The organism is Streptomyces sp. NPDC012510 (genome assembly GCF_042955065.1).
GTDB lineage: Bacteria > Actinomycetota > Actinomycetes > Streptomycetales > Streptomycetaceae > Streptomyces.
The window spans coordinates 1-56,316 of sequence record NZ_JBIBEN010000005.1 but is presented as its reverse complement, the minus strand read 5'-3'; the positions used below and the strand labels follow the sequence as shown (position 1 = coordinate 56,316).

The following is a 56,316-nucleotide window of genomic DNA, read 5'->3' as shown; positions in this document are numbered from 1 at the left end:
GCGATCCTCCACCGGTCGCGGCCGTCGGTCGCGTCGAGGGCGTAGACCGTGCCGAGGTAGTCGGCAAGGTAGACGCCACCGCCGGTGACGGCCGGGCCGGGCGCGAACGTCGGCGCGGACAGGAACACCGCCGGCGCCTCGAAGTGCCAGCGGACGTGCCCGCTCGCGATGTCGACGGCCAGGACGCGGCTTCCGGCGGCGATGTACACATAGCCGTCGGAGGCCGGTGTCAGCCGCACCGGGACCCCGCCGCAGGACGCCGCGTCCCCGATGGGGTACGACCAGCGCTCGTCGCCCGTACGGGCGTCCAGGGCGCGCAGGCGGGCGTCCTTCCAGATGTACACCGTGCCGTCCTGGACGACGGGGCCCGCCTCGGCGGACTCGAAGTCGGCCTGGGCGCCGGTCAGCTCCCACAGCTTCTGCCCGTTGGAGGCCTCCCAGCCCTGGACGCCGCCGCCCCGGGTGGCGGTGACCACCGTGCCCCGGTCGGCCTTCAGGGAGTACACCCAGGCCTCCGTGGACAGCCGCCACAGGTCACCGCCCTCACGGGCGTCGAGCGCGAAGAGGGTCGGGCCGTCGGAGGCGTGGATACGGCCGTCCGCGACCGCCATCGACCAGGCGACGTCGCGGGTCTTGAAGCGGCGCCGGCCGGTGGCCACGTCCAGCGCGTGCACCTCGAAGGAGGTGACGTAGACGAGGTCGTCGGCGACGGACGGGGTGCCCCAGACGTCGTTGGACATGCGGAAACGCCAAGGGCGCCAGCCCGAGGCCGCCGGTTCCGGGGCGGGCGGGACGGTCGCGGAGGGCGCGGGATCCGCGCCGTTCACGCCGGCGCGCGGCCGGGACCAGGACGCGGCGAGGCCGGCCTCCGGAGGGGGCGCCTTCACGGCGGCGGCGCGGGCGTCGGCCACGCGCGGACCGGGCCCGATGGGCACCTGGCCCCCGGCGAGCCGTACCGGGCCGGTGTCGGGGGCACCGTGGGCGACGGGCGCGGGATCGTACGGGGGTGGGGGCGGCGGTACGGGGGCGGGCGGGCGCGGACCGGCGCCGGACCCGGCACCACCGCGGCCGCCGGAGGTCTGCTGCTTGGGCGCCGGGCGTCCGCCCCGGCGGGTCTCGATCAGGCTGACCGCCTTCTCGGGCAGCCACGCCGACGCCGTGCCGCTGTCGTCCGAACCGGAGCCGAAGAGGTGGGGCGCGAGCTGGGCCTGGAGGTCGGCGGGGTTGGGGCGGGCCGTCGGGTCCATCTGCATACAGGACTCGATGAGCGGCCGGAGATCGTCCGGGAGACCGGAGAGGTCCGGGCCCTCGCGCAGCAGCATGAAGACGGTCTCCACGGGGTTGGCCCCGTGGAACGGCGCATGACCGGTGGCGGCGAACACGAGCATCGAGCCGAGCGAGAAGACGTCGCTCGCACCCGTCACGCTCCGCGAGTCCTTCGCCTGTTCGGGTGACATGTACGCGGGCGTGCCGACCGCCACATTGGTCATCGTCAAACGCGTGTTCGAGACGCCGGACGCGATGCCGAAGTCGATCACGCGCGGGCCGTCCTCGACGACGAGGACGTTGGAGGGCTTGAGGTCACGGTGGACGAGTCCGGCGCCGTGGATCGACTGGAGGGCCTCGGCCACGCCCGCCGCGAGCCAGCGGACGGCCTGGACCGGCATCGGTCCGCAGTCGTTCACTATCTCCTCGAGCGAGGGCGCGGGAACGTACGCGGTCGCCAGCCACGGCACGGCGGCACGCGGGTCGGCGTCGACCACGGCGGCCGTGTAGAAACCGGACACCGCGCGGGCCGCCTCGACCTCACGCGTGAAACGGACCCGGAAGAGCTGGTCCTCGGCCAGCTCCGTCCGCACCGTCTTGATCGCCACGCGCCGACCCGACGCGGAGCGCGCCAGATAGACCAGCCCCATGCCGCCGGCACCCAGCCGTCCCAGCACCTCGAACGGCCCGATCCGCCGCGGATCGTGCTGCGTCAGCTGATCCACCACTTGCCCTGCCACCTCCCCGTACGGACCGCGTCACCCACGTAGTGTGCGCGACCCCCGTGCAGCGTCTCACCACCGCACCGCCATGGCGGCACGCACCCCGATTCTTCCTGCTACCGGGGGCAGGTTGCGAACCCGGGGGCGGATCGGGGTGTCTCAGGACAAAACCATGTTGTCCGCGTCTCGGGAAGCGGGAGCCCGGATGGTGGGACACCTCGGCGAACGGCGTACCACCGGCGCACAACCCCGTACGTCTGCCCATCCGGCGTCCCCGGTACTCCTCCGGCGCCGTGCGCCGACGCCCGGACCCCCTCACCACCCACCGTCCGGCAGCCGTCTTCCCGCTGGTCAGCAGCCATCCCCCGGCCCGGCCGAACGCACGTGCTCCCCCTGGTCAGGCCTCGTCCCCGTGCTGGTCGTCGCCCTGTTGCCGGAGCTCGTCCGGGCGCTGCTCCGCCTGGTCCCCCGCCCGCGGAGCCTCCCGCCAGCCGCTTCCGCCCCCGCGCTCGAGCAGCGCGAACGACGCCCCTTGGCTGTCCGTGACGACCGCCACATTCCCGTACGACGTGTCGAACGGCGGCACCTGGACCCGGCCCCCGAGCCGGCCTACGGTCCCGAGGGCGGCCTCGCAGTCCTCCGTCGCGAAGTGGACCAGGAAGTGCGGCGGCATCTCCGCGGGGAAGACGTCCGTGAGCGTGGCCCGGCCGAAGTCGGGGGCCGCGTCCGGGCCGAAGAGGGCGTCGTGGAAGAGGTCCGCGTAGAAGGAGTTGGCCGCCTCGGTGTCCCGGGTGTAGAGCTCGGCCCACGCGAAGGTGCCGGGTTCGTGCCGCCGCCCGAAGCCGAGGTGCGCGGCAGCCTGCCAGAGACCGAAGACGGCTCCCTCCGGGTCCGTGGCCAGCACGGCCGTGCCCAGCGTGCCGACCGGGGTCGGCGGGGTGATCACCTGTCCCCCGGCCGCGGTGATCCGGGCCGCGAGGGCGAACGCGTCCGGCGTCGCGAAGTGCACGGTCCAGACGGTGGGCAGCCGCCCGTCGGGCTTGGGGGCGAGGGCGGCGACGGGGGCGGTGGGCTCGTCCGAGGCGTAGGCCCACACCTCGTGGGCACCGTCGCCGGGGGCCACCGCGAAGGTCCAACCGAAGAGTTCGCCGTAGAACCGCTTGCCCGCCTCCACATCGGGCAACTGGGCGTCCACCCAGCACGGGACACCCTCGGGGTACGCGACGGCTCCCGTGTCGGCGGCGCCTCCCGTCTCATCGGCCATAGGCCCAAGCTAAGGGCCACACCCGGCGAACGCCCGCCGAAGGCGCCCGGCCGGGGCGAGCGGGAAGGACGTGCCCGAGGTGTGCGGCCCCTTTCAGGACTCCGTTTTCAGGGGCGCGGGGAACTGCGCGAGAACCCCCACCGGCCCGCACCCGACAACGCACCCGAGGGGGTCGAAGGGGCGCGGCCTCTGGGAAGGGACGGGTAGGGGCGGCGCGGGCGAAAGAAACCCGCCAACGCGCCCGCCCTCACCCCACGAACCCCTTGGTAAGGCCCTTGCTCCCCATTTGCAGTCGGCCGAATCGCGTTCCGATCACCCCTCGGTAAGCTGACGGCATGACAGGACAAGTGCGTACCGTCGACGGCCGCGTGGCCGGCCGACGAGGGCAGGCGACCCGGCAGAAGCTGCTCGACTGCCTCAGCGAGATGCTCAACTCGTCGCCCTACCGGGACGTCAAGGTCATTGATGTCGCCCGGAAGGCGGGGACGTCACCGGCCACCTTCTACCAGTACTTCCCGGACGTCGAAGGCGCCGTCCTGGAGATCGCCGAGCAAATGGCCACGGAGGGCGCCACGTTGACAAGCCTCCTCGAAGGCCGCTCCTGGGTCGGCAAGGCCGGCTGGCAGACCGCCCAGGAACTCGTCGACGGTTTCCTGGAGTTCTGGCGCAGGAACGACGCGATCCTGCGCGTCGTCGACCTGGGCGCCGCCGAGGGCGACAAACGCTTCTACAAGATCCGCATGAAGATCCTGAACTCGGTCACCAACTCCCTCTCGCAGACGGTCTCCGAGCTGCAGGCCAAGGGCCGCGTCGACAAGGACGTCAACCCGGCGGCCCTCGCCGGCTCCCTCGTCGCCATGCTCGCTTCGGTCTCCTCGCACCAGAAGGGCTTCCAGACCTGGGGCGTCAAACAGGCCGAACTGAAGCCCAACCTGGCCCTGTTGGTCCACATGGGCATTACCGGGAAGAAGCCCACGAAGTAACCGGGCACACTCCCTCCGGCCTGCCCCGGACGCGATTCCTGTCAAGCAGGCGGCACCCTCGACCGAGGCGGCCGTCCGCCGCGTTCAGGGGGCCAGTCACACCCGGGAGGGGGCCGGGACGGCTCTCGGAGCAGCCGAACCGACCCGGGCAGCCGAACCAACACGGGCAGCCCAACCGATCCAGGCAGCCGAACCGACCCGCGCAGCCGAACCAACCCGGGGGCCACTCAGCGCCGTACGATCCGGAACACCCGTATCTCCCGGTCCACCCGGGCCTGATACGTCGAGTACGGCGGCCAGAACCTCAGCAACTCCTGCCACACCGCGGCCCGTTCCTCGCCCCGCAGCAGATGCGCGGTGACGGGGATGTCCTCGCCCTTCCAACTGATCTCGGCGTCCGGGTGGGCCAGCAGGTTGGCGCTCCAGGCAGGGTGGCCGGGGCGGCCGAAGTTCGACCCGACGAGGACCCAACTGCCACCGCCCGATTCCGGCATACAGGCCAGCGGCGTACGACGCGGCACCCCGCTGCGCGCCCCGGTGGCGGTCAGGACGACACCCGGCAGCAACTGCGCGCTGAGCAGCACCCGGCCCCGGGTGACCCGGTGCACGGCCCGGTCCAGCGCGGGGATGACATACGGCGCGACCCGGGCGAACGCCGGAGCCGAGGACACCTTCTGCACCAGCCGCACGCCCAAGCCCTTCATCCCCTCCCGCATCCCGTCCACCTTCCCGTGAGCCCTCCCGTGGGGCCTCCCGTCGACCATCTCGTGAGCCCTCTCGTCCGCGCCCCTCGAAGCCATCAGCCCCGCGCCTCCCCGCGCTCGTCCCGCCCGCCGCCCGTGAAGAGCTCCGCCGCGTCAGCCGCCCGCCCGCGCAGCCGGTGCACCGGCCCGAAGAGCAGTTCGTCCCCGGCGGCCCGCTTGAAGTACAGGTGGGCCTCGTGTTCCCAGGTGAACCCGATCCCCCCGTGCAACTGGATCCCTTCCCCGGCGGCGAACCGCAGCGCCTCCAGGGCCTCGGCGAGCGCCAGGCCGCCGACCCGCTCCCGGCCGCTCTCCCCGCCCACCCGCTCCCGGCCCGCGCCGCACCCCCCGGCGGGCCCGGCCCCGGCCGCCCAGGCCGCGTAGTACACCGCCGACCTGGCCGCCCGCACACGCACATACACCTCCGCGAGCCGGTGCTTCACCGCCTGGAACGACCCGATCGGCCGTCCGAACTGCTCCCGCTGCCGCACATGCGCGACCGTCCGCTCCAACGCCCGGTCGGCGGCGCCCACGGCCTCGGCGGCGAGTACGGCGGCGGCCGCGTCCCCGACCTCGGCCAGGGCGGACAGCACCTCGCCGCCACCGCCACCGCCACCGTCGCGACCGAGCAACTCCCCTTCCACGTCGCGTAGTTCGAGCCGCGCCATCGGCCGCGTCTCGTCGAGGGAGGTCTGCCGCATCCGCACGAGCCTGGACTCGGACTCGGAGCCGGAGCCGGAGTTGGAGCCTGAGTTGGAGCCGGAGCCAGATCCGGGACCAGGGCCGGAGCCAGGGGCAGATCCGGAGCCTCCCTGCCCGCTCTGCGCCCGTACGAGAAACAGCAGGGTCCGTGAGCGAGTGAACCCACCGGTGTGGGCGGCCACGAGCAGCAGGTCCGCGCTGTGCCCGTCGAGGACCTGTCCGACCTCTCCGTAAAGCCGCCAGCCCTCCCCCGCACGTCGTGCCTGCACACCGCCGGCCCGGCCGCCACCGGCCCAGGCGCCCCGGTTGTCACCGGTCAGCGCCAGCGCGGTTGCCAGGGCGGGGCCCGGTACGGCGAGGGCGGCGGTGAGCTGTCCGGAGGCGAGGCGGGGCAGAAGTTCGGCGCGCTGCCGCTCGGTGCCGAGGGCAAGGACCAGGGGCGTGACGAGGACGGAGGTGGACAGCAGCGGCGAGGGGGCCAACGTGCGGCCCAACTCCTCGGCTGCCAGAGCAAGTTCGGTGACCGAGCAGCCGACACCGCCGTACACCCCCGGGAGGGCGAGTCCCGGCAGACCGAGCTGTTCGGAGAGGACGGCCCAGAGCGCGCCGTCGTACCCCTCCCCGGTCCGCACGGCCGCCCGGACCTCCTCCGGACCACAGCGCTTGAGCAGCAACTCCCTCAGCGTGCGCCGGATCTCCTCCTGCTCGGCGGTGAAGCGGGCATCCATGCCAGGCCCCTTCCCGAATTCCCCGCGGCACGGGGGCGAGTTCCCCGTCGCCATCTGACGGTTCGTCATATTAGGCCCGGCGCACCCTGATGCACAGACTCATACCTGATGTACCGTCAGATTTATGGCTTCCGTGGCAGGTCGACGCAAGGTGGCGATCGTGGGCGCGGCCCTCTCCGCCTGCGGCCGGGTGGACGGTGTGACCCCGTACGCGCTCCACGCGCAGGCAGCCCGTCGGGCCCTCGCCGACGCGGGGCTGGAGCGCACGGCGATCGACGGTCTGGCATCGGCCGGCCTCGGCACACTGGCGCCGGTGGAGGTGGCGGAGTATCTGGGCCTGCGGCCGACCTGGGTGGACTCCACCTCGGTCGGGGGCGCGACCTGGGAGGTGATGGCGGCGCACGCGGCGGACGCGATCGCCGCCGGGCACGCGAACGTCGTCCTCCTCGTCTACGGCTCCACGGCCCGCGCCGACATCAAGGCGGGCCGCCGCACCGGCAACCTCTCCTTCGGAGCGCGCGGCCCCCTCCAGTACGAGGTCCCCTACGGGCACACCCTGATCGCCAAGTACGCCATGGCCGCGCGCCGCCATATGCACGAGTACGGCACGACCCTGGAACAGCTGGCCTCGGTGGCCGTCCAGGCGCGGGCGAACGCGACGGCCAACCCCGAGGCCATGTTCCGCACCCCGATCACCGTCGACGACGTGCTGTCCTCCTCGCCGATCGCCGACCCGTTCACCAAGCTCCACTGCTGCATCCGCTCCGACGGGGGCGCGGCGGTCCTGCTGGCGGCCGAGGAGTACGTACGGGACTGCCGGCCGACGACCCCCGTCTGGATTCTCGGCACCGGCGAGTACACCTCGCACACCACCATGTCCGAGTGGCCCGACTTCACGGTCTCCCCGGCGGCGGTCAGCGGCCGTCTGGCTTTCGAGCGCGCGGGGGTGGGACCCGCCGAGATCGACTTCGCCGAGCTCTACGACGCCTTCACCTACATGACCCTCGTGACCCTGGAGGACCTCGGCTTCTGCGCGAAGGGGGAGGGCGGCTCCTTCGTCGAGAAGAACCGTCTGACTCTCACCGGCGAGCTCCCGGTCAACACCGACGGCGGCGGTCTCTCCGCCCAGCACCCGGGCATGCGCGGGCTCTTCCTCCTCGTCGAAGCCGTACGCCAACTGCGCGGCGAGGCCGGCGCCCGTCAGGTGCGAGCCGCCGACGGCCACGTCCCCCGTCTGGCGGTGGCCTCGGGGACGGGCGGGTGGTTCTGCTCCTCGGGGACCGTGGTGCTGGGGCGGGAATGACGCCTCAGGCGGAATAGGACGTGGCGCCGACGGGCTGAACGGGATCGAATGACAGACGAAGGTGTCCCCGTACAGCGGTTCCGGAGGAAGTCACATGACACTGTCCCGCAAGGAGCGCGAGGAGTTTCTGGCCGAGGCGCACGTAGCCGCGCTGGCCGTGGCGGCCGGGGAGGGAAGGGCGCCGTTGACGGTGCCGATCTGGTACCAGTACGAACCCGGCGGCGACATCTGGGTGATGACCGGGCTGGACACCCGCAAACACCGGCTGATCCAGGCCGCCGGCCGCTTCTCTCTGATGATCGACCGCCTTGAACCGACGATCCGGTACGTCTCCGTCGAGGGCCCGGTCACCGACACGATCCCCGCCACCATCGACCACCTCCGCGAGATCTCCTCCCGCTATCTCCCGGCCGAGAAGGTCGACGACTACATGGACTTCGCCACCGAGAACCACGGCGAACAGGTCATCATCCGCATGCGCCCCGAACACTGGCTCTCCTCGGACCTGGGCACGGTGTGACAATCGGGGCATGAGTGCCGACGCGTCTCCCCCGCCCCTGTCCCCGTCCCCGCCTCTGTCCCCGTCCCCGCCCCCGTCCTCGCCTCTGTCCCCGTCCCACCCCGACTCCCGGTCCTCCGATTTCGTGCGGGCCATGCGGGTGCTGCGGGTGTGGGATCCGCAGGTCACCGCGCTGCCGTCGTTCGACCCGGGAACCGCGCCCGCCGAACCGGTGGCGCTGTTCACCGCGTGGTTCGGGGAGGTCGTGGCGGCCGGGGAGGTGGAGCCGCACACGATGTCGCTGGCCACGGCGGACGCGGAGGGGCGGGCGGATGTGCGGACGGTGATGCTGCACGACGTGGACGAGCGGGGCTGGCACTTCGCGTCGCACGCGAGCAGCCGGAAGGGACGGCAACTCGCCGCCCGCCCGTACGCGGCGCTCGGCTTCTACTGGCCCCTCCTCGGCCGCCAGGTGCGGGTGCGGGGCCGGGTCGCGGTCGAACCCGCCGAGGCCGCCCACGCGGACCTGCACGCCCGCTCGACGGGTGCGCTGGCCGCGGCCCTTGTGGGCCACCAGAGCGAAGTCCTCTCCTCTTACGCGGAGTTGGAGCGCGCGTCGCAGGCCGCGTGGGAGCGGGCCGAGCGGGAGCCGGACGTGGCCGTACCGTCCTGGACGGCGTACGTCGTGGAGCCGGACGAGGTGGAGTTCTTCCAGGGCGACGCACGGCGACGGCACGTACGGCTCGACTACCGCCGGGAGGGGGACGGTTGGGCCACCGAGTTGCTGTGGCCCTGAGAACGCGGTGTGCGCCGGGAGCGATCAGACCTTCTCCCACACCGACACATGCTTGGTGCTGTCGTTCGTGAACGGCTCCCGCGCCCACCCCTCCCACCGGTTCCGCAACCGCATCCCGGCCAACCGGGCCATGAGATCCAGCTCGGCCGGCCAGACGTACCGGAAGGGGACCGACAGACGCACCGTCCCCTCGTCGGTGGCCATCACATGGTGCGACCGCATCCCCTGCGTCGCCACGTCGTACTCGTCGAACCCGAGCCGCTCCGGAGTCACCCGGAACGGCACCGTGTTCTGTCCCGGTGGCAGTCTCCGCAGGTCCGGCACACCGACCTCGATCACGAAACAGCCGCCGGGCACGAGGTGCGCGGCGGCGTTGCGGAAGCAGTCCACCTGGGCGTCCTGCGTGGTCAGGTTGTTGATCGTGTTGTAGACGAGGTAGGCGACGGTGAAGCCGGGGCCAGGGCCGTCCACCCTGGTCGTGGCGAAGTCGCCGATGGTGACCTCGATGTCCTCGCCGCCCGGCTTGGCCCGCATCCGCTCCACCATGGCCCGTGACATGTCGATCCCGTGCACCCGCACGCCCCGACGGGCGAGCGGCAGGGCGATACGTCCGGTGCCGACACCGAATTCGAGAGCGCGAGGCTCGCCCCGTTCCCCCGCGAGCCGGGCGATCAGCTCCACGGCCGGTTCCACGGCCTCCGGACGGAACATCTCGGCGGAGGTCTCGTCGTAGTACGCGGCGACGGCTTCCCCGAAGTGCCCGTCGGGGTCGTCGCCGTCGTCGTATCCGCGGCTTCCGTCGTCGAGTCCTTCTGCAGCCATACCGGGACCGTACCGACGCGCCACAGGCGACCGCACACGATTTTCCGCGCGCGCCGACCGTCTCCGGCCGTCTCCGGCCGTGCGGTCATGACAGCAGTATGCGCGTCCCCACCACGGCCAAGAACCCGCAGGCGAGTGTGAACAAGGTCTGCACTACGGCGGTGACCGGCATCCTCAGGCAGGCGTGCGTGACGGCGCTGGTCGCCGCCACGGCCGGGACGCCCCAGACCAGGAGCCACATCCAGACGGGTGTGTCGCGGGAGTGCACGGTGGCGGAGGAGCGCGGCTGGTGTGTGGTGCCCATGCCGAGCATGACGAGCAGCATGGTGGCGACGACGACGATGACCGCGTCCGCGATCAGGAGCAGCAGGGCGATCGCGATGTCGATCAGCCAAGAGGGACGTTCGCGGGCCCGGGGAGGCGCCGGGGCGTCCTGGTCGTCCTGGTCGTCCTGGGCGTCCTGGTCGTCCTGGTCGTCCTGGGCGTCCTGGTCGTCCTGGGCGTCCTGGGGCGGTGTGGCCATGAGTCGACTGCACCACGGAATGGTCTGTTCGGCACCGGGCGGGGACGGATGGGAATCCGACCGTGATGCTCGGTCACCGTGAAGGCCGGGGGTCGTGGTCGTTCAGCATGATCTAGTTCCGCATCAGACAACCTTTGCCTCGTAGTGACGTGACGTGCCGTTCGGATGCTGGTCCGGACGGCGCGGTGTCGCCAGGCTGTCCGGGTGGCAGAACGAGTACGTGTCCGCGAGATCGATGACGACGAGGGGCAGCGCCTGTTGCGGACCATCCGCAGAGGCACGGGGTCGGTGGTGACATGGCGGCGGGCCCGGATGGTGCTGCTGTCCGCGCAGGGTAGGCCCGTGGCGAAGATTGCCGAGGTGACGTTCACGAGCGCGAATCGGGTCCGGGACGTGATCCACAACTTCAAACACCGACGGCTTCGACTCGCTGTATCCGAAGTACAAGGGCGGCCGGCCCAGGACCTTCACCCTGCCCGAGCGGCGCGAGATCAAGAAGATCGCGAAGTCCAAGCCGGCCGAGCACGATCTGCCGTTTTCGACCTGGAGCCTGGCCAAGCTGGCGGACTTCCTGGTCGCCGAGGGGGTGGTCGACGACCGTTGTGGCGGGCGTACTCCTCGATCATGTGGACGTAGATCCAGCGGAGGTTGACGTCCTGCTCCATGAAGCGGCCCGTATCGGTCAGAGCACGGTCGGCGCAGTGCTCGCGGGCGCGGGCGATCTCCGCGTGCCAGGTGGCGAGGGCGTCACTCAGGGCGGCGCCCGCAGCAAGGTCGAAGCCGCCGTCGGGGCCGTCCGGGTCGGCCTGCGGGTCGTAGATGGGCGGGGCCTGTTCTCCGGCGAGCACGCGGCGGAACCAGTTCCGCTCCACCTCCGCCATGTGCTGGACCAGGCCGGTCAACGTGAAGCCGGACGGCGGCACGGACGCGACGGCGGCCTGCTCATCGTCCAGACCCTCGCACTTCATGGCCACTGTGGTGCGGTGAAAGTCGAGCCAGCTTTCAAGCGTCGTGCGCTCGTCGGCGTTCAGGGGCGGCATAGGGTGATCGATGGCGCTCATCGGTTGGTTATCGCCAGCGGCCGAAGCCATCGACATGCGGGCCTCACTACAGGGCGAACGTTGTCTGATGCGGCACTAGCGAGGAACCCCGGGCCTCCAGGACTCTGTTGGCGGATTCGGCAACCAAGTCCTGCAAGGCCGAGTCAAGTTGACGGCTCCTGTCGGCACACTCCCGGCCCGCACCGTTTTCAGCCACCCAGCCGCTCGGAGCACGTGGGCGGATACGCGCCCTACATCCCACCCGGCGCGGGATCGATGGCCAGCCGGGCGTGCAGATGTGCGTCCCGGAAGGCGTCATGGCGCCCTTCCGCGAACGACGCCCCTCGCAAGGTCCCCTCGTACGGGAAACCGCACAGCTCGGCGATGCGGCAGGACGCGGCATGCCCGACGACATGGTCGAGTTCGAGCCGGTGCATGCCGAGTTCGGTGAAGGCCCAGCGGGCCGCGAGGTCCAGTGCGCGGGTGGCGACGCGGCGGCCACGGGCCTCGGGCAACACCCAGTAGCCGACGACGGCCCTGCGCATGAACGTGTCGATCGTGTTCAGCCCGACGTGTCCGAGCGTCACGCCGCTCTCCGCGTCCGTGACCCGGAAGGCCGCGCTCACGCCCGCCGCGTCCGACTCGGCCCGCTGCCGCAGCGACTCCCGGGCGCCCTCGCGGCTCGCGTCCAGAGCCAGGGGGGTGTTCCACCGCCGGAAATCCGGATCACCGCGCCCCCGGAACCAGGCCTCGACATCCGCGTCGGACTCGGCGTCCCAGGCACACAGCCGCAGCCCGTATCCGTACGGCTCGGCACCAGAGACGGGATCAGGGGCAGGGGCAGGGGCAGGGGTAGGGGTAGGGGTAGGGGCAGGCAATCGTCCATCAGTACGACTCACCCAACCATTGAAACCCGCCCCGTCTCACTTCCGCGCCCGAAATACCGGCACAGCGAAGTCACCGACCTCGCGGAACACCACCTCCAACTCCATCCCCGCACACAACGTTCCACCCCCTCCCTCCCCCGCTCCCACGACCTCGGTCATCATCCGCGGCCCCTCGACGAGATCGACGACGGCGGCGACATACGGTGTCCGCTCCCCGAAGGGCGGCAGGTCGTTGCGGTGGACGACGGACCAGGTGTAGAGCGTGGCCCGCCCGGAGGCCTCCTCCCACCGCACGTCCTCGCTCCAGCAGTACGGGCAGGATTCGCGCGGATAGTGATGCGCGCGCCCGCACCCCTCCGCCCCACAACGCCGCAGGAGCAGCCGCCCGTCGGCCGCCGCCTCCCAGTACGTACGGCTGAACTCATCGACGTCCGGCAGATCGAACCGCACCGCACCGCCCCCTCAGCAGACAGCCCATCCAGCAGCCCTGGGGCCGCGTCCTTCAGAACAACCCGAGCGCGCTGTCGACCGACCACGTCTGCCAGGACATCCCGAACAGCCCCACCACCGAGATGAGCGCCATCATCGAGTTCTGCCCCTGCTCGGCCCAGTCGTGGATCATCAGCACGAGATAGAGGACGTTGAGCAGCAGCCCTCCGACCAGCGCGACCGGCGTGAGGAATCCGAGGATCAGCCCGACTCCGAGGGCGAGTTCGGCGTAGGCGACGACATACGCCATCGACTTGGGCCGAGGCTTGACGAGCACATCGAACCCACTCCGCACGGCCTCCCACCGATGCTTCTCCGCCACCCCCGCCGCCCACTCGATCCCGGCGCCCTGGAACCAGGTCTTCTTGTCCTTGTGCCGCCAGCTCTCCAGCCACCACAGCCCGAGCCCGATACGGAGGACGGCCAGCCATTCGGCACCGCTGAGCCAGATCGTGTCCGTGGACATCGACATCGCCGCCCTTCGCATCCGCGCGGGATTTCTGACGGTACGTCAGTTCAGCGGATGGGGGGGCCGATGCGCAAGAGACGGGGGCCGGCCGTCGCGCCCCACGGTACGAATCCCATCGGCATGGCCCGCCCGTAGAGCTCACCGAGACCGACCAACAGCACGCCGCCCCGCTCGGCAGCGGGCGCGCGGCAAGTCGCTGAATCCCGCGGCGCTGAAGAACGCCAGTCCGCAGTGGGCCAATCCCCGTCCCGCGAGCAGGCGCCCGCCGGCGGAGGGGGCCTGGGCCCGCGCCCACGCCGCCACCCCGTACGCAGCCGTAACGCCACGTCTCAGGAGACCTACGCCACACAACCCACCCACATCCCCTACAGCCGTGATCGATCCGCAACCAATTCCGGTCTTGACTGAGACCCATCAAGTGAGCGCGCGCATACGCTCTGGCACATGGCCGATTCCAGAGCTTCCGCGAACCCCACCTCGGACCGCCCCGTGTATGTGATCGGCGGCGGGCCCGGTGGGCTGGCCGTCGCGTACGCGTTGCGGGCGCGTGGGGTGCGGGCCGTCGTGCTGGAGAAGTCGGACCGCGTCGGGTCCTCCTGGCGGCGGCACTACGACCGGCTGCACCTGCACACCACCCGGCGGCTCTCGGCGCTGCCCGGCCTGCCGATGCCCCGGCGCTTCGGCCGGTGGGTGTCGCGGGACGACGTGGTGCGGTACCTGGAGAAGTACGCCGAGGTGCACCGGCTGGAGATCGTGACCGGCGTCGAGGTCTCCCGCGTCGAACGCGGCGCCGACGGCACCGGTTGGCTGCTGCACGCCACCGGCGGCCGCGAGCTGACCGGGAGCGCGGTCGTCGTCGCCACCGGCTACAACCACACGCCCCGCATACCCGACTGGCCGGGCCGGGAGTCCTACACCGGCGGCCTGGTGCACGCCTGCGAGTACCGCAACCCCAAGCCCTACGTCGGCCGTGACGTCCTCGTCGTCGGCATCGGCAACACCGGCGCCGAGATCGCCGTCGACCTCGTCGAGGGCGGGGCCCGGCGCGTACGACTCGCGGTGCGGACGGCCCCGCACATCGTGCGCCGCTCCACGGCCGGCTGGGCGGCCCAGTACACGGGCGTCCTCGTACGACGGCTGCCGGTCGCCCTCGTGGACCGGCTCGCCAGGCCGATGGCGAAGCTCAGCGTGCCGGACCTGTCGGCCCACGGTCTGCCCCGGCCCGACACCGGCCTCTACACCCGTGTGACCGAGGGCGCCGTCCCCGTGCAGGACGTCGGGCTCATCGACGCCGTACGGAAGGGGAAGGTGGAGGTCGTCGGCTCGGTCGAGGGGTTCGAGGACGGCAAGGTCCGCCTCGGCGACGGCAGCCTGATCGAGACCGACGCGGTGATCGCCGCCACCGGCTACCGGCGGGCCCTGGAGGGTCTCGTCGGCCACCTCGACGTCCTGGACGGGCGCGGCAAGCCGGTCGTGCACGGGGCGCACTCACCCAGGAACGCCCCCGGCCTCTACTTCACCGGCTTCACCAACCCCATCAGCGGCATGTTCCGCGAACTCGCCCTCGACGCCGAGAAAATCGCCAGGACGATCGCCAAGCGGGGCGGCGTCGCCACCCGCGACGCGGTCACCGTACAGATCCGCACCACTCGCTGAACGAACGCCCGCCGCCCGAACGGTCGAGGTCCGCCAGCGGCCAGGGCAGCACTCCGCCGGGCACGACACTGTCCCCCACCCACCACCCTCCACTCACCAGACCCACTCACCAACCCCCACTCCCCAGCCCCACTCACCGGCCCCGCCCTCCCGGCCGGTTCAGCGAGTCGCGAACGGTGCGGCCGTAGACGTCTGACCACCGCCCTGCGCGGGTACAACTCGCTTACTGCCGCGTAACTTTGCTCGCACACTTATTCCTGACGCAGCGTCAGTTCAGTAGTCTGAAATCTGACGTAGCGTCAGCTACGTGCATGCGCCACCTCACTGAATGCGTCACGTCACTGAATTGGCTGTCACACAGGAGCGGGCGGACCGATGCTTGGATCAACCCACGGCACCCTCACCACCGACTCCCGCCGGGCCCGGGCCATCGCCTGCGGCGAGTACCCCGCGCAGGTCGTGCACGGCAGACCCGCCGAGGCCGGCGAACTGGACGTCAGCGGGCGCCCACTGTATGCCGACGTCCCCGATCTGGACCGGTTCTTCCGCCCGGAGTCCGTGGCCGTCGTCGGCGCCTCCGACACGGAGGGCCGGCCGAACACCGGGATCACCCGGCAGTTGCTCGCCTGGTCCGAACGGGTCGGCGCCCGACTGCACCCCGTGCACCCCACACGTGCGACGGTCTTCGGCATCCCCTGCTCCCCTTCCGTCGCCGACCTGCCCGAACAGGTCGATCTCGCCGTACTCCTCCTGTCCGACCCCCTCCCGGTGATCGACGAACTGGCCGCCGCGAAGGTGAAGTTCGCGGTCGCCTTCGCCTCCGGCTTCGCCGAGACCGGCGCGGAGGGCGCCGCCGCGCAGGAGCGGCTGGCCGCCGCCGTGGCCCGCGCCGACGGCCTGCGGCTGCTCGGCCCCAACACCAACCTCAACGCCTTCGAGCGCTTCCGCGACGACCTCGACGGCCCGGCGATCGCTCTGATCACCCAGTCCGGCCACCAGGGCCGCCCCGTCTTCTCCCTCCAGGAACTGGGCATCCGCCTCTCCCACTGGGCCCCCACCGGCAACGAGGCCGACCTGGAGACCGCCGACTTCATCTCCTACTTCGCCGAACGCCCCGAGGTCGGCGCCATCGCCGCCTATGTCGAGGGCCTGAAGGACGGTCGCGCCTTCCTCCTCGCCGCCGACCGGGCCGCCCGGCGCGGTGTCCCCGTCGTCGCCGTCAAGGTCGGCCGCACCGAGACCGGCGCGCGCACCGCCGCCTCCCACACCGGCAAGCTGACCGGCGCGGACGCGGTGGTCGACGCGGCGATGCGGCAGTACGGGGTGATACGCGTCGACGGTCTCGACGAACTCCAGGACACGGCCACCCTGCTGGCCCGCGCCCGCCGGCCGCGCACCCCCGACTCCGCCCCGCCGAGGCCCGAAGGCGTCGTCGTCTATTCGATCTCGGGCGGCACGGGAGCGCACTTCGCCGACCTGGCCACCGAGGCCGGGCTGCCCCTGCCCGCCCTCTCGGAGGCCAAGCAGGCCGAGCTGCACCAGTGGATCCCCGACTATCTGAGCGTGGCCAACCCCGTCGACAACGGCGGCCACCCCGTGGGCGACTGGCGCGGTCCCCGCATCCTCGACGCGATCCTCGACGACCCGGCGGTGGGAGTGCTGATCTGCCCCATAACCGGCCCCTTCCCACCCATGAGCGACAAGCTCGCCGAGGACCTGGTGGCCGCGGCGGAGCGGACCGACAAGCTGGTGTGCGTGGTGTGGGGATCGCCGGTGGGCACCGAGGCCGCGTACCGCGAGACCCTGCTCGGGTCGTCGCGGGTAGCGACCTTCCGTACCTTCGCCAACTGCATCACGGCCGTCCGCGCCCATCTCGACCACACCCGCTTCACCGCCGCCTACCGCTCCCCCTTCGACGAGGCGCCTCGCTCCCCCTCGCCCTCCTTCCGCAAGGCCAAGGCGCTGATGCGGCCGGGGCAGCAGCTCAGCGAGCACGCGGCCAAGCAACTGCTGCGCGCGTACGGGATACGGGTGCCGCGTGAACAGCTGGTGACCAGCGCGGCGGCGGCCGTGCGCGCGGCGAGCCTCGTCGGCTACCCGGTGGTGATGAAGGCCTCCGGCGCGAGCATCGCCCACAAGACGGAGCTCGGTCTGGTGAAGATCGGCCTGACCTCCGCGAGCCAGATCCGCGACGCCTATCGCGAGCTGACCGACATCGCCCGCTACGAGGACATCTCCCTCGACGGGGTGCTGGTGTGCCAGATGGTCGAGCGGGGTGTGGAGATGGTCGTGGGCGTCACCCACGACGACCTCTTCGGGCCCACGGTCACGGTCGGCCTCGGAGGTGTCCTCGTGGAGGTCCTGCGTGACTCCGCCGTACGCGTGCCGCCCTTCGGCGAGGACCAGGCCCGCGCCATGCTCTGCGAACTGCGCGGGAGGGCCCTGTTGGACGGGGTGCGCGGGGCTCCCCCGGCCGACGTGGACGCTCTGGTGGAGGTCGTGCTCCGCGTCCAGCGCATGGCGCTCGAACTCGGGGACCAGATCGCCGAGTTGGACATCAACCCGCTGATGGTGCTGCCGAGGGGACAGGGGGCAGTGGCGCTGGACGCGCTGGCGGTGTGCCGCTGAGCGCCACCACACCCACAGGAACGCTGTCACTCCCCGTAGAACAAGGAGCACCCACATGTCCGCTTCCCCCCTTGAACATCCCGAAAAATCCCGTGACTCATTGATACTGCACGCCACTGACAACGCCGTCTCGTGGATCACCCTCAACCGCCCCGAGGCGATGAACGCCATCACCCCTGACCAGCGGGAACACCTCATTCACCGCCTCGCGGACGCCTCCGCCGACCCCACCGTGCGCGTGGTCGTCATCACCGCGACGGGACGTGGCTTCTGCGCGGGGGCGGATCTGCGGGGCGCGGCGGTCGGCGGCGCGGGCGCCCACACCGGGGAACGCGTGGCCGGCGACGTGGCCCGCACCATCCGGCTCGGCGCCCAGCGGCTCGTCGCGGCCGTGCTGGACTGCGAGAAACCGGTGATCGCGGCGGTCAACGGCACGGCGGCCGGCATCGGCGCGCACCTCGCCCTCGCCTGCGACCTCGTAGTGGCGGCCGAGGAGGCCCGTTTCATCGAGGTGTTCGTACGGCGCGGCCTCGTCCCCGACGGGGGCGGCGCGTATCTACTCACCCGCCTCATCGGCCCCCACCGGGCGAAGGAGCTGATGTTCTTCGGGGACGCCCTCTCCGCCGCCGACGCGGAGCGTCTCGGCCTGGTCAACCGTGTCGTTCCCGCGGAGGAGCTGGAGAAGACGGCCCGCGAGTGGGCGGAACGCCTCGCCGTCGGCCCGACCCGCGCCCTCGCCCTCACCAAACAGCTCGTGAACGCCTCCCTCGACACCGACCGCGCCACCGCCTTCACCGCCGAGGCGGCCGCGCAGGAGATCAACATGACCACGGCGGACGCCCAGGAGGGCGTGGCGAGCTTCGTCGAGCGACGGACACCGCGCTTCGAGGGCCGCTGACCGGCGTCTCGGCATCCTCCGGAAGAACCCGGGAGTACGGTTACGGCACTTCACTTCTGACGATCCGTCAGTTTCAATGAACGACGTGATGGAACACGCGGGAATGGCCGCCGCCGCCGTCCGGTACCTACGGTCGGACCGTACGCGCACCGGTACGAGTACGAGTACGGTCACAGGTGCGGCCGCGAGGATGACGACCGGGCCGGTCGAAGCGCTGCCCCGCCCCGAGCTGCGCTGCGTGGGCGACGACGAGCGGGTGCCCGTCGACCAGGCCGAGTTCCGCCGTGTGCTGGGCAACTTCGCGACCGGCGTCACGGTGATCACCGCACCGGCAGCCGAGGGCGAGCACACCCCCGCCGGCTTCGCCTGCCAGTCCTTCTCCGCGCTCTCCCTCGACCCACCCCTCGTCTCCTTCATGGTCGGCCGTACGTCGACGACGTGGCCCCGTATCGCCCGCGCGGGCGTCTTCTGTGTGAACGTGCTGGGCGCCGGCCAGGGCGAGTTGTGCCGGCGTTTCGCTGTGAGCGGCGCGGACAAGTTCGCGGGCGTCGCCCATGAGCCGGCCCCCGCCACCGGGTCACCCCGCCTCACCGGCGTCCCCGCCTGGGTCGACTGCGTGATCCACGCCGTACATCCCGGCGGCGACCACCTGATCGTGGTGGGCCGCGTGGAGGCGCTGGGTACGGGCGACGAACACGCGTCCGGCACCCTGGGGGGCGCACCGCTGCTGTTCCACCGGGGCCGGTTCGGCGGGTTCACGACCGACTGAACCGCTACGGGACCGCACCCTTTGCCCACCGCCCGCCCGATGGGCTAACCCGCGACCACGATCCCGCCCCCGACCAACACGCACAGCACGGCCAGCGTGCCCCACGTCAGGATCGCCGCGCAGGGCTGGACGGGCCGGCCCTCGTCGGCGCGTACGACCGTGTGGTGTACCGCCAGGGCCGGGGCCAGGACGGCCGCGTAGAGGCCGAGGGCGGCGAGGTGCCAGGACGGGACGGCCAGGCCCGGGAGCACCCACGGGCTGCAGGCGGGCGGGATCCACCACCAGGCGGTGCGGCCCGTGAGCTGGCGGGCGGTCCAGTGCGCGAGCGCCACGGCCGGGAGGACGTACGCCACGGTCAGCACGGTGGCCGCGAAGAGGAGGAGCAGGAAGAGCAACGGGGAGAACAGGAGCGCTCCGCCGGGCTCCCAGGGCTCGGCGTGCGGCCTTCTGCCCAGCGCGACCACGAAGAGCGCGGCGCACAGCATCGCCCCCTCCACACCCAGCACCGCCATGGACACCGCCGACGGCGCGGCCCCCTTCCCCACCGCACCCTCGCCCGTCACCCCGGACGTTGCCATGGACATCACAGCATCCCTCCCCGCCTAGAGGGAGTGTGCCCTGGCCGAAACGGTTGCTCCGCGCGCACCCGGCCGAATCAGCCACGCGCGGCTCAGGCCACCGCCGCGCCCACGCTCCGTACCGGCCGCCGGTGCCGGGTCACCAACACCATCAGGGTCACGCCTGACGGCCCGGGGCGGGAAGGGTCGCACGGCGCGCGGCACGCGGCACGCGGCACACGGACGCCTGACGGCCCGGGGCGTCGGTGGTCGCGACCGCCGTACGCGCGAGACCGGCGGCTAGAAGGTGAGCACCGCCCTCGCCACCCTCCCCTCCCCCGCGTCCTGCGCCGCCTTCGCGAAGTCCTCCACCGGATAGGTCGCCGTGACCAGCTCGTCCAGGAGGAGCCGGCCCTCCCGGTACAGGTCGGCGTAGACGGCGATGTCCCGTTGGGGGCGGGAGGAGCCGTACCTGCAGCCCAGGATCGACTTGTCCAGGTAGAGGGAGGAGACGAGGAAGGAGGCCTCGGCGGTCGCGGCCGGGACACCGAGCAGCACCGCCTGCCCCCGCCGGTCCAGGAGATCGACGGCCTGGCGGATGAGTTCGACGCGGCCGACGCACTCGAAGGCGTGGTCGGCGCCCGCGGGAAGGATGTCCCGTACCCCGTCCACGGAGGTGAGGAAATGCGTGGCCCCGAAGCGCCGGGCCACCGTCTCCTTCTCCGGGTTGGCGTCCACGGCGACGATGCGCGTGGCCCCCGCGATCCGCGCCCCCTGCACCACGTTGAGCCCGATCCCACCGGCCCCGATCACGACGACGCTGTCCCCTCGGTCGACGCGCGCCCGGTTGAGTACCGCTCCCACCCCGGTCAGCACCCCGCACCCGATGAGCGCGGCGGAGGTGAGCGGGATGTCCTTCGGTATGCGTACGGCCTGCACGGCCTTGACCACCGTCCGCTCGGCGAAGGCGGAGTTGGCGGCGAACTGGAACACCCCTCGCTCACCGCGCGTGAACGGCCGGGTGGGCCGCCCGATCGCGCGACGGCACATGGTCGGCCGGCCCCGGTCGCAGTCGGCGCAGGTCCCGCAGTTGGCGAGGGTGGACAGGGCCACGTGGTCGCCGGGCCGGACATGCCCGACCCCGGCGCCCACCGCCTCGACGACCCCGGCCCCCTCGTGCCCCAGCACCACGGGAACCGGGAAGGGGATGGTCCCGTCGACCACCGACAGGTCGCTGTGGCAGAGCCCGGCGGCGGCGACGGCCACCCGCACCTCGCCCGGGTCCGGTTCCCGTACGTCCAGATCGTCGACGACCTCGGCCCGCCGCCCGTCGAACACCACTCCGCGCATGGCTCCTACCTCTCGGCCTCTCGACCTCTCGGCTCCTTCGGCAGACCGAGCACCCGCTCGGCGATGATCGTGCGCTGCACCTCGTCCGAACCGCCGTAGACGGTGTCGGCCCGGCTGAACAGGAACAGGTGCTGGAACGGATCGAGTGCGTACGGCTCCCCCGCCGACCACTCTCTCGGCCCCACCGCCGCCCCTGCGCCCCGCACCTCCATCGCCAGCTCCCCGAGCCGCCGATGCCACCGCCCCCACAGCAACTTGGCGACACTCGGCGCGCCGGCGTCCCCGCCACCGCCTCCCGAACCGCCCTCTCGGCTCCCCTCCGAACCGCCCAGCGTCCGCAGGGCGTTCCACCGCATGACCCGCAACCGGGCCCACTGCCGTACGAGACGGTCGCGTACGACGGGGTCGTCCGCCGCGCCGCTCTCCACGGCCGCCCGGACGACGTCTGCCAACTCGTGTGCGAAGCCGATCTGTTGGGCGAGGGTCGACACTCCGCGCTCGAAGCCGAGGAGGCCCATGGCGACCCTCCAGCCGTTCCCCTCGCCGCCGACCACATGCTCCGCGCGGGCGTGCGCCCCGTCGAAGAACACCTCGTTGAACTCGCTGGTCCCGGTCATCTGCCTGATGGGCCGTACCTCGATCCGGCCCGGCTGGTGCATGGGCACGAGCAGCAGCGACAGCCCGTGGTGCCGCTCGGACCCCGCCTCGCTGCGGGCCAGCACAAAACACCAGTCGGCCTCATGGGCGAGCGAGGTCCAGATCTTCTGTCCGGTGACACGGTACGAGCCGTCGGCCGACCGCTCCGCCTTCGTCCGTACGCTCGCGAGGTCGGACCCCGCACCCGGTTCGCTGTAGCCCTGGCACCAGAGCTCGTCGCCGCGCGCCACGGCCGGCAGGAACCGCCGCTTCTGCTCCTCACTGCCGAACGCGATCAGCGTGGGCGCCAGCAACTTCTCCCCGATGTGCCCCGAACGCGCGGGTACGTCGGCCCGTGCGTACTCCTCGGCCCACACCACCTGTTGGACGAGCGTGGCTGTCCGGTTCCCGTACCCGCCCTCACTCCAGCCGAGCCCGATCCATCCGGCGGCGCCGAGCGTCCGCTCCCAGGCGCGCCGGTCTTCTCCCGCGCCGGCGTGCGCCCCCAACCAAGCCCGCGCGTCCGCCCGGAAGGCCTCGTCCTCATCACTGAACCCGAAGTCCATGCCGCCTCCAAAATGACCGCCGCGGTGATGGTGGTGATGGTGGTGATGATGATGAAGGTGGTGAAGGTGGTGGTGATGGTGATGCGTTGTCGGGTGCGGGTCCGGTGGGGCTTCTCACGCGTTCGGCCGCTCCCCAGCCGCCGCGGCCCGAGCCATCGCCTCCACCCGCTCCAGCATCGGCATCGGATCCACCCCCACCGCCCCCGGCAGAAACTCCGCGATCCTCTCCGGGGTCCAGCCCCCTTCGGAATACGCGGCACGCAACTCCCGCGGCTGCGCCCACACCGCGATCTTCTGCCCGGCGACCGTGTACACCTGCCCGGTGATCCGCTCCTCCCGAGCCCTGTCGGACAGCAGGTACACCACGAACGCGGCCACGTCCTCCGGCTCACCGATCTCGGTCAGCTCCATCGGTACACCGGCGGACATCCGCGTACGGGCGACCGGCGCCACCGCGTTGGCGGTCACGCCGTACCGGTGCAGGCCCAGCGCGGCGCTCCGGACCAACGAGATGATCCCGCCTTTGGCGGCGCTGTAGTTGGCCTGCGAGACCGAGCCCTGATGGTTCCCGCTGGTGAACCCGATCAGGGTCCCCGCCCGCTGCTTGCGCATGACGGCGGACGCGGCCCGGAACACGGTGAACGTGCCCTTGAGATGCGTGGCGACGACGGGGTCCCACTCCTCCTCGGCCATGTTGAACAGCATCCGCTCCCGCAGGATCCCGGCGACGCACACGACCCCGTCGATCCGCCCGTACGTCGCGACCGCCGTGTCCACGACCCGCTGTCCGCCCGCCATCGTGGAGATGTCGTCGGCGACGGCGACCGCCTCGCCCCCGGCCGCCTCGATCTCCTTGACGACGGTTTCGGCGACGGAACTGGTGGGCTCGGAGCCGTCGACGGACACGCCGTAGTCGTTGACGACGACCCGCGCGCCCTCGGCGGCGGCGCCGAGGGCGACCGCCCGGCCGATCCCCCGCCCCGCACCCGTGACGGCGACGACCTTGCCTGCCAAGAAGTTTCCCACCCCGGCCCCTTCCCCTCATCGCGGTTTCTGACGGACCGTTAGATCTGCTCGCACCGCGATTCTACGACCCGTCAGATATGCCCACACAAGCCCCCGGGAGGGCCGATGTCATCGCCCACGGAGTTCGCCGCGTTCACGGACATCGCCAAGCGCGTGAACAACTGGGGCCGTTGGGGGGCGGACGACGAGATCGGCACGCTCAACCTGATCAGCGACGAGGTCGTACGGGAGGCGGCCGCCACCGTCCGCTCCGGTCGCCGCGTCCCGCTCGCGCTGCCCCTTCAACAGGACGGCGTGCAGACGGGGATGATGCCGGGCCGGGTGAACCCCCTGCACGCCATGGTGCAGATCAACCAGGAGATCTTCGGTCCGGGCACCGTCGCGTGCAGCGACGACGCCGTGACCATGGGGCTCCAGGCGGCCACCCACTGGGACGCGCTCACCCATGTCTCGCACTCGGGCCGGATCTACAACGGCCGCCCGGCGGACACGATCACCTCTCACGGCGGCGCGGCCTTCGCCGGCATCGACAAGGCGCGGCACATCGTCTCGCGCGGCGTGCTCCTCGACATCCCCCGCGCCCTGGGCCGCGACGACGGCCGGCTACCGGGCAACCACGCGGTCGTCCCCGAAGACCTGGACGCTGCCGAGGAGTTGGCGGGCACCCGGGTACGCGCCGGCGACATCGTCCTCGTCCGCACGGGGCAGATCCAGACCTACCTCGCCGGTGACAAGCACGCCTACGCCTTCCCGTCGCCGGGGCTCTCCCTGCGCACCCCGCAGTGGTTCCACGCGCGTGATGTCGCCGCCGTCGCCAATGACACGCTGACGTTCGAGATCTTCCCGCCGGAGGTCGAGGATCTGTGGCTGCCGGTGCACGCGCTCGACCTGGTCGAGATGGGGATGCCGCAGGGGCAGAACTGGAATCTCGAAGAGTTGTCCACAGCCTGTGGAGAACTCGGGCGGTACGACTTCCTGCTCTCGGCGATGCCCGAGCCGTTCGTCGGCGCGACGGGCACGCCGGTGGCGCCGATCGCCATTCTGTAGGTTCACGGGGCCTGCGGGCGTCCGAGCGGTCCGGGCCGGCCGGCGGCGCGCCGCTGCCCGCCCCGAGCACGGCACCGCGCGCCGCCATCCGCTTTCGGCGTACCGCCCTGCTTCCCGGGCCCTGTCGGGAGCGGACGCCGAAACGCGACCCGCACTCGTCGAGGGCCTCCGTCACCGAGCCCCTCGTCGTCCCCTCACAGCGAATCGCTGAGCACAAGCGTGATCAAACGAACACGACACGTCAACACCCGTTCGGGGAGCAGCCGCCACAGAGCCGCGTTGCGACGGTGCGTACGGAAGCACGTCCCGGCGCACGGTGCGGCCACCACCGCCGGGCCCTCCACGCCGTGCGCCCAGGCGCAGGCCCGTGCGGCGCGAACGGTGTGCCCGCTGGGCGACCTCGGGCGCCCAGGTGCTCGGGGGCTTCTGCCATTTCGCGACTGCGGGTGCGGTGTGGCTGGTCGCGCAGTTCCCCGCACCCTTGGAAGGGCTACGCCCCGAGCCGCGGACAGTCGTGCCGCTGGGGCGGCACGGGTGGGCGCGGCAGCACCCCGCACCGCCGAGCAGCACAACCGCCCCCCGGCCCACTGCACCGACGGGCCACCTGAAACCCCCGCCTATACCGCCTCGTACGCCAACCCCTCGCGCGCCAGGTCCTCCTGGGCCACCGCGGCGACCCCCGTCACCGCGCCGCACGCCGGATAGACGACCGGGGCGACCACGCCACCCGCACCCGCACCCGACACGGCCCCCGGCGAACCCACAACCCCAGCCGCGCCCGAGGCACCCGACGCACCCGACGCACCGGAGACCCCAGTCACCCCCGCCGCCCCGGGCACCACCCGATCCAGCTCGCACCAGATGCGCTTGCCGGGGCCCTCGTATGACCAGCCCCACCGGTCGGCGAGGCCCTCGACGAGGGCGAGACCGCGCCCACCCGTCTCGTCCCCGTCGGCGCACCGTGGCGCCGGCGGACACGCACTCGTGTCGGCGACCTCCAGACGCACCTTGCCGACGGCACCGTCACGCAGCCCGGACAGCAGCAGTCGCAGGACCGCGGGCCGACCCGTGTGCACCACCGCGTTGGTGGCCAGCTCGGAGACGAGGAGGATCAGCGTCTCGGCCAGTGGCTCGTCCATCCCTATCCCGGACCCGGTGAGCCGTGAACGGGCCCATCTCCGTGCCCGACCCACCTCTGTCGGGTCGGGCCGGATCTCCAGCTGCACTTGAAGCACCTGCACCGCTCACACCATCCGAACCGGCGGACACATCGCCGCACGCCCCTCAGGGGCCACGATCGTGGTCATCTGCTGCCTGGCCGACGCCACCGCCGTCGACACCATCGGCACGGGGGTCACGGAACGTGATCCCCTTACAGGACAGCATGGTTGACGTACAGTCACCCCAACAAGCGCTTCGGGCATATTCCAGCGCGAAGGAGTACGCATACGGCATACTGTGCGACGCTCATGGCGGGGAGTCGAACAGACCGGAGCGACGAGACTCCGGCCCACTTCACGAGCGGCGGGCACCGCCGGTTCCGATGCCGCCACAGGGGCAACACCGGCTCGGCTCAACCTCGGAACCACTCGCATCCCCCAGAAGGTACCGGAGTACGACACCGACTCCAGGCCGTGACAAGTCACACCTAGGACACAACCCGGTATCAACGCTCGGTAATTCCGGTATGCCACGTTCCGCGACATTCGGCCGCGTCCCTGCCACACACTTCCGCAGCCGCCCTGGTCAGGACGCTCACGCCGTCTCGACCAGCAGTTCACCCGCCAACAATTCCTCACTCTCCGTAATCGATCCGCCACGTTCTGCCCGTACCCACGCCCGCTTCAGACACAGGTGTACGTCTGCCTCCCAGGTGAACCCCATACCGCCGTGCACCTGGAGACAGTCGCGCGCGCCGCGCACCGCCGCCTCGTCGGCCAGCAGCCGAGCCGCCGCGATGTCCACCGGATCCAGGGTCACGGCCGCCGCGTAGACCGCCACTCGGGCGACCTCGACGCGGACCAGCAGTTCGGCGCAGAGGTGCTTGACCGCCTGGAACGCGCCGACCGCTCGCCCGAACTGCTCCCGGGTCCGGGCGTGTTGCACGGCAGCCTCACAGGCCCGGACCGCCGTACCCACCTGCTCGGCGGCGGTGAGCAGTACGAACAGATCATCAGGACGGGCGGCGGAACCACCCCCCGGCACTCGATGCAACGGCGTCAACGGATCCACCGATCGCAGCGGTACGGCCCCGCCCGCGTCCCCGGTCACCACGTCGGCCTCGTCCAGCCACTCCACCAGACCGCCACCCCCGACAGCGGTCACCACGGTCTCCCCGGTCGCCGCCCCCGGCACCATCCCCGCCGCGAGATGCGTGGCCACGAGCGGTCCGGGCAGTAGTGCGCGCCCCGCCTCCTCGAACACCAACACGGCCTCCGGCACCCCGAGTCCGACCCCGCCCTCGCCCTCGTTCTCGGCCAGCCGCAGGGAGAAGAACCCCACCGCCCCCCACTCCCGCCACAGCCTCCGGTCCAGCCCGCCACCCCCGTCGACGGCGGCCCGCAACTCCTCCGCCCCGAAGCGCCGCGCCAGCACCTCCCGGAAGCCGTACTTCAACGCCGTTTGCTCCTTGGTCAGTTGAAACCGCATAAGCCAACAGCCCTTCTTCACCGCCGAGCAGTGCGACACGCCCCGCTTTTGCGGGGCGCGGGGAACTGCGCGAGAAGCCCCACCGGACCGGCACCCGCCAACCCACCCCAGCACCCCGGGCTACGAGGCGCCCTCACCCCGGTTCACCCCTTCGGCAGCCCCAATATCCGCTCCCCCACGATGTTCCGCTGAATCTCGGACGTCCCCGCGGCGATCGTGTACGACAACGAACTCAGCCGATCAAGAACCCACCCACGCCCCAGATCCAGCGCATCCGGCCCCAAGACCTCCGCCGCCACGTCGAACAGCCCCTGCCGCGCCCGCGAATACCTCAGCTTGAACACCGAGCCCCCCACCCCCGGCACCCCGCCGGAAGCCTCCCCCTCGCTCACGTTCCACTGCGTGAGCCGCCACAACGCCCGGAACTCCGCGTTCAACCGCCCGAGCCGCCGCCGCACATCGGAGTCGTCCCAGACCCCGTTCGCCCGCGCCTCCCGCGCCAGCTCGCCCAACACCCGGCGACAGGCGACCACTTCACCAACGAACGCGGTCCCCCGCTCGAACGACAGCGTCACCATGGTCACCCGCCACCCGTCGTTCTCCGCGCCCACGCGGTTGGCGACCGGCACGCGCACCTCGTCCAGGAACACCTCGGCGAATTCCGTGGAACCGGCGAGCGTGCGCAGCGGACGCACGGTCACGCCGGGCGCGTCCATCGGCATCGCCAGCCAGGAGATGCCCCGGTGCTTCGGCGCCTCCCCGTCCGTCCGCACCAGCAGCTCGCACCAGTCGGCGACTTCGGCGTGCGAGGTCCAGATCTTGGACCCGCTGACCACATAGGCGTCGCCGTCCCGTCGCGCCCGCGTCCGCAGTGCCGCGAGGTCCGACCCGGCGTCCGGTTCGCTGAACCCCTGGCACCACACCTCCTCGCCCCGCAGGATCGGCGGCAGCCAGCGCTCCCGCTGTTCCGTGGTGCCCTCGGCGGCGATCGTGGGCCCCGCGTGCAGCAGGCCCACGAAGTTGGCGCCCACATAAGGGGCACCCGCCCTCTCGGTCTCCTCCAGGAAGATCAACCGGGTGGTCGGCGAGGCGTCCCAGTGGACGTCGGCGTACCCGGCGTCGTACAGCGTCCGCTGCCAGCCGAGGTCGTACGCGCGCCGCCCCGTCCAGTCGTCGGGCGACGGCTTCGGCGGCAGTGTGGGGAGCACCTTCGCGAGCCACTCCCGCAGCCGCGCCCGGAACGCCTCCTCCTCGGCCGTGTACGCGAGATCCATGACAGCCGCCGTCCCGCGCTACTTGTCGAAGCCCAGGCCGAGCATGCGGATCGCGTTGCCGCGCATGAGCTTGTAGACCGTCTCGTCGTCGAGACCCTTCACATGGTCGAGGGCGACCTCTTTGGTGTGCGGGAAGGTCGAGTCGACGTGCGGGTAGTCGGTCTCGAAGGTCGCGTTGTCCCGCCCGACGACGTCCAGCGAGGCGACCCCGTGCTTGTCGCGGAAGAAGCAGCAGAACATCTGCCGGTAGTAGTACGTCGACGGAGGCTCGGGGATCAGGTCGCGCACGCCGCCCCAGGCGCGGTGTTCCTCCCAGACGTCGTCGGCGCGCTCCAGGGCGTACGGGATCCAGCCCATCTGCCCCTCGCTGTAGGCGAGTTTGAGGCGGGGGTACTTCACGAGGACCCCGCTGAAGAGGAAGTCCATCATCGAGGCCATCGCATTGTTGAAGGAGAGCGAGGCCTGGACGGCGGGCGGGGCGTCCGGAGAGGCGGCCGGCATCTGGGAGCTGGAGCCGATGTGCATGTTGACGACCGTGCCGGTCTCCTGGCAGGCCGCGAAGAAGGGGTCCCAGTGGCCGGAGTGGATGGAGGGCAGGCCGAGGTAGGTGGGGATCTCGGAGAACGTGACCGCCCGGACGCCCCGGGCGGCGTTCCGCTGGATCTCCGCGACGGCCAGGTCGATGTCCCACAGCGGGATCAGGCACAGGGGGATCAGCCGGCCGCCGCTGTCGCCGCACCACTCCTCGACCATCCAGTCGTTGTAGGCGCGGACGCAGGCCAGGGCGACCTCCTTGTCGTGCGCCTCGGCGAAGGTCTGCCCGCAGAAGCGCGGGAAGGTCGGGAAGCAGAGCGAGGCTTCGACGTGGTTGAGGTCCATGTCCGCCAGCCGGGCCTTCGGGTCCCAGCAGCCGCGCCTCATCTCCTCGCGGGTGATCCCCTCCAGCGTCATCTCGTCCCGGTCGAACCCGACGGCCGCGATGTTCCGCTTGTACGGGAACCTGAGGTCCTCGTAGATCCACCAGTCGGTCGGCGGCCCCTCCGGGTCCATCGTGATCTGGTACTTGCCCCCGACGTACGCGAGCTCGCCGATCCCGGCGGTGAGGGGCTTCGGACCCCGGTCGCGGTACTTCTCCGGCAGCCAGGTCTCGAAGAGGTGCGCGGGCTCGATCACATGGTCGTCGACGCTGATGATGCGGGGCAGTTCGGTCATGGGTCCCCTCCAGCGGGCCATTTCTGACGGACCGTCAGTTAGGTCCTCCTCAGCAGGCTAGTGGCGCACCCCTGGACCGACAAGGCGCCCGGCCCTACGCTCTGCCCACAATCTGACACCTCGTCAGCTTGATTCGGCAGGGGGCCTCCGTGACCGACACCGCCCACGCGCTCAGCGAGTCCCGCACCCTCTGGGAGCTCCTCGCCCGCCGCGCCGACCTCACCCCCGACCGGCCTGTCCTCCTCCAGGACGACCGCACGCTCAGCTTCGGCGAGCTGCGCGCCCGCGCCGAGCGGGTGGCCGCCGGCCTGTACGACAAGGGCGTACGCCCCGGCGCGGTCGTCGCCTGGCAGTTGCCCACCCGGATCGAGACGGTCGTGCTCTCCTTCGCCCTGGCCCGCCTCGGCGCCGTCCAGTCTCCGGTCATCCCCTTCTACCGTGACCGCGAGGTCGGCTTCGCGCTGCGGGAGTCCCGGGCGGAGTTCTTCGCGGTGCCGGGCGAGTGGCGGGGCTTCGACCACACGGACATGGCCCGGCGGCTGGAGGCGCGAGGGATCTTCGAGGCGTACGACCGCCTCCCGGACGGCGACCCGTCGGCGCTCCCCGCCCCGCCCACCGACGGCACCTCCGTCCGCTGGATCTACTGGACCTCGGGCACCACCTCCGACCCCAAGGGCGTCCTGCACACGGACCGTTCGCTGATCGCGGGCGGCTCCTGCCTCGCCCACGCCCTACGGCTCACCCAGGACGACGTCGGCTCGATCGCCTTCCCGTACGCGCACATAGGCGGCCCCGACTACATGGTGATGCTCCTGCTGTACGGCTTGCCGGCGGTGATGTTCGAGCACTTCGCTCTGCCGGCCGCGCTGGAGGCGTACCGCAAGCACGGGGTGACGGTGGCGGGCGGGTCGACGGCGTTCTATTCGATGTTCCTGGCCGAGCAGCGCAAGCAGCCGGGCGAACCGGTCGTCCCGTCGCTACGGCTGCTCGCGGGCGGCGGGGCGCCGAAGCCGCCCGAGCTCTACCACGCGGTCGTACGGGAGATGGGGGTGCGGCTCACCCACGGGTACGGCATGACGGAGGTCCCGATGATCACGATGGGGGCGCCGGACGACACGGCGGAGAACCTGGCGACGACGGAGGGGCGGCCGCCGGAGGGGATGGAGATCCGGATCGCGGAGAACGGGGAGGTGCGGTTGCGCGGGGAGGCCGTCTGCCAGGGGTATCTGGACCCGGCGCAGTCGGCTGCGGCCTTCGACGCGGACGGCTTCTTCGTCACGGGCGATCTCGGGCATCTCACCGACAGCGGACATCTGGTGCTGACCGGGCGGCTGAAGGACGTCATCATCCGCAAGGGCGAGAACATCTCGGCGAAGGAGATCGAGGATCTGCTGCACCGGCATCCGGCCGTCCAGGACGTGGCGGTGATCGGCCTTCCGGACGCGGAGCGGGGGGAACGGGTCTGCGCGGTCGTCGAACAACCGCCCGGAGCGCCCCCCTTGACCCTGCGCGACGTCACCGGCCATCTGCGCGCGGAAGGGCTGTCCGTCCACAAGCTGCCGGAGCAGGTGGAGGTGGTGGACGCCCTCCCGCGCAACGAGACCCTGCGGAAGGTGCTGAAGTACAAGCTGAGGGAACGCTTTTCCTGAGCGGTTCGGCGGCGGGTCGCCCGCTCGGTCACATGCGACCGATCACGAGCGGCCGAGCACATGTGCTCGGCCGCTCGTGCTCGGCCCGTCGTTCGTACGCTGCCGCTCGTCGATCGTGACTACTCGGGCACGGTGAAGTAGCGCGCGAACGCCGTCACGATCTCCGACTCACTGACCTTGCCGTCGGCGTCCGTGTCGAGGGCGGTGGCGGTCGCGGTGGCGGTCTCCGCGGGGACACCGAGGGCCTTGAGAACCCGGGCGGTCTCCTCGACCGTGGCCGTGCCGTCCCCGTCGGCGTCCGCGACGGCGAGCGCCGCGTGCAGGAAAGGGCGGGCGATCTCGGCGAACCGGTCGGGGTTGTCCCGCAACCGCTTGACCGCGCCGTTCACGAACTCGTCCCGGGTGATGCGCTGGTCGCCGTCCCGGTCCGCTATTCCGGCCATGCCCTGCCAGAAGGCCTCGGCGCCGCCGTACAGGGCCTGGCCCTTGTCCGACCGGGCGGTGGTGGCGAACTCGCCGAGAACCGCCTTGGTCGCCGCGTTGAAGTCCTCGCGGTCGATCCAGCCGTTGCCGTCCTGGTCGAAGGTGGCGAACCGGGCGGCGATTTTGCGCTCGTACTCGCTGCTGACCATGTCTCTTCGGGCCCGCCTAACGTCAAGTGGGGTGCTTCTCGCAGGGAGCGTACGACGCCGGGGGCCGAAGGCGGAGCGGAAAGCGGCGCTTGTACCAAGACTGCGGGAATTCTGGGACAACAGTATGGCCCCCGAGGCGCCTACGGGTGGGGGGGCGCACACATGTGTGCTGCTCACCGGGGACCGGGTGGGGGCGGCCTTCAGGCCGAGAGGGGATCGGCCTCGCCGTCGGACTCCGGTGCGACCGCCGAGGGGACGTCCGGGTGCACGTCGAAGAGGCGGCGGACGCCGAGGGCGGCGAGGACGCGGTTGACGTGCGCGCCCTGCGCCGGGCCACCGCCCGCGGCGCCGTCGGCGGGGAGGATCAGCTTCAGGCGGCCCCGGCAGGAACGCATCAGCCGCCGGGTGGCGATGAGCACCCCCACACCGCTGGAGTCGCAGAAGACGACTCCGGAGAGGTCGAGGACGATATTTCGACGACCGTCGGCCACCGCCTCGTGCACCCGCTGGCGGAGCACGGGCGACGTGACCAGATCCATCTCTCCCGACACACGCAGCACGGCCCACTCACCGTGCCCGCTGTCGGTCACTTCGAACGCCACCGCGATGCCTCTCAGTCGCCGAACCGGAAGCCACTGCACCGCTTCCTGCTGCGCGGCTGCCCCGCCGTCGTTCCATGAAACACCCGTGGCCCGCCGAAAGCGCGTGGTATGCGAGCCATTTCAGGGGCCTTTTCGGTGCGATTTCCATCGAGTACGGTCACAGATGATCGAATATTGATCAAAAATGGATCAGAGACGGGCTAGTAGTGATCGTGATGCAGCTCCAATGTGGCCCCGAGCGGTCGGGTTCGTGCAGCGCAGGGGCTGTACCACGTCGCACAGGGACGCGAAAGGCGGGCAGACGCCCACGTGGGCGGGGAGAAAGCGGTTAACGGAGGAGGTCAATACCACCTCCGGCAGCGTGAGGGGCGCACATTGCCATAAAGGGGCGTGCGCGGTCATCCGTGCCAACTACATTCGGGACGGCAGGGCACAGAGGCTGGAATCGGGCTGGAACCAGGCCGGGTGGACACGGGGTCCACGGCTCGGCGGTCATCAGGAACGGCGCAGGTACGAGCAGGTGAGGGGGCCACATGGCGACGGTGGACGCACCGCCCCGCTGGGACCGCAGGATGCAGCAGCGGCTGGCGCGCGGCGAGGCGGCGGCGCTCGGTGAGCTGTACGACCGGTTCGCGTCCCTCGTGCACGGTCTCGCCCATCGCGTCCTCGGTGACGAGCGGGCCGCCGACGGCATCACCCGCGAGGTGTTCCTCCAACTCTGGGAGAACCCCCAGGAGTACGACCCCCAGCAGGGCCCCCTCCGTTCCTGGGTCGCCGCGTTGACCCACCGCCTGGCCGTGCAGCGGCTGCGCGCCACCGAGACCGCCGCGCTCGCCCGGGGCGGCGAGGGCACCGCCGAGGACCTGGAACTCAAGGTCCACCGCGCCTCGGTCGCCGCCCGCGCCGACTACATAGTTCAGGCCATGCCCACACCGCTGCGGGCAGCCCTCGAACTCGCCTACTTCCAGCGCCGCGACTACCGACAGACCGCCACCGACCTCGGTGTCACCGAGGACGAGGCCCGCCGCCGCCTCCGCCTCGGCCTCCAACTCCTCTCCACCGCCCACGACACCCACCCCTCCGGAACCCCACCGGAACCCGGAGCCATGACATGACCGACCCGACCCCGCACTCCGGGCCCCCGGACGAGGCCCCGGAGCAGCCCCGCCCCGGGTGCCCTGAGGAGACCCCGGAACAGCCCGGCCCCGGGACCTCTTCGGGCGACCTGGAGCAGCCCCGCTTCGGGGCACCCCACGAAGACCCGACGGCCCGGGCCCCCGAGGACACCCCGGCCCGCCCGCCGCGCGGCGGGGTGCCGGCGGCCAGGTGGCCCATGGACGACGAGGGGTTGTCGGGTGGAGGGCCGTCGGGCTGGGGCAGTGCGCCGCGGGGAACTGGTGGGGAGAGTGGGCGTGGCCCGGCCCGGACCGGCGGCGGCAAGGGGTCACCGGATGAGGGGCCGTTGAGCGGGGACGACGCGCGAGGGCCCGGCGACGCCTGTGGATCGGACGGCTCCGAGACAGCCGGCGAGGCCGACGCGGGTGGCGGAAACGGGGCGAGCGGCCGGGACGCCATGGGCGGCGCACGCGAGCCGGTGGGGTCCGACAGCGGCTCGGGCGGGCCGGGTCGGCCGGGTGGGCCCGGCCGGTTCGGTGGCCCGGGCGGCCCGGACGGACCTCGGGACGGCGGGGGCGACGAGCCGGTCGGACCGCCGCGCATACCGCTGCCGCGGGCGTCCGTGGAGGACACGGGACTGCCGCTACCGGACCCGCAGCCCGAGCGGAGGCCGTCGGCACGGCCCGCCCCCGCCCCGAAGCCACCGACGCACCCGGAGCCCGGGCTTGACCCGGGTCCGTCGGCACGCCACGATCCGGAGCCGAGGCTTCCGACCCACCCGGAACCCAAGCCGGAGCCTCCTGCACACCCGGAAACTGAGCCGGGTCCCTCGGCGCGCCCGAAGCCCGCGCCCGACCCGGGGTCGCCGACAGAGTCGAAACCCGAACCGGCACCTTCAGCGCGCCGAGAAGGCGAATCTGGGCGGCAAGCCCGTCCGGAGTCCGAGCCGGGGCCGTCGGCGCAGTCGGCGCAGTCGGCGCAGTCGGCGCAGTCGGCGCGCTCCCAACTCGAACCAAAGCCGCCGAGTCACTCCGCGCCCGTATCCGGACCGGAGCCGTCCGCGCGCCCTGGACCCGAGTCGGCCACTGTCGTGCCGTCCGCCCTCCCTACTCCTCCCACGCACCCGCACCCCTCCCCCCTCTTCCTGGAGCACCGCGTGCTGAAGGCGTTGCTCGGGGCGTGGGCGTTGGCGGCGTGTTCGGGGGAGGAGGCGTTGGCCGTCGAGGAGCACCTCGGGGCGTGCGGAGGATGCGCGGACGAGGCGCGGCGGCTGCGGGAGGCCGTGGGGCTGCTGCACCCACCGGAGAGCCTCGATCTTGATCCGTCGCTGCGGACCCAGGTCCTGGACGTCTGTCTGGGTCGGCGCCCACCGCGCATCCCCGTGCCGCGTTGGGCCACCCCGTACGACGCGGAGACCGCACGGCTGGACGCGTTGCTGCAGGACATCGGGACCGCCGACTGGCACGCCCCCGTGCGGCTGCGCTGGTTCGAGGGCGAGGGGCCGGTGAGCCGGCGTACGACCGTGGCCGGGGTCATCGCCCACCTGCTCACCGTCGACGGGCTCGTCGCGGCCGCGCTGGGCCTGGACGACCCGCTCACGTCGCTGGAGGCGGACCCCGACGGTGGTACACCGCAAGCGCGCACCGAGGCGTACTGGAAGGCGTCCCACTTCCCGCCCACCCACACCGTCCGCGCGCCCTGGCGGGCACAGAGCCACACCATCATCCGCACGACGGCCTTCGCCGACGGCTCCGGCGCGGACGGCTCCGACCGCGGCGGCTCGGACCTGCCGACGGTGTCGTACGGCGGCTTCGCGCTCCCGCTCCGGGACGCGATGCTGGACCGGGCCTTCGAGTGCTGGATCCACGCGGAGGACATCGCCGAGGCCGTGGACTACCCCTACGAACCACCCTCCGGCCGCCATCTGCACGGCATGATCGACCTGGCGGCCCGTATGCTCCCGGCGTCCTTGGCCGAGCGCCGCCGGACGGGGCTGGCCTCGCCCCCGACCGGCCGCCACCTCGTACCGGCCGGAACCCCCGGCCGCAGCCTCCGCCTGGAGATCGAGGGCTCCGGCGGCGGCGAATGGCTCATCCCCCTCGACTCCCCCGCGGCCCTCGGCTCCGCCGACCACGAGGTGGCCCACGTGGCCCTCGACGGCGTCGAGTTCTGCCGGCTCACCGCCGGACACGTCCCACCGGAGGAGGCGGCGGCGGGCCAGGACGGCGACCGCGAGGCCATCAGGGACGTCCTGTTCGCAGCGGCGGCGCTCAGCCGCATGTAGCACTCAGCCACGTGTGCCGCGTATAGCACTCAGCCGCGTGTAGGCGGGAAGAGCCCTGGTGACCGCCGGGTCACCCCCAGGGGCGCGGGGAACTGCGCGAGCGACACACACGACCCGCGCCCGCCGAAGCACAGGAATCCCCGAACTCTCCGGCGCCCCCGCCCGGCGGAGCCCCTACGCGAAGACGACCGTCCGGCGCCCGTTCATCAGGATCCGGCGCTCGGCGTGCCACTTGACCGCCCGTGCCAGCGCCTGGCACTCCACGTCCCGCCCGATCGCGACGAGCCCCTCGGGGGTCACCCCGTGCCCCACCCGCTCGACCTCCTGCTCGATGATCGGCCCTTCGTCGAGGTCGGCGGTGACATAGTGCGCCGTCGCCCCGATCAGCTTCACACCCCGAGCGTGCGCCTGGTGGTACGGCTTCGCGCCCTTGAAGCTCGGCAGGAAGGAGTGGTGAATGTTGATGATGCGGCCGTTGAGCTGCTTGCAGAGATCATCGGAGAGGACCTGCATGTAACGGGCCAGAACGACCAGCTCGACGTTCTCCGCGCGCACGATCTCCAGCAGCCGCGCCTCCGCGTCGGCCTTGGTGTCCCTGGTCACCGGAATGTGGTGGAAGGGGACGTCGTACGACCCCACCAGCTCGGCGAAGTCGGTGTGGTTGGAGACGACCGCCGCGATCTCCACCGGCAGCGCACCCGTGCTCGCCCGGAACAGCAGGTCGTTCAGGCAGTGCCCGAACTTGCTGACCATCAGGACGATCCGCATCTTCTCGTCGGCCCGGTTGATCTGCCAGTCCATCTGGAAGGAGTCACCGATCGCCGCGAAACTGGCCCGCAGCTTGTCCACGCTCACCGGGGCCTCCGCCGAGAAGTGGACGCGCATGAAGAACAGACCCGTGTCGTGGTCGCCGAACTGCTGACTGTCCTCGATGTTGCAGCCGGTCATGAAGAGGTAGCTCGACACGGCGTGCACGATTCCCTGCTTGTCCGGGCAGGCGAGGGTGAGGATGTACTGGTCGGCGGGCGCCGCGGCTCGGGTGGACTGCTCGTTCATGCCCGACAGGGTCCCATATGGCGTACCCATGCCGGCAATCGTTCCGAAGACCGGACCAACGCACGACCTCCAGATCAGCGCACGCCCCTGGATCAGCGCACGGCCTCCGGATCGCGCACGCCCCCCGGGCCGGCCGGCCCGCCCGCACCCCTCCGACCCTCCGCCCTTCCGACCCTCCGACTTACGTCCCTACGCCGCCCTGGTCATGATCCGCAGCACCTCGAGCGTGCGCGGCGGTGTGTCCGGATCCTCCCCGTCACTCACCGAGAGGCGCACATGGGCCTCGCGGGCGGCGCGGACGGCGTCGGGCCAGGCCTCGTGGTCGAGGTACGCGGAGACGGGGGCGTCCGGGCCGACCTGGTGCATGATCCGCAGCACCCGCAGCACGGCGGTGTCGACGAGGGCCGCCTCCTGGGCGTCACGGAAGATCGTGCCCACGTACTTCTCGGCCGACCAGTTGTCCAGCCAGGTGTCCTCGACCAGGCGGTACACGGCGTCGGTGACGTCCCCGTACCCGTCGACACCGGCCAGCCAGACGTTCTGCTGGAACGCGGGGTCGGAGAGCATGTGCAGCGCGGAGCGCACATTGCTGCGCCAGCGCCACCACGGCATGTCATTCAGTGGCATGCCGCCCATGGTGAACGAGCGACGCCCGCGACGGGAAGGGGTCTCCGGACCTTGGACGGTCATCGATCACGCATTCCTCTCTGAAACCACTCGAAAATACGATCGTAGCTCCCCGTAATTCACCTTCCGGTCACCTCCCGTTGACCACCCGTCACGCCCGGGTTGGCAATGTGACGGAAGCGTGCGGACCCATGACCGGCTCCCAGGCACGACGGACCCTCCTCCCCCAAGGCCGCGCCCGAGGCCTCGGCAAAGGCCGAAGCAAGGGTCTCTCCAGCGGTTTCTCCAGCGGTTTCCTCAAAGGCCTGGCCCGCGCGACCACGCTGGCGGCGTGCGCGGCGTTCGTCGCCGGGTGCGGGGTGGTCCCCGGGGCCACGGGGGGCTCCGGGGGCGGCCCGGTCACCGTCATGACCTGGGCCCCGGAGAAGACGGCCGCCACCAACGAGCCCGGCATGCCCGCCATGGCCAAGGCGTACGCCCGCTGGATCAACGCCAACGGCGGCATCAACGGCCGCGAGCTGAAGGTCCTCACCTGCAACGACCGGAACGAGACCGTGGCCGCAGCGAAGTGCGCCCGGCGCGCCGCCGCGCAGGACGTCGTCGCGGTCGTCGGCTCCTACAGCCAGCACGGCCGCGCCTTCCTCGCCCCGCTGGAGTCCGCGGGCATCCCCTACATCGGCGGCTACGGCGTCACCGACGACGAGTTCGCCAGCGCCCTGTCCTATCCGGTCAACGGCGGCCAGGCCGCGCTCATGGCCGGCCTCGGCCAACAGCTCTCCCAGGCCTGTGGCCCGATCGCCCTCGTACGCCCCGACTCGATCGCCGGCGACCAGTTGCCGCTGTTGCTGGACTCGGGCCTGCGCTCGGGTGGCCACGGCAGATCGGCGGACCAGCTGGCCGCCGAGGACGCCACGGAGTACGGCGGTCACGCGCGGGAGGCGCTGCGGCGGGCCACCGCGGAACCGGCCACCGAGGGGTGCGTCGTCCCCGCGCTCGGCGACCGCACCTTCACCTTCATGGACTCCTTCCGCCGCGACCGCGCCGACTACCCGGAGGTCCGCACCGGGACCGTCATAGGGAGCGTCGACCAGACGGTCATCGACGCGACCGGGGGTGCGTCGGGGCCGTACGAGGGGTCGTACGTCACCGGCTGGTACCCGGTGGAGGCCGACGAGCGGTGGGACCGGATGAAGGCGGTGATCCGGGAGCACGCGTTCGACGACAACCGGATCGATCCGGCGGATCCCGGTGTGCAGACCACGTGGATCGCCTACACCGTCCTGCGGGCCGCCCTCGAGGGGATCGGTGAGGGCGAGGTGACCTCCCAGGCGATCCGCCACGTCCTCGACAACGGTCTGCAGGTCGACACGGGCGGCCTGACCCCGCCCCTGCGCTGGCGCTTCGAGGATCTCATCGCCTCGGCCGGCTTCCCCCGCCTGATCAACCCCGAGGTCACCTTCCAGATCGTCCGCGAGGGCCAACTGGTCGCCGCCCGCCGGGGCTTCGTCGACGTGGAGAAGACCCTGATCGAAGCGGGGGACTGAGCCCCGGCCGGGCTACAGCTGGACCGCCTGGCGTTGCGTCAGGCCGTACTTCGTGGCGATCGTGTTCCAGAGCTTGGCGGCCTTGTTCTTCTCGGCGCTGGCGGTGCCGCTGGCCTGGTTGCCGGCCTGGGTCTGGCCGGTGGGGCGGGCCTGGCCCTTCCTGCAGCCCTTCTTCCCGGCGGCCTGGTCGGCCCACGCGGCGTAGTGGTTGTCGGCGGAGGCGGAGGCCTGCCACGCCTTGGTGAGCGCGGTGGTGAGGGCCGCGTTGTCCGGCAGCTTGTCCACGGACAGCTCGCCGAGCCTGGTGACCAGGTCGTTCCGCTGCGCGGCCGCGGCCCGCAGATCGGTGGCGGCCTGGCCCAGATTGGTGCAGGACTTGATGTTCGCGACCGCCTTGATCACACTGCTCCGGCTGTCGCCGCTGTCCGCCAGCAGCTTGTCCAGCGCGGCCGCCTGCTCCCTGGCCGGATCCGCCGCCGCGGACTCCGACTCCTCGGGCGCGGCCCCGGACGCGGACACGGGCTTGTTGTCACTCTCCGGCGAGCCGTTCCCCGCCCCGGACATCAGGGCACCCGCCCCGATGCCGAGCACGGCGATCCCTACCCCCACGAGCGCGATGAGCGGCACGCGGGATCTGGAACGACCGCCGCCACCGCCCCCGCTGTCCCGTCTCACGGAGACCCGCCCACCGTGGCTGCCATGACCGCCCTGACCACCGGGCGCCCCATGGGCGGCGGGGCCGCCGGGGCCGCCCACGCCCTGCGGCATCGGCGGCGCGGCCTGGGCGTGCTGCTCGATCTTCGGCATCTGCTGGGTGCTCCCGGCGGCGCCCCCGGCCCCCGGCCCACTGCGGAACAGACTGTCGAACACGTCCGGCTGCTGCTGCGCCGGCGCACCGTACTGCTGGGGTCGCGGCTGCGGCTGGGGCTGGACAGGCGCCTGTCCGGCCACCGGCGGTATGTACTGGGTGGCCTCGGCGTCCGGGTTCCCGGCGGGCGCCCGGTGCGGGGGCTGTCCGGGGTTCGCGGTGGGTGGCAGCGGCCCGGCGCCCTCGTGGGGCACCCGCCCCAGGTAGGTCGTCGCGTCGGCCGACGCCTCCGGCGGGAGCGCGCCCGGCCCCACCGGCGGCAGGTACTGCGTGGCGGCCTCCTCGACGGACGCGGCGGGAGGTACCGGCGGTATGTACTGCGTCGCCGCCTCGTCGCCGGGCATGGTCCCGGCCGGCGGCACATGCGGGATGTACTGGGTCGCCCCCTCGTCCATGGGCGGCAGCGGCGCGCTCTGCTGCGGAGGCGTCGGGGCGGCCGACGTCAGGGACACCTCACCCTCGACCGGCGGCAACGAGCCTCCCGCCCCCGCTGCGCCATACCCCTCGACACCGTACGAGCCGGCTTGCGCCGCCCCTTGCGCCCCCTGCGCGCCCTCCGGCGGCAACGGCATCCCGCCGCCCTGCCCACCAGCGCCACCGGCGCCGTACGCCTCATGCCCACCAGCGCCACCGGTGCCGTACACGTCATGCCCGTGCTGCGCGCCCTGGCCGCCGTACCCGGCCTGACCACCCGGACCGCCGTACCCGGCCTGACCACCCGGACCGCCGTACCCGGCCTGACCACCCGGACCGCCGTACGCGTCCTGTGCCCCCCGGCCGCCCCACTCCGGCGCGGGCGCCGCGCCGTTCCAGTGGTCGGCCGGTGGCGGGGTCGGCGCGGCAGCAGCCCCGTCGCCCTCCCATGGCCGCTGGTCCCACTGCTGGACCGGGGCCGGCGGCAGCGGGGCGGGCGGCAGATCGCTCGGATGGAGCGGCGCGCCACCGTCCGAGGGCAGCACGATGCCTTCGTGCGCGGTCCGCGCCGAGGGCTCCTCGCCCTGTCCACTCTGCGTCACCGAGACTCCTACGAACGGGGGACTTGCGGAATCGTCGACTCACGCTACCGGGTCCGGATGACCGCCCACGCACCACCCGCGCCCACAGGGGCGCGGGGCCGCGTCCGTGCACGGCCCCGCCGCGTGGGCCGAGACGGACCCGCCACGCGATACGGCCGACGCCCTCCGTTCACAGCGGAGCCCTTACGCCGCCTGCAGATCCATCCGCGCCCCGAACTCCCTGACCACCGTCTCCTCCCGGAACGGCTCCAGCCTCTGCTGGAAGTCCTCCAGATATTCGGCCCCCCGATTCGACCGCAGCGACTCCAGCAACTCCACGGCCTTCATCCCCGTGTGGCAGGCCTGCTCGACCTCCCGCTGCTGGACCTGCGCCGTGGCGAGGAGCACATAGCCGATCGCCCGCCGCCGCGCCCGCGACTCGGGGTGCTGGGCCAGCGCCTCCTCCGCCTGTCGCGCCGCCGCGTCCGCCTGTCCGAGGTCCCGGTGGCAGTGCGCCAACTCGTCCGCGAGGTAGGCCTCGTCGAAGTGCTTGATCCACACCGGGTCGTCCCCGGACAAGGGGTCCGCCGCCTCCAGCGACTCCACGGCCCTCCCCGCCGCCGCCTGCGCGGCGCGCGCGTCGCCCATCAGCGCGTGTCCGCGCGCCTCCGCCGCGTGGAACATCGACTCCGCACGCGGGGTGGTCCGCCCCCGCGCCCCTTCCTGCGCCGCGCGCGCCAACTGCGCGATCTCCCGCGGGTTCCCGAGCTGCGCGGCGAGGTGGCTCATGGACGCGGCGAGGACATAACCGCCGTACGCCCGGTCGCCCGCGGCCTGGGCGAGGCGGAGCGCCTGGATGTAGTACCGCTGGGCGAGCCCCGGTTGCCCGGTGTCCACGGCCATGTACCCGGCGAGCTCGGTCAGTCGGGAGACGGCCGCGAACAACTCCCGTCCCACGGCCTCCCGGTAGGAGCCGGCCAGCAGCCCGGAAACCACGCTGTTGAGGTAGTGCACGACCACCGGCCGCACATGCCCGCTGCCGAACCGGTGGTCGAGGTCGACGAGCGCCTGGGTCATCGCGCGCACCGCCGTCACGTCGGCCATGCCCACGCGCGGCCCCGCCGACCTCGCCACCTGGGAGTCCGGCGCGGAGATCAGCCAGTCCCGGCTGGGCTCGACGAGCGCGGAGGCGGCCACGGACGACCCGGAGAGGAAGTCCCGCCGCCCCACGTCGCTGCGCCACAGCTCGCAGACCTGCTCGACCGCTCCCAGGACCGTCGGCGAGAACTGCAGGCCCACGCCGGACGCGAGGTTCTTGCCGTTGGCCATGCCGATCTCGTCGATCGTGACCGTACGGCCCAGCTTGCGGCCGAGGGCCTCGGCGATGATCGCGGGAGCACGGCCCCGCGGCTGCTGTCCGCGCAGCCAGCGCGCGACGGACGTCTTGTCGTAGCGGAGATCGAGTCCGTGCTCCGCGCCGCACATGTTGACCCGACGGGCGAGCCCCGCGTTGGAGCAGCCCGCTTCCTGGATGAGCGCCTGCAGTCGTTCGTTCGGCTGCCTGGCGACGAGCGGCCTTGCGGCCATGGCGTACCCCCTGTGGCTGTGGTGCCTTGCCCACGCACCGAGTTGACGTGTCTTCAGCCGGACGCGACCCCTTCGCCCACGCGCTCACACGACACCGGTGCGCGCCGAACACGCGTACCGAAAGCGCATACCCACGCATCGAAAGAATCCGGCCTCGAAGATCAATGCCCCGCCGACATATCGAAGATGCGAGACATGCCAGGATTGCCGGGGTAAACACGCATGCTGTACCCCACACGTGGCTACCCGGCTCACTCCGTGATCCCTCTCGCGCGCCCCCGGGCATGCACCCATGCGCCCCGGCCTCGTGAGCAATGCTCTCCCCCGCGCATGTGACATCCGTAACCACTGATGACCGCTAGAGTTGTGTTCATCGTGGAAGAGACCATCGCGGGCCCTGAAGCTGCCCAAATTCCGCAGCAGCGTGGCGAATCGCTGCTGGACACCGCCGTTCGATACGCCGAAGAGCGCCACTGGGACGTGTTTCCCGGTACCTGGCTGGAAGCCGTCGACGGGGTGCAGCACTGCTCCTGCGGCAACGCGGCGTGCGCCGCCCCCGGCGCGCACCCGGCGCGCGAGGACTGGGCGACCCAGGCGACAGGCAGTGCGACCGTCGCACGCCGTCTGTGGTCGAAGCAGCCCACAGCGTCGATCCTGCTGCCGACCGGCCGTACGTTCGACACGATCGACGTTCCTGAGACCGCCGGCCTGCTGGCGCTGGCCCGTATGGAACGCATGGAGCTGACCCTCGGGCCGGTGACCTGGACGCCGGACCGTCGGATGCACTTCTTCGTGCTGCCCGGCGCGTCGGTCAAAGTCCCCGATCTCGTACGGAAGTTGGGCTGGTCGCCGCTGGCGCTCGACCTCAAGGCGTTGGGCGAGGGCGAGTTCGTCGCGGCACCACCCACGCGGTACGGGTCGCGGGGAGCCGTGCAGTGGGCCCGGCGGCCCACACCGGCGAACCGTTGGCTGCCGGACGCCGAGGAGCTGATCTCGCCGCTCGCCTATGCGTGCGGCAGGGACGGGCGGCGGTAGCGCTCCGGGCGGGCTCTGCGGCGCCCGGCCCCTTCACCCCCGGCGGCGGTGACCAGCAGTCCCCGCCGGCGAACCCGCCCGACCAGGACGGCGATCTCGCCGACACCGGCGCCTGCCTCCCGGTCGGCCCGCTTGCGCCGCCCGCCGCGGCGGTGGTCGCGGCGGGCGGCGCGTCGCCGGTGTGGTGGATGTGCCGCCGCAGGGCCGCGCAGGGCTGAGACCGAGCGCGTGGCCGTACGGCAGGCTCGAGCGGTACGGCGAAACTCGTAGCCACCCGGCAGGGCTTGTAGCCGTCCACTCAGTCCGGGAAGCCGTCCAGGAAGGGCTCTATGGCGGCGCGCCACGCGTCCGGCTGGTCGTAGTGGACGAGGTGGCCGGCGTCGGCGACCTCGGCGTACTGGCCGTGGGGCAGGACGCGGACCATCTCCTGGGACTCGGCGCGGCCCAGCTCTCCGTCAAGGCCGCGGACGACGAGGGCGGGGCAGCGGACCTGGGTCAGCTCCTCCCAGTGGGCGTCGTACACCCACGTCTCGCGGGTCTTGAGCATCTGCTCGGGGTCGAAGACGGGCCGCCAGCCGTCGGGGCCTTCGTGCATGACCTCGGCGTAGAACTCGCCGCGGGACGGGCTCGGGCGCTCCACCCACGGGTCGTCCTCGCCGAACCACTTGCGGACGTCCGCGAGGGTGGTGAAGGGCAGCGGCCAGGCCTTGAACCAGTTCTCCCACTCACGCTGCGAGGCGGCGCCGAGCGCCGAGGCCCGCATGTCGCAGATGATCAGGCCGCGCACCAGGTCGGGGCGCTTGGCGGCCAGTTGCCAGGCGGTCAGCGCTCCCATGGCGTGACCGATCAGGACCACGGGGGCGAGGCCCAGTTGTTCGATCGCGGCCTCGGCGTCCTCGACGTAGGCCTCACGGGTGTACGCGGCCTGCTCGGGCTTCGCGCTCTGGCCGTGGCCGCGCTGGTCGAGTGCGACGGCGCGGTGCCGCTCGGAGAGCCAGCGGGCGGTCGGGGCCCAGTGCGAGGCACGGCCCATGAGGCCGTGCAATAAGAGGACGCCGGGCCTCGGCATGGTGTCGTCGGCCCCGTCCTCCTTGGGGTCGCCGATGTGTTCGCCGGTCTTGGGCGGGTCGCCGAACTCCCAAGCGGCGAGACTCACGCCGCCCGCTCCCGTCACGTCGATGCGCCGCACCATTGGCACCCCCCAGACTCCCGCTCGGACCGCTCGCTCCCGTCTCTCGCTCCCGCTTCGAGCCGGCCGGTCCACTCGTCCAACACTGCTGTCGTACCGCTGTTCTGCTGTAGCTCCCGCATGCCCAGCGCCGTGCGCGTGACTCGGCGGAGAGCCCCTGTGTTACAGCGTGCGTACCGGTTGACACGTTACGTGTGGGGTGTGCGCGTCGGTCAGGGCACGGGGCGCACAACGCCACGCCGTACACGTTATCGAATACACATTCGAAGATGCCGTTCTTGGCGACAACACCCCTCATTCGAGTGACCCTCCTCCAGGGTTGCCCGCCGCCACCGAGGGGAGATCTTCAACGGGAGGCGGACCGCTCGGGGAAAACGGTCCGAGGGGGATGACCCTGGGAGCTCGGGGCTCCGGGTCAGCACAGGGGAGGACAGGCCCCGGCGCCACACGGCGCCGGGGCCCTCCTCATGTCCACGGCACATCCGCCCCGCCCCCTCCCCTGCCACCGAAGATCGCCGTCTCGGGCGGCCAAGAGCCCCTCAGGTCATATGCCTCACGCGCAAGCCTCGCATGCGAACGGCCCCGGCGCTGCGATTCGGCGCACTGAATCCTGGATTCGACGGGATCGCGAACACGGACCCCAATACGCCACAACTTCCCCTCCCGCAGCGGGAGTTGTCGGGCGAGACGGACATCCCTCGACACGCGCCGAACAGCGACCGACAGGGGATGGCATGCGGCGACACGGGATGGTCGGCACTGGTCGGAGCGGGACGCGGCAGAGCGGCGCAGGGCGGCGCAGGGCCGCAGCCGGGCACTCGGTCGATCCACTGCGGGCGGCCGGGCACACGCGGGGACGGCACAGCGCGGGCGGCCGTCTACCGGTCTGTTCGATGCGGGGGCCGGTAGACGGGCACGGTGGCGCGGACCGGCACATGGCACGGCACGGCGCTGGCGGCCGGGTACACGGCGGGCACGGCGCGATCGGCCGTGCTCGTGGTACACAGCGGGCGCGGTGGCCGTGCCCGCTGTGTACCGGTCCGCGCGATGCGGGGCGGATCCGGGCGCGGTCGGCGCTCGGCGGCCGACCGCGTACCGTCGCGGGTCAGCGCTTGGCGACGAAGACGTGGGAGGCAACGTCCGCCGCCAGCTCGGCGGCCTCGCCGCCGCTGCCCACCAGGACGCCGCCTGCCGCCTCGGTCACGCTCACCACGGAGCCGGGCTGCACTCCCGCGCGACGCAGCGTGTACATGAGCTGCGCGTCCGTCTGGATGGGCTCGCCGATCCGGCGTACGACGACGGTCTTGCCCTCCGCGCCCGGGTCGAGGTCCGCGAGCGAGACCATGCCCTCGTCCAGGAAGGGGTCCGCGCCGTCCTTCTCGCCCAGCTCCTCCAAGCCCGGGATCGGGTTGCCGTACGGCGACTCGGTGGGGTGGCGCAGCAGCTCCAGGACGCGGCGCTCGACCGCCTCGCTCATCACGTGCTCCCAGCGACAGGCCTCCGCGTGCACCTGCTCCCACTCCAGCCCGATCACGTCGACGAGCAGACACTCCGCGAGGCGGTGCTTGCGCATCACGCGTGTCGCCAGCCGGCGGCCCTCCTCCGTGAGCTCCAGATGGCGGTCCGCCGCGACGGACACCAGGCCGTCGCGCTCCATGCGCGCGACCGTCTGGCTCACCGTGGGGCCGCTCTGGTCGAGCCGCTCGGCGATCCGGGCGCGCATGGGGACCACACCTTCCTCCTCCAGCTCGAGGATGGTGCGGAGATACATCTCCGTCGTGTCGATCAGTCCGGACATACGTGCCCCTCGATGAGATTCAGCCGGAGGCTCTTCGACGGCCACACCGGCTTGCTGCGCTGGCCCTGGACCCAATTCTTGCGCATAGGACCGACAACCGGGTGGCGGCGGTGGAACGACGGCGCCACAGCCCCCACCGGGTGACCGATTTGCCACATGGCGCCCCATTTCCCGAGTCCGCTCCACCCGGGAGGGGCCCACAGACGAGGAAAGCACCGTATTGACACCCCACTGGTCCAGACCTTTAACGTGATCGGTGCCACTGAGGACTCCGGACAAGGCGAGGGAAGGGTCGGCGCATGGGGCTGGACGGCGGCACGACAGGAGCACGGTTCCTGGACGCGGCGATCGGGCTGCTGGGACGCGTACGGCATGAAGAAGGCGAGAGCATCTCCGCGGCAGGCGAACTGATCGCGGACACCGTCGCCGACGGAGGCCGGCTCTTCGCCTTCGGTGCCGGACACTCGTCGCTCGCCGCACAGGACCTCGTCTACCGGGCCGGCGGCCTCGCGCTGATGAACCTGCTGGCCGTGCCCGGGACAGTGGGTGTGGACGTCATGCCTGTGACCCTCGGATCGGCGCTGGAACGGGTCGACGGGCTGGCGACCGCCGTACTGGACGCGAGCCCGCTGCGCGCCGGCGACCTGCTCGTGGTGATCTCGCTCTCCGGACGCAACGCGCTGCCCCTGGAGATGGCCCGGCACGCCCGCGAACTGGGCGTCAAGGTCATCGGCGTCACCTCGCTCGCGTACACCACCGAGACGACGTCCCGCCACGCCTCCGGCACCTTCCTCAAGGACCACTGCGACCTCGTCCTCGACACGAAGATCGCGGTCGGCGACGCGGAACTCACCCTCGACACCGTCCCCGCCCCCTTCGCCCCGGCCTCCACCGTCGTCACCTCCGCGATCCTGCAGTCCGTCATGGCCACCGCCGTCGCCTCCCTCGCGGACCGGGGCGTCGAACCGCCGCTGCTGCGCTCCGGGAACGTCGACGGCGGACTCGACTGGAACGACCGGGTCATGCGCGAGTACGGCGACCGGATCTTCTACCTGCGTTGACTGCTCCCCCGGGTTCGTGGGAACCCTGGGAAGGGAGAGAAGGAAATCCGCCGTACAACGATTTCGTCCACATCTTGCGTGAACCGGATGTGGGCTGGGTCACGTTCGAGTTGAATGAAGACGAGTGAGCGAATCGACGCGCCGTACGTGCGGACGCAACGCAGCCTGCAGGGGGTTCAGGTGAGTGCTTCCCGGCGTAGTGGGACCACCGACGAGCTCGGGCCCGACGAGCCCGAGCGTGACGGTCCGACGGACGACACCAAGGACATCGAGGGCACGGTGAACACCGAGGACACCGAAGGCGCCGCGGACTCCATGGACTCCGCGGACTCCGGCGGCTCGGACCTGCTCGCCGCCCTCCTCGACGGCATGGACGCGGCCCTGTGCGCCTTCGACGCCGACGGCGTCGTCACCCACTGGAACCGCGAGGCCGAACGCATCCTGGGCTGGAGCGTGGAGGAGGCCGTCGGGCGCCGGGGATTCGCCGGGTGGGCCGTACGGACGGCGGACGCCGAGGAGGTCGAGGGGCGGCTGATGGCCGCCATGCACGCACCCGGTCGGCAGGTCCACGAGTTCGCCCTGGTCACCAAGGACGGCGGCCGCGTCCTCGTACGCACCCAGTCCGCCGCCGTACACGGGCCCGACGGCAAACCCGCCGGGCTGTACTGCGCCTTCAGCGAGGTCCACGCGCAGATCGACCTCGAACGCTCCATCGCCCTCAGCGAGGCCCTCTTCGAGGACGCCTCCTGGGGCGTCGTCCTCGTCGACGCCGACCTGCGCCCCGCCGTCGTCAACGCACACGCCGCCCGCTCCCTCGGCATCGGCCGTACGGCGGTTCTCGGGCGCCCCCTCGGCGAACTGCTCGCCCAGGGTGTCGAGGAACTGGAGAGCGCCCTCACCCACGTACTGGCCGAGGGCGCGCCGCCCGCGCCCGCCGAGATCTGGGTAGGGATCCGCACGCCGGACGGTGAGAAGCGCCGCTGCTGGCGCAGTGGCTTCCTGCGCCTCGCCTCGCCCCTCGCCGAGGAGCCGGTGCCGCTGGGCGTCGGCTGGCTCTTCCAGGACATCACCGAGTCCAAACAGACCGAGCAGGAAGCGGCCCAGCTCCGCTTCCGCGTCAACCAGCTCCACCGGGCCGCCCGCGCCGCCGCCGAGTGCGAGGACCCCGGCGAGGCCGCCACCGTCCACCTCGACTTCGCGCTCGCCGGGTTCGCCGACCACGCCCTCATCGACCGCGTCGCCGGTGGCGTCCTCACCGACGGCGAGGGCCCCGCCCGCCTCGTACGCGCCGCCGCCACCCCCTCCGGCTCCCCCGGCCCCAGCCACCTCGCCGGCCACGCCGGCATTCCCGTGCGCTACGGCCACGGCCACCCCGCCCTCCAGTGCGTGGAGCGCGCCGGTTCGGTCCGCGCCAGCGCCGGCAGCGCCGCCCCCGAAGCCGCCCGCGACTGGGCCACCGGCCGCCAGTGGCCCCCGGGCACCGTCCACGCCCTCTGCGCCGTCCTGCGCAGCCGTGGCCGCACCCTCGGGGTCGTCACGTTCCTCCGCGGCGCCGGCCGAACCCCCTTCGAACGCACCGACGCGGTGTACGCCGAGGACATCGCCCTCCACATCGCGGCATGCCTGGACCTGGAGGCGTTGGAGAGGTCGACGGAGTAGGCCCGGGTCGTGCCCTGTGGAGGGGCGAGGCGCAGATCCGGCCGAGCGGCGCGTGGACATGCGAGGCGCCGAAGTACCGCAGGGGCGGCGGGCTGCCGCCGCGAAGAAGCGCGGCGGCAGGCGGCACAAACGGCTCGCGTACGCTCATCGGTCCCGCCGAGAATGCACACCATGGCTGTCATCCACCGCACCACCCTCAAGCCCACCAAGCTCGAACTGCTCACCGCCTGGCTCCCCACCCGCCCCTGGTACGCCGGCGGCACCGCCACGCCCGAGCTGACCAAGGCCGGCGGTTTCCGGCTCGACGACCCGGAGGGCGAGGTCGGCATCGAGTTCATGGTCGCCACCGACACCTCGGGCCCCGCCCCGGTCCACTACCTGGCCCCCCTCACCTACCGGGGCGCCCCGCTCCCCGACGCCGACCACGCCCTCATCGGCACGACGGAGCACGGCGTCCTGGGCAGGCGCTGGGCCTACGACGGCGCCCACGACCCCGTCCTCCTCGCCCAGCTCCTGGCCCTCTTCGAAGGCCGCACCGTCCCCCAGGCCCAGAGCCTCACCGACACCCCCGACCACGAGATCACCCGGTCCTACGAGGGAGAAGGCCCACTGTCCGTGGCCGCCTTCAGCACCACGGACACCACCGGGGGCACCGAACTGACTGTCCAGCCCGGGCCCGCTCGCCTCCAGCTGAACCGCGTGCTCCAGCCCGGTCCGCTCGGCCTGCCGGAGGGTGCGCAAGGGCGCGTCACCGGGCACTGGAACCTGCCGGACGGCACCCGGGCCCACGCGGTCTTCGCCGTCCTGCGGTAATACCTCGGCAATCACCTCAGAAAATCGCTTGAGCGCCTTCCGAGCACTTCTTAGGGTGTGGGTACACGAGAGAGGAGGTGGTTCGGCAGATGTATGACAACCGGACGCGTGAGGTGGCTGCGGGCTAGCGGCCCTGCACCACACACAGTGCGGTGCCGGACCAGCGCGACTTGAGCGCGCAGCCGGCCCAATCTCAAGCAGTCACCCGACCCGCAGACTCGCCGGTACGTCCGGCCGGCTTCTCCGCCCTTGGTGGTGGAGGGACCCAGAGTCTGCGGGTCGTCCGCGTTTCACAGGCGTCAGGCGTATCTGTGCTCGACGACGACGAGGGAATACGGCATGGAGCCATGGGAACTGCGCCGTGCGGTCGAGGCGGGCCGGGCGACCGCTTCGGAGCTCGGCCTTCGGGTCGACGATGTGGTCGTCCTCCACAACTCGGACCGTGTCGCACTGCGCCTGGTGCCTTGCGAGGTGCTGGCTCGGGTCGCGCCTTCGGGGCATCTGGCTGATTCCGAGTTCGAGGTGGAGGTTGCTCGCCGTCTCGCCGATGTCGGCGCTCCGGTGGCTGAGCTCGATCCTCGGGTCGACGCGCGAGTGTATGTGCGCGGTGCCTTCGCCGTCTCGCTCTGGACCTACTACGAACCTGTGGGATCAGAGATCGCGCCGGCCGACCACGCGGACGTGTTCATGCGGCACCATGCCGCCCTGCGCCGGATCGATCTGGACGCCCCGCATGTCACCGATCGAGTCGCCATGGCGCTGAGAGAGGTGAGCGACCGGGAGCAGTCCCCCGAGCTGCCCGATTCCGACCGGGAACTCCTCTGCGACACACTCAGTGGTCTGAGCGCCGCGATCGGCGCCGACAGAGCCGGCGACCAGCTGCTGCACGGCGAGCCGCATCCTGGCAACCTCCTGAACACCAGGAGAGGGCCGCTTTTCGTGGACCTCGCCACGTGCTGCCGTGGGCCGATCGAGTTCGATCTCGCCCATACGCCCGAAGAGGTCGGAAGGCACTACGCGGGGGCCGACCCCTACCTGATCCACCGGTACCGGGCCCTGAACTGGGCGATGTTCTCGGCCTGGCGCTGGCGCCGAGGCGACCACATGCCGGACCGGGACCGCTGGAGAGGTGAGGGGCTCAACCAGGTTCGGGCCGCGCTTGGTCGCTGCGGACGAGGCTGAGACCGAAACAGAGGTGCTGCCGGTCGGGCCCGAGTTTGCGCCGTGTGCGGCATCCCGACACGGCGCAGCGGTCGAACCCGGCCGGCTTGGGCAGAGGCGACGCCAGCCATAGCTAGCGGGCGATGTCGTCGTAGCCCTCGATCTCCCGGGGGTCGCGTGGGCCGGGGCCGATGTAGCGGGCCGAGGGGCGGACGAGGCGGCCGGTGCGCTTCTGTTCGAGGATGTGGGCGGACCAGCCGGCCGTGCGGGCGCAGGTGAACATCGAGGTGAACATCTGGGCCGGGACCTCGGCGAAGTCGAGGACGATCGCGGCCCAGAACTCGACGTTCGTCGCCAGGACACGGTCGGGGCGGCGGGCATGGAGCTCGGCGAGGGCGGCCTTCTCCAGGGCCTCGGCGACCTCGAAGCGGGGGGCGCCGAGGTCGCGGGCGGTGCGGCGGAGGACTCGGGCGCGGGGGTCCTCGGCGCGGTAGACGCGGTGGCCGAAGCCCATGAGGCGCTCGCCCTTGTCGAGGGCCTGCTTGACGTAGGCGTCGGCGTCGCCGGTGCGTTCGATCTCCTCGATCATGCCGAGGACCCGGGAGGGGGCGCCGCCGTGGAGGGGGCCCGACATGGCTCCGACGGCGCCCGACAACGCCGCCGCCACGTCCGCGCCCGTCGAGGCGATGACCCGCGCCGTGAAGGTGGAGGCGTTCATGCCGTGTTCGGCCGCGCTCGTCCAGTACGCGTCGACCGCCGCGACGTGCTTGGGGTCCGGCTCGCCGCGCCAGCGGATCATGAAGCGCTCGACGACGGACTGGGCCTTGTCGATCTCGCGCTGCGAGACCATGGGCAGGCCCTGGCCACGGGCGGACTGGGCGACGTAGGAGAGGGCCATGACCGCGGCGCGGGCGAGGTCGGCGCGGGCCTGCCGCTCGTCGATGTCCAGCAGCGGTTTCAGGCCCCAGACCGGGGCCAGCATGGCGAGCGCGGACTGGACGTCGACGCGGATGTCGCCGGAGTGGACGGGGATGGGGAACGGTTCGGCGGGCGGCAGTCCGGGGTTGAAGGCGCCGTCGACGAGCAGGCCCCACACGTTGCCGAAGGAGACGTGGCCGACCAGGTCCTCGATGTCGACGCCCCGGTACCGGAGTGCGCCGCCCTCCTTGTCCGGTTCGGCGATCTCCGTCTCGAACGCGACGACTCCTTCGAGCCCGGGTACGAAGTCGGACATCAGGCGGCTCCTCGTGATGTGTGCGCCAGGGGGTGGTTTGGCGGAAGGCTCAACCGGGATGTCCCAGCACCATACGCCTGAGTGCCAGGTTTGGGGAGGGTGTGCGGCACTCAGTGCCACCAGCCTCCTCGCTCACTGTGGATGCGGCAAGATGAACGCGTGAACGATCCCGGCCTGCACCCCGTGCCCGACCCCGCTCTCATGCGCAAGCAGTACCGGGCCGACGGGCTCGACGAGAGTGAGCTGGCCGGGCATCCGATGGAGCAGTTCGCACGGTGGTTCCTGCAGGCCTCGCAGGAGGGCGCAGTCTTCGAGCCGAACGCCATGGTCGTGTCGACGGCGGACGCCGAGGGGCGCCCCGGTTCTCGTACGGTGCTGATGAAGGCGTACGACGCCCAGGGTTTCGTCTTCTACACGAACTACGACTCCCGCAAGGCGCGTGACCTGGCGGAGAACCCGTACGTCTCGTTGCTCTTCCCCTGGCACGCGGTCGCCCGGCAGGTGATCGTGACGGGCACGGCGCGGCGGACGGGGCGGGACGAGACGGCGGCGTACTTCCGGACGCGGCCGCACGGCTCGCAGTTGGGGGCGTGGGCCAGCGCGCAGTCCTCGGTAATCTCCTCGCGGGCCGAACTGGACGTGGCGTACGCGGAGTTGCACGCTCGCTATCCGGAGGGCGAGCAGGTGCCGGTGCCGCCGCACTGGGGTGGTTTCCGGGTGGCGCCGCAGAGTGTGGAGTTCTGGCAGGGGCGGTGGAACCGGCTGCACGACCGGCTGCGCTACGTGGCGGAGGCGGACGGGTCGTGGCGGGTGGAGCGGCTGAGTCCCTGAGAGTGGCTTGCTAGGGCCGGTCCAGTGCCTCGTCCAGGAGGGTCGCCCACTGGGCCACCACCTTGTCGCGGCGGCCGGTGTCGTCGGTGAGGAGGTTGGCGAGGCCGAGGCCTCGGGCCATGTCCAGGAGGCCCTGGACGGTTTCGCGGACGCCGGGGACGGTTTCGTCGGCGTGGAGGAGGTCCACGGCGATGCGGTGGGTCTCGCGGCCGACGCGGGCTTCGAGTTCGGTGACGCGGGCGCGGAGCTGGTCCTCGTTGGAGGCGGCGACCCAGAGGTGGAGGGCGGCGCGGAAGAGAGGGCCGGTGTAGAGGTCGACGACGGCGGCGACGACGGCGCGCCGGTCGGCGGTGCCCTCGGGGAAGAGGGCACGCAGGGCGAGGGAGCGTTCCTCGGCGACGTATTCGACGGCGGCGATGAACAGGTCCTCGCGGGTGCGGAAGTGGTGCTGGGCGGCGCCTCGGGAGACGCCGGCGCGTTCGGCGACGACGGAGACGGTGGAGCCGGCCCAGCCGTGTTCGGCGAGGCAGGCCACGGCGGCCTGGAGGAGCCGCTGCCGGGTGGCCCTGCTGCGGTCCTGCTTCGGTGCACGGTCGAACACGCCGACCATGGTCACACCACCCATCGCGGATCCCGTCTCTCTCGGAAGGCCCTCGTCCCCCTCGTCCCCTCGTCCCCTCGTCCGCCTCGTCGGAGTCGAACACCCTGGCCGAGAGCCTGCTCAGCCTGCCCGCGTCCAGGTCGAAGGATTCCAGCACCTTAGCCGTGAGCAGCCGTTTCGTCTCCGCCAGGGCCTTCGAGGGAGGCTCCACGCAGCGCAGCCCGTCGAGGAGGGGTTGTGGACCGCTGGTGGTTGTGTGCGCGCAAGCATGCTCTGGCACACATGGGTGAGTGCGAGGCAAGGCCTGAACCGGGGACTCACCGTGTCCGGGCAGTCCCTTGGCCTGTCGCTGTCGGCCGCAATAGCGTGGCGGCGGCCTCACCGTCCCACCGGTGGGGGACGACCAGTCAGACGGGGGCGCCATGCCGCAGATCGAGCTGTCGGCCGGAACGATCGACTATCAGGACACCGGCGGCGAGGGACCGGTCATCGTGTTCAGCCACGGTCTGCCCATGAACGGGACGCAGTGGCGCAAGGTCGTACCGCTGCTGGAGGGCTACCGCTGTGTGCTGCCCACTCTGCCGCTCGGCGGCCACCGGCGGCCGATGCGTCCGGACGCCGACCTGTCCCACCGTGGTGTCGCACGGCTGCTGGGCGAGTTCCTGGAACGGCTGGGGCTGGACGACGTGACCCTCGTCCTCAACGACTGGGGCGGCGGCCAGTTCCTGGTGTCGGAGGAGCAGGGCCGCAGGGTGGGGCGGATGGTGCTGGTGGCCTGCGAGGCGTTCGACAACTTTCCCCCAGGAGCGGCCAAGGCCGTGGCCAGGGTGTGCGGGGTTCCCGGCGGAGTCTGGCTGTTGACCCGGCTGATGCGGGTCCCCGCGTTCCGCGACAACCGCAACGGGTACGGCGGGATGAGCGTGCGCGGGATCCCGGCCGAGATCATGGCCGACTGGTTCGGCCCCGCGACCAGGAGCAGGGCCATCCGCCGGGACTTCGCCAAGTTCGCCACGTCGGCGCCCGAGCGGAAGGTCCTGCTGGAGTGGAGCGAGCGGCTGCGTGACTACGACCGTCCCGTGCTGGTGGTCTGGGCCACCGAGGACCGCCTCATGCCGCGCGAGCACGGTCCCCGGCTGGCGGAGCTGTATCCGAAGGGCCGTCTCGTCGAGATCGCCGATGCCTCCACCCTCGTCCCCGAGGACCAGCCGGAACGGCTCGCCCAGGTCCTGGCCGAGTTCCTCACGGATACGGGTGCGGGGCCGCTCCGGCGCCCTGGGTGAGAGCGGCCCGAGGCACGGGCACCGTAGGGCATCCGCGCCACTGACACGGAGGCTACGGCTGGATCACCGCGCCGCCCGGCAGGAAGTGGACCGGGATGTACTGGTCGTACAGCCGCTGGTTCGTGGCCGTGAAGTCGGCGCGGGTGACGATCGCGCAGCGTACGGTCTCGCCGCAGACCTTGCCGTCGGCGATCTCGGGCCTGAGGTTCAGCGTCGTACGGAAGCTGCCGCCCCTCTCGTACGGGAGGGTGATGCCCGGCGTGCCGGTGCCGGTGTCGGTGATCCGGCGCGACGAGCCGTCCTGCGCCTCACGACCGCCGAGGCAGGGGCCGGGGAGCGACGTGTAGGTGGTGGGGTCGCCCACCTCGACGCCGTCCGGGATCACGCAGAAGGCGAGGAAGACGCCCTGTTCCCGGTTGTAGCCGGCGCCCTTGACCTTGACGGTGGCGCCGGTGGCGGGCAGGACGACGGGGCCGGCCTTCAGCCGCAACCGGAAGGTCTCGCCTTCGGCGGTGGTGACGGTCCGCTGCGCCTTGCCGGTCAGCGGGGTCGCGGCGGCCGTACCAGCCAACGGAACCACGGCGGCGAGCCCGGCCGCCACGACGGCGAGCGCGCCACGCAGCAGGTTCCTGGGCCTCGGGGTGGGGGGATTCATGAGGCGGAGGCCATCCCTTCATTCGTGCATTACTTGAGACCTGAACTTCTTGATCCCATGCCTAAAACACGACTCACCGGTAGGCAACGCCGAGCAAAGTCATTCACACTTCACCCTCGAGACCGCCACAGCGGCGGCCTCGAGGCCCACGGCGTCGAGCGACCCCGTCCTCGAGCGCTCTCGTAGCGCAGTCGCTGCCGTCGCGCCGGCACCACCCTGCGGTCGGCCTGACTGGGTACGGGCAGAGAACTCCTCACCCCCGCCCTGGCCCTGGCACTGGCACTGGCACTGGCCCTGGCCCTACCCGTGGCCCCGACCGGCTTTCGTCGGGCCGCTCGGTCATGACGGTGAGCGCAGTGGTGGGTGTTGTTTGACATCCTCCCCCTCCCTCTTAAAAGAGGGGGATTCCAACCCATTCAGGTTGAGGTTCACGGACGTTCGACCGCTGTGTGGGCGGTGTCGTCCCTCCGGCACCGGCTGTCCGCCGGGGGCGGGGGATCCCGCCCTGTCCTGCCGCGACGTTGATACTGGCGTT

50 protein-coding genes and 2 pseudogenes (1 of these 52 only partly in view) are annotated in these 56,316 nt (G+C 71.7%); 22 read left to right on the top strand and 30 right to left on the bottom strand.

Translation table 11 applies throughout. The features are described from left to right. Both ACFY9I_RS10395 and ACFY9I_RS10390 read right to left on the bottom strand, forming a co-directional pair. On the bottom strand, positions 1–1,994 hold the 5' portion of the coding sequence (locus ACFY9I_RS10395; RefSeq protein WP_390999296.1) for a PQQ-binding-like beta-propeller repeat protein. Its footprint begins 364 nt before the window's first position; only the first 1,994 of its 2,358 coding nucleotides appear in the window; its start codon is at positions 1,992–1,994; the stop codon falls past the left edge of the window. A 391-nt stretch (positions 1,995–2,385) separates the two neighbouring features. Beyond that, positions 2,386–3,252, bottom strand: coding sequence for a VOC family protein (locus tag ACFY9I_RS10390; RefSeq protein ID WP_390999293.1), 867 nt, complete (start codon positions 3,250–3,252; stop codon positions 2,386–2,388). A gap of 335 nt (positions 3,253–3,587) precedes the next feature. Here ACFY9I_RS10390 and ACFY9I_RS10385 point away from each other — a divergent pair, with 335 nt between their 5' ends. Continuing rightward, positions 3,588–4,235 carry a TetR family transcriptional regulator gene (locus ACFY9I_RS10385; protein ID WP_390999290.1) on the top strand — a complete coding sequence of 216 codons (648 nt, stop codon included), beginning with the start codon at positions 3,588–3,590 and terminating at the stop codon, positions 4,233–4,235. A 227-nt stretch (positions 4,236–4,462) separates the two neighbouring features. On the opposite strand, the gene ACFY9I_RS10380 is transcribed toward ACFY9I_RS10385, so the two are convergent. After that, positions 4,463–4,951, bottom strand: a complete 489-nt coding sequence (locus tag ACFY9I_RS10380) for a nitroreductase/quinone reductase family protein (protein ID WP_390999287.1) — start codon at positions 4,949–4,951, stop codon at positions 4,463–4,465. Positions 4,952–5,034: 83 nt separating this feature from the next. Further along, the gene (locus tag ACFY9I_RS10375; protein ID WP_390999284.1) at positions 5,035–6,408 is read right to left on the bottom strand and encodes an acyl-CoA dehydrogenase family protein; all 1,374 of its coding nucleotides are present in this window, start codon (positions 6,406–6,408) and stop codon (positions 5,035–5,037) included. Positions 6,409–6,532: 124 nt separating this feature from the next. Here ACFY9I_RS10375 and ACFY9I_RS10370 point away from each other — a divergent pair, with 124 nt between their 5' ends. The 3 genes from ACFY9I_RS10370 to ACFY9I_RS10360 all read left to right on the top strand — a co-directional run bounded on the left by ACFY9I_RS10370 (position 6,533) and on the right by ACFY9I_RS10360 (position 9,006). After that, entirely contained in the window at positions 6,533–7,711 is a 1,179-nt protein-coding gene (locus ACFY9I_RS10370) for an acetyl-CoA acetyltransferase (protein WP_390999282.1), read from the top strand. 94 nt (positions 7,712–7,805) lie between these two features. Next, positions 7,806–8,231, top strand: a complete 426-nt coding sequence (locus ACFY9I_RS10365; protein WP_390999279.1) for a pyridoxamine 5'-phosphate oxidase family protein — start codon at positions 7,806–7,808, stop codon at positions 8,229–8,231. A 133-nt stretch (positions 8,232–8,364) separates the two neighbouring features. Continuing rightward, positions 8,365–9,006 carry a pyridoxal 5'-phosphate synthase gene (locus ACFY9I_RS10360; RefSeq protein WP_391000360.1) on the top strand — a complete coding sequence of 214 codons (642 nt, stop codon included), beginning with the start codon at positions 8,365–8,367 and terminating at the stop codon, positions 9,004–9,006. Between the two features lie 24 nt (positions 9,007–9,030). Here ACFY9I_RS10360 and ACFY9I_RS10355 read toward each other — a convergent pair whose 3' ends face one another. Both ACFY9I_RS10355 and ACFY9I_RS10350 read right to left on the bottom strand, forming a co-directional pair. Further along, on the bottom strand, positions 9,031–9,828 hold the full coding sequence (locus tag ACFY9I_RS10355) for a methyltransferase domain-containing protein (RefSeq protein ID WP_390999276.1): 798 nt from the start codon (positions 9,826–9,828) through the stop codon (positions 9,031–9,033). An 85-nt stretch (positions 9,829–9,913) separates the two neighbouring features. Further along, the gene (locus ACFY9I_RS10350) at positions 9,914–10,351 is read right to left on the bottom strand and encodes a hypothetical protein (RefSeq protein WP_390999273.1); all 438 of its coding nucleotides are present in this window, start codon (positions 10,349–10,351) and stop codon (positions 9,914–9,916) included. A gap of 204 nt (positions 10,352–10,555) precedes the next feature. Between ACFY9I_RS10350 and ACFY9I_RS10345 the strand changes: the two are divergent. Further along, a pseudogene (locus tag ACFY9I_RS10345) lies at positions 10,556–10,949 on the top strand (transposase); the annotation flags it as partial. On the opposite strand, the gene ACFY9I_RS10340 reads toward ACFY9I_RS10345, so the two are convergent. From ACFY9I_RS10340 to ACFY9I_RS10325, 4 genes are all read right to left on the bottom strand, one after another. Continuing rightward, entirely contained in the window at positions 10,843–11,412 is a 570-nt protein-coding gene (locus tag ACFY9I_RS10340; protein WP_390999271.1) for a DUF664 domain-containing protein, read from the bottom strand. The pseudogene ACFY9I_RS10345 and the gene ACFY9I_RS10340 overlap by 107 nt on opposite strands. A 230-nt stretch (positions 11,413–11,642) precedes the next feature. Then, positions 11,643–12,269, bottom strand: coding sequence for a GNAT family N-acetyltransferase (locus tag ACFY9I_RS10335; RefSeq protein WP_390999268.1), 627 nt, complete (start codon positions 12,267–12,269; stop codon positions 11,643–11,645). A gap of 45 nt (positions 12,270–12,314) precedes the next feature. Beyond that, complete coding sequence (locus tag ACFY9I_RS10330; protein WP_390999265.1) at positions 12,315–12,728, bottom strand: OB-fold domain-containing protein; 414 nt, start codon at positions 12,726–12,728, stop codon at positions 12,315–12,317. 52 nt (positions 12,729–12,780) lie between these two features. After that, entirely contained in the window at positions 12,781–13,233 is a 453-nt protein-coding gene (locus ACFY9I_RS10325; RefSeq protein WP_390999263.1) for a DoxX family membrane protein, read from the bottom strand. A 447-nt stretch (positions 13,234–13,680) separates the two neighbouring features. Between ACFY9I_RS10325 and ACFY9I_RS10320 the strand changes: the two genes are divergently transcribed. From ACFY9I_RS10320 to ACFY9I_RS10305, 4 genes are all read left to right on the top strand, one after another. Then, the gene (locus tag ACFY9I_RS10320) at positions 13,681–14,892 is read left to right on the top strand and encodes an NAD(P)-binding domain-containing protein (protein WP_390999260.1); all 1,212 of its coding nucleotides are present in this window, start codon (positions 13,681–13,683) and stop codon (positions 14,890–14,892) included. Between the two features lie 375 nt (positions 14,893–15,267). Continuing rightward, positions 15,268–17,520 carry an acetate--CoA ligase family protein gene (locus ACFY9I_RS10315; protein WP_390999257.1) on the top strand — a complete coding sequence of 751 codons (2,253 nt, stop codon included), beginning with the start codon at positions 15,268–15,270 and terminating at the stop codon, positions 17,518–17,520. Between the two features lie 55 nt (positions 17,521–17,575). Continuing rightward, on the top strand, positions 17,576–18,418 hold the full coding sequence (locus tag ACFY9I_RS10310) for an enoyl-CoA hydratase-related protein (RefSeq protein WP_390999254.1): 843 nt from the start codon (positions 17,576–17,578) through the stop codon (positions 18,416–18,418). 88 nt (positions 18,419–18,506) lie between these two features. Next, positions 18,507–19,187: a flavin reductase gene (locus ACFY9I_RS10305; protein ID WP_390999251.1), complete on the top strand. Its 681-nt coding sequence runs from the start codon at positions 18,507–18,509 to the stop codon at positions 19,185–19,187. A gap of 44 nt (positions 19,188–19,231) precedes the next feature. Here ACFY9I_RS10305 and ACFY9I_RS10300 read toward each other — a convergent pair whose 3' ends face one another. The 4 genes from ACFY9I_RS10300 to ACFY9I_RS10285 all read right to left on the bottom strand — a co-directional run bounded on the left by ACFY9I_RS10300 (position 19,232) and on the right by ACFY9I_RS10285 (position 23,322). Further along, the gene (locus ACFY9I_RS10300) at positions 19,232–19,771 is read right to left on the bottom strand and encodes a hypothetical protein (protein WP_390999248.1); all 540 of its coding nucleotides are present in this window, start codon (positions 19,769–19,771) and stop codon (positions 19,232–19,234) included. A 273-nt stretch (positions 19,772–20,044) separates the two neighbouring features. Continuing rightward, positions 20,045–21,094, bottom strand: coding sequence for an alcohol dehydrogenase catalytic domain-containing protein (locus ACFY9I_RS10295; RefSeq protein WP_390999246.1), 1,050 nt, complete (start codon positions 21,092–21,094; stop codon positions 20,045–20,047). A 5-nt stretch (positions 21,095–21,099) separates the two neighbouring features. Continuing rightward, positions 21,100–22,296, bottom strand: a complete 1,197-nt coding sequence (locus ACFY9I_RS10290) for an acyl-CoA dehydrogenase family protein (protein WP_390999244.1) — start codon at positions 22,294–22,296, stop codon at positions 21,100–21,102. 114 nt (positions 22,297–22,410) lie between these two features. Further along, entirely contained in the window at positions 22,411–23,322 is a 912-nt protein-coding gene (locus ACFY9I_RS10285) for an SDR family NAD(P)-dependent oxidoreductase (protein ID WP_390999241.1), read from the bottom strand. A 105-nt stretch (positions 23,323–23,427) separates the two neighbouring features. Between ACFY9I_RS10285 and ACFY9I_RS10280 the strand changes: the two genes are divergently transcribed. Then, positions 23,428–24,369 (top strand): cyclase family protein, encoded by a 942-nt coding sequence (locus tag ACFY9I_RS10280; protein ID WP_390999238.1) that lies wholly within the window; start codon positions 23,428–23,430, stop codon positions 24,367–24,369. A gap of 617 nt (positions 24,370–24,986) precedes the next feature. On the opposite strand, the gene ACFY9I_RS10275 is transcribed toward ACFY9I_RS10280, so the two are convergent. The 4 genes from ACFY9I_RS10275 to ACFY9I_RS10260 all read right to left on the bottom strand — a co-directional run bounded on the left by ACFY9I_RS10275 (position 24,987) and on the right by ACFY9I_RS10260 (position 29,504). After that, the gene (locus tag ACFY9I_RS10275; RefSeq protein WP_391000357.1) at positions 24,987–25,562 is read right to left on the bottom strand and encodes an ATP-binding protein; all 576 of its coding nucleotides are present in this window, start codon (positions 25,560–25,562) and stop codon (positions 24,987–24,989) included. 562 nt (positions 25,563–26,124) lie between these two features. Next, positions 26,125–27,018: an acyl-CoA dehydrogenase family protein gene (locus ACFY9I_RS10270; RefSeq protein ID WP_390999235.1), complete on the bottom strand. Its 894-nt coding sequence runs from the start codon at positions 27,016–27,018 to the stop codon at positions 26,125–26,127. A gap of 143 nt (positions 27,019–27,161) precedes the next feature. Further along, positions 27,162–28,292, bottom strand: a complete 1,131-nt coding sequence (locus ACFY9I_RS10265) for an acyl-CoA dehydrogenase family protein (protein ID WP_390999232.1) — start codon at positions 28,290–28,292, stop codon at positions 27,162–27,164. A gap of 18 nt (positions 28,293–28,310) precedes the next feature. Next, complete coding sequence (locus tag ACFY9I_RS10260; protein ID WP_390999229.1) at positions 28,311–29,504, bottom strand: amidohydrolase family protein; 1,194 nt, start codon at positions 29,502–29,504, stop codon at positions 28,311–28,313. Between the two features lie 149 nt (positions 29,505–29,653). On the opposite strand from ACFY9I_RS10260, the gene ACFY9I_RS10255 reads away from it, so the two are divergent. Beyond that, on the top strand, positions 29,654–31,153 hold the full coding sequence (locus ACFY9I_RS10255; RefSeq protein ID WP_390999226.1) for an AMP-binding protein: 1,500 nt from the start codon (positions 29,654–29,656) through the stop codon (positions 31,151–31,153). 119 nt (positions 31,154–31,272) lie between these two features. Here ACFY9I_RS10255 and ACFY9I_RS10250 read toward each other — a convergent pair whose 3' ends face one another. After that, positions 31,273–31,785 (bottom strand): EF-hand domain-containing protein, encoded by a 513-nt coding sequence (locus tag ACFY9I_RS10250; RefSeq protein ID WP_390999223.1) that lies wholly within the window; start codon positions 31,783–31,785, stop codon positions 31,273–31,275. A gap of 200 nt (positions 31,786–31,985) precedes the next feature. Then, positions 31,986–32,393 (bottom strand): anti-sigma factor antagonist, encoded by a 408-nt coding sequence (locus ACFY9I_RS10245; RefSeq protein ID WP_391000354.1) that lies wholly within the window; start codon positions 32,391–32,393, stop codon positions 31,986–31,988. A gap of 527 nt (positions 32,394–32,920) precedes the next feature. On the opposite strand from ACFY9I_RS10245, the gene ACFY9I_RS10240 reads away from it, so the two are divergent. Together ACFY9I_RS10240 and ACFY9I_RS10235 are read left to right on the top strand one after the other, a co-directional pair. Continuing rightward, positions 32,921–33,502 (top strand): sigma-70 family RNA polymerase sigma factor, encoded by a 582-nt coding sequence (locus ACFY9I_RS10240; protein WP_390999220.1) that lies wholly within the window; start codon positions 32,921–32,923, stop codon positions 33,500–33,502. 602 nt (positions 33,503–34,104) lie between these two features. Next, positions 34,105–35,787 carry a zf-HC2 domain-containing protein gene (locus tag ACFY9I_RS10235; RefSeq protein WP_391000352.1) on the top strand — a complete coding sequence of 561 codons (1,683 nt, stop codon included), beginning with the start codon at positions 34,105–34,107 and terminating at the stop codon, positions 35,785–35,787. A 174-nt stretch (positions 35,788–35,961) separates the two neighbouring features. On the opposite strand, the gene purU is transcribed toward ACFY9I_RS10235, so the two are convergent. Together purU and ACFY9I_RS10225 are read right to left on the bottom strand one after the other, a co-directional pair. Then, positions 35,962–36,843 (bottom strand): formyltetrahydrofolate deformylase, encoded by an 882-nt coding sequence (purU, locus tag ACFY9I_RS10230; protein ID WP_390999217.1) that lies wholly within the window; start codon positions 36,841–36,843, stop codon positions 35,962–35,964. A gap of 189 nt (positions 36,844–37,032) precedes the next feature. Further along, a complete protein-coding gene (locus ACFY9I_RS10225) occupies positions 37,033–37,533 on the bottom strand; it encodes a hypothetical protein (protein WP_390999215.1) in 501 nt (166 codons plus the stop codon). A gap of 128 nt (positions 37,534–37,661) precedes the next feature. Here ACFY9I_RS10225 and ACFY9I_RS10220 point away from each other — a divergent pair, with 128 nt between their 5' ends. Further along, positions 37,662–39,014: an ABC transporter substrate-binding protein gene (locus ACFY9I_RS10220; RefSeq protein ID WP_390999213.1), complete on the top strand. Its 1,353-nt coding sequence runs from the start codon at positions 37,662–37,664 to the stop codon at positions 39,012–39,014. A gap of 12 nt (positions 39,015–39,026) precedes the next feature. Here ACFY9I_RS10220 and ACFY9I_RS10215 read toward each other — a convergent pair whose 3' ends face one another. Next, positions 39,027–40,898 (bottom strand): hypothetical protein, encoded by a 1,872-nt coding sequence (locus ACFY9I_RS10215; protein WP_390999210.1) that lies wholly within the window; start codon positions 40,896–40,898, stop codon positions 39,027–39,029. 183 nt (positions 40,899–41,081) lie between these two features. Continuing rightward, complete coding sequence (locus tag ACFY9I_RS10210) at positions 41,082–42,464, bottom strand: transcriptional regulator (protein ID WP_390999207.1); 1,383 nt, start codon at positions 42,462–42,464, stop codon at positions 41,082–41,084. Between the two features lie 375 nt (positions 42,465–42,839). Here ACFY9I_RS10210 and ACFY9I_RS10205 point away from each other — a divergent pair, with 375 nt between their 5' ends. Both ACFY9I_RS10205 and ACFY9I_RS10200 read left to right on the top strand, forming a co-directional pair. Continuing rightward, complete coding sequence (locus ACFY9I_RS10205) at positions 42,840–43,499, top strand: bifunctional DNA primase/polymerase (protein WP_390999205.1); 660 nt, start codon at positions 42,840–42,842, stop codon at positions 43,497–43,499. Continuing rightward, complete coding sequence (locus ACFY9I_RS10200; RefSeq protein ID WP_390999202.1) at positions 43,475–43,717, top strand: hypothetical protein; 243 nt, start codon at positions 43,475–43,477, stop codon at positions 43,715–43,717. The genes ACFY9I_RS10205 and ACFY9I_RS10200 overlap by 25 nt, the downstream gene beginning before the upstream one ends. An 80-nt stretch (positions 43,718–43,797) precedes the next feature. On the opposite strand, the gene ACFY9I_RS10195 is transcribed toward ACFY9I_RS10200, so the two are convergent. Together ACFY9I_RS10195 and ACFY9I_RS10190 are read right to left on the bottom strand one after the other, a co-directional pair. Further along, positions 43,798–44,691: an alpha/beta fold hydrolase gene (locus tag ACFY9I_RS10195; protein WP_390999199.1), complete on the bottom strand. Its 894-nt coding sequence runs from the start codon at positions 44,689–44,691 to the stop codon at positions 43,798–43,800. A 1,102-nt stretch (positions 44,692–45,793) separates the two neighbouring features. After that, complete coding sequence (locus ACFY9I_RS10190) at positions 45,794–46,486, bottom strand: metal-dependent transcriptional regulator (RefSeq protein WP_328838525.1); 693 nt, start codon at positions 46,484–46,486, stop codon at positions 45,794–45,796. A 299-nt stretch (positions 46,487–46,785) separates the two neighbouring features. Here ACFY9I_RS10190 and ACFY9I_RS10185 point away from each other — a divergent pair, with 299 nt between their 5' ends. The 4 genes from ACFY9I_RS10185 to ACFY9I_RS10170 all read left to right on the top strand — a co-directional run bounded on the left by ACFY9I_RS10185 (position 46,786) and on the right by ACFY9I_RS10170 (position 51,201). Further along, positions 46,786–47,547 carry a sugar isomerase domain-containing protein gene (locus ACFY9I_RS10185; protein ID WP_390999196.1) on the top strand — a complete coding sequence of 254 codons (762 nt, stop codon included), beginning with the start codon at positions 46,786–46,788 and terminating at the stop codon, positions 47,545–47,547. Between the two features lie 180 nt (positions 47,548–47,727). Next, the gene (locus ACFY9I_RS10180; protein WP_390999194.1) at positions 47,728–49,206 is read left to right on the top strand and encodes a PAS domain-containing protein; all 1,479 of its coding nucleotides are present in this window, start codon (positions 47,728–47,730) and stop codon (positions 49,204–49,206) included. Between the two features lie 171 nt (positions 49,207–49,377). After that, positions 49,378–50,019 carry a 1,4-alpha-glucan branching protein gene (locus ACFY9I_RS10175; protein WP_390999191.1) on the top strand — a complete coding sequence of 214 codons (642 nt, stop codon included), beginning with the start codon at positions 49,378–49,380 and terminating at the stop codon, positions 50,017–50,019. A 339-nt stretch (positions 50,020–50,358) separates the two neighbouring features. Continuing rightward, the gene (locus ACFY9I_RS10170) at positions 50,359–51,201 is read left to right on the top strand and encodes a phosphotransferase (RefSeq protein WP_390999188.1); all 843 of its coding nucleotides are present in this window, start codon (positions 50,359–50,361) and stop codon (positions 51,199–51,201) included. A 112-nt stretch (positions 51,202–51,313) separates the two neighbouring features. On the opposite strand, the gene ACFY9I_RS10165 is transcribed toward ACFY9I_RS10170, so the two are convergent. Continuing rightward, complete coding sequence (locus ACFY9I_RS10165) at positions 51,314–52,414, bottom strand: citrate synthase (RefSeq protein WP_390999186.1); 1,101 nt, start codon at positions 52,412–52,414, stop codon at positions 51,314–51,316. A gap of 141 nt (positions 52,415–52,555) precedes the next feature. Here ACFY9I_RS10165 and pdxH point away from each other — a divergent pair, with 141 nt between their 5' ends. Next, the gene (gene pdxH, locus ACFY9I_RS10160; RefSeq protein ID WP_390999183.1) at positions 52,556–53,245 is read left to right on the top strand and encodes a pyridoxamine 5'-phosphate oxidase; all 690 of its coding nucleotides are present in this window, start codon (positions 52,556–52,558) and stop codon (positions 53,243–53,245) included. A gap of 10 nt (positions 53,246–53,255) precedes the next feature. Here pdxH and ACFY9I_RS10155 read toward each other — a convergent pair whose 3' ends face one another. After that, complete coding sequence (locus ACFY9I_RS10155) at positions 53,256–53,855, bottom strand: TetR family transcriptional regulator (protein ID WP_391000350.1); 600 nt, start codon at positions 53,853–53,855, stop codon at positions 53,256–53,258. A gap of 2 nt (positions 53,856–53,857) precedes the next feature. Continuing rightward, positions 53,858–54,081 (bottom strand): annotated as a pseudogene (locus ACFY9I_RS10150) (enoyl-CoA hydratase); the annotation flags it as partial. A gap of 187 nt (positions 54,082–54,268) precedes the next feature. Here ACFY9I_RS10150 and ACFY9I_RS10145 point away from each other — a divergent pair. After that, positions 54,269–55,126, top strand: coding sequence for an alpha/beta fold hydrolase (locus tag ACFY9I_RS10145; RefSeq protein ID WP_391000348.1), 858 nt, complete (start codon positions 54,269–54,271; stop codon positions 55,124–55,126). 52 nt (positions 55,127–55,178) lie between these two features. On the opposite strand, the gene ACFY9I_RS10140 is transcribed toward ACFY9I_RS10145, so the two are convergent. Next, entirely contained in the window at positions 55,179–55,781 is a 603-nt protein-coding gene (locus tag ACFY9I_RS10140; protein WP_390999180.1) for a hypothetical protein, read from the bottom strand. Between the last annotated feature and the right edge of the window lie 535 nt (positions 55,782–56,316).

Bases quoted from the DNA above. Each gene is read 5' to 3' on its own strand.
- ACFY9I_RS10140 (WP_390999180.1), bottom strand. From the start codon at position 55,781: ATGAATCCCCCCACCCCGAGGCCCAGGAACCTGCTGCGTGGCGCGCTC.
- ACFY9I_RS10310 (WP_390999254.1), top strand. From the start codon at position 17,576: ATGTCCGCTTCCCCCCTTGAACATCCCGAAAAATCCCGTGACTCATTG.
- ACFY9I_RS10295 (WP_390999246.1), bottom strand. From the start codon at position 21,094: ATGCGCGGAGTGGTGTTCGACGGGCGGCGGGCCGAGGTCGTCGACGAT.
- purU (WP_390999217.1), bottom strand. From the start codon at position 36,843: ATGAACGAGCAGTCCACCCGAGCCGCGGCGCCCGCCGACCAGTACATC.
- ACFY9I_RS10250 (WP_390999223.1), bottom strand. From the start codon at position 31,785: ATGGTCAGCAGCGAGTACGAGCGCAAAATCGCCGCCCGGTTCGCCACC.
- ACFY9I_RS10220 (WP_390999213.1), top strand. From the start codon at position 37,662: ATGACCGGCTCCCAGGCACGACGGACCCTCCTCCCCCAAGGCCGCGCC.
- ACFY9I_RS10240 (WP_390999220.1), top strand. From the start codon at position 32,921: ATGGCGACGGTGGACGCACCGCCCCGCTGGGACCGCAGGATGCAGCAG.
- ACFY9I_RS10355 (WP_390999276.1), bottom strand. From the start codon at position 9,828: ATGGCTGCAGAAGGACTCGACGACGGAAGCCGCGGATACGACGACGGC.
- ACFY9I_RS10325 (WP_390999263.1), bottom strand. From the start codon at position 13,233: ATGTCCACGGACACGATCTGGCTCAGCGGTGCCGAATGGCTGGCCGTC.
- ACFY9I_RS10225 (WP_390999215.1), bottom strand. From the start codon at position 37,533: ATGACCGTCCAAGGTCCGGAGACCCCTTCCCGTCGCGGGCGTCGCTCG.
- ACFY9I_RS10265 (WP_390999232.1), bottom strand. From the start codon at position 28,292: ATGGATCTCGCGTACACGGCCGAGGAGGAGGCGTTCCGGGCGCGGCTG.
- ACFY9I_RS10270 (WP_390999235.1), bottom strand. From the start codon at position 27,018: ATGCGGTTTCAACTGACCAAGGAGCAAACGGCGTTGAAGTACGGCTTC.
- ACFY9I_RS10145 (WP_391000348.1), top strand. From the start codon at position 54,269: ATGCCGCAGATCGAGCTGTCGGCCGGAACGATCGACTATCAGGACACC.
- ACFY9I_RS10185 (WP_390999196.1), top strand. From the start codon at position 46,786: ATGGGGCTGGACGGCGGCACGACAGGAGCACGGTTCCTGGACGCGGCG.
- ACFY9I_RS10315 (WP_390999257.1), top strand. From the start codon at position 15,268: ATGCTTGGATCAACCCACGGCACCCTCACCACCGACTCCCGCCGGGCC.
- ACFY9I_RS10380 (WP_390999287.1), bottom strand. From the start codon at position 4,951: ATGCGGGAGGGGATGAAGGGCTTGGGCGTGCGGCTGGTGCAGAAGGTG.
- ACFY9I_RS10195 (WP_390999199.1), bottom strand. From the start codon at position 44,691: ATGGTGCGGCGCATCGACGTGACGGGAGCGGGCGGCGTGAGTCTCGCC.
- ACFY9I_RS10340 (WP_390999271.1), bottom strand. From the start codon at position 11,412: ATGAGCGCCATCGATCACCCTATGCCGCCCCTGAACGCCGACGAGCGC.
- ACFY9I_RS10365 (WP_390999279.1), top strand. From the start codon at position 7,806: ATGACACTGTCCCGCAAGGAGCGCGAGGAGTTTCTGGCCGAGGCGCAC.
- ACFY9I_RS10175 (WP_390999191.1), top strand. From the start codon at position 49,378: ATGGCTGTCATCCACCGCACCACCCTCAAGCCCACCAAGCTCGAACTG.
- ACFY9I_RS10190 (WP_328838525.1), bottom strand. From the start codon at position 46,486: ATGTCCGGACTGATCGACACGACGGAGATGTATCTCCGCACCATCCTC.
- ACFY9I_RS10385 (WP_390999290.1), top strand. From the start codon at position 3,588: ATGACAGGACAAGTGCGTACCGTCGACGGCCGCGTGGCCGGCCGACGA.
- ACFY9I_RS10210 (WP_390999207.1), bottom strand. From the start codon at position 42,464: ATGGCCGCAAGGCCGCTCGTCGCCAGGCAGCCGAACGAACGACTGCAG.
- ACFY9I_RS10280 (WP_390999238.1), top strand. From the start codon at position 23,428: ATGTCATCGCCCACGGAGTTCGCCGCGTTCACGGACATCGCCAAGCGC.
- ACFY9I_RS10170 (WP_390999188.1), top strand. From the start codon at position 50,359: ATGGAGCCATGGGAACTGCGCCGTGCGGTCGAGGCGGGCCGGGCGACC.
- ACFY9I_RS10300 (WP_390999248.1), bottom strand. From the start codon at position 19,771: ATGTCCATGGCAACGTCCGGGGTGACGGGCGAGGGTGCGGTGGGGAAG.
- ACFY9I_RS10360 (WP_391000360.1), top strand. From the start codon at position 8,365: ATGCGGGTGCTGCGGGTGTGGGATCCGCAGGTCACCGCGCTGCCGTCG.
- ACFY9I_RS10370 (WP_390999282.1), top strand. From the start codon at position 6,533: ATGGCTTCCGTGGCAGGTCGACGCAAGGTGGCGATCGTGGGCGCGGCC.
- ACFY9I_RS10290 (WP_390999244.1), bottom strand. From the start codon at position 22,296: ATGGACTTCGGGTTCAGTGATGAGGACGAGGCCTTCCGGGCGGACGCG.
- ACFY9I_RS10165 (WP_390999186.1), bottom strand. From the start codon at position 52,414: ATGTCCGACTTCGTACCCGGGCTCGAAGGAGTCGTCGCGTTCGAGACG.
- pdxH (WP_390999183.1), top strand. From the start codon at position 52,556: ATGCGGCAAGATGAACGCGTGAACGATCCCGGCCTGCACCCCGTGCCC.
- ACFY9I_RS10350 (WP_390999273.1), bottom strand. From the start codon at position 10,351: ATGGCCACACCGCCCCAGGACGCCCAGGACGACCAGGACGCCCAGGAC.
- ACFY9I_RS10375 (WP_390999284.1), bottom strand. From the start codon at position 6,408: ATGGATGCCCGCTTCACCGCCGAGCAGGAGGAGATCCGGCGCACGCTG.
- ACFY9I_RS10390 (WP_390999293.1), bottom strand. From the start codon at position 3,252: ATGGCCGATGAGACGGGAGGCGCCGCCGACACGGGAGCCGTCGCGTAC.
- ACFY9I_RS10305 (WP_390999251.1), top strand. From the start codon at position 18,507: ATGGAACACGCGGGAATGGCCGCCGCCGCCGTCCGGTACCTACGGTCG.
- ACFY9I_RS10320 (WP_390999260.1), top strand. From the start codon at position 13,681: ATGGCCGATTCCAGAGCTTCCGCGAACCCCACCTCGGACCGCCCCGTG.
- ACFY9I_RS10155 (WP_391000350.1), bottom strand. From the start codon at position 53,855: ATGGTCGGCGTGTTCGACCGTGCACCGAAGCAGGACCGCAGCAGGGCC.
- ACFY9I_RS10260 (WP_390999229.1), bottom strand. From the start codon at position 29,504: ATGACCGAACTGCCCCGCATCATCAGCGTCGACGACCATGTGATCGAG.